Annotated in this window: 53 protein-coding genes, 5 tRNA genes and 1 riboswitch (2 of these 59 only partly in view); of the genes, 34 read left to right on the top strand and 24 right to left on the bottom strand. The window is 67.7% G+C overall.

From position 1 onward, the window contains the following. Positions 1-1,706, top strand: the 3' portion of a protein-coding gene (locus DIE02_RS12155; RefSeq protein WP_409364200.1) for a tetratricopeptide repeat protein. Its footprint begins 133 nt before the window's first position; only the last 1,706 of its 1,839 coding nucleotides appear in the window; its start codon lies off the left edge, out of view; it ends in the stop codon at positions 1,704-1,706. 76 nt (positions 1,707-1,782) lie between these two features. On the opposite strand, the gene DIE02_RS12150 is transcribed toward DIE02_RS12155, so the two are convergent. Continuing rightward, a complete protein-coding gene (locus DIE02_RS12150; protein ID WP_124522094.1) occupies positions 1,783-3,078 on the bottom strand; it encodes an MFS transporter in 1,296 nt (431 codons plus the stop codon). A gap of 168 nt (positions 3,079-3,246) precedes the next feature. Here DIE02_RS12150 and DIE02_RS12145 point away from each other — a divergent pair, with 168 nt between their 5' ends. Continuing rightward, positions 3,247-4,398, top strand: a complete 1,152-nt coding sequence (locus tag DIE02_RS12145; protein WP_311766809.1) for a hypothetical protein — start codon at positions 3,247-3,249, stop codon at positions 4,396-4,398. Positions 4,399-4,478: 80 nt separating this feature from the next. Here DIE02_RS12145 and DIE02_RS12140 read toward each other — a convergent pair whose 3' ends face one another. After that, positions 4,479-5,192 carry a DUF2968 domain-containing protein gene (locus DIE02_RS12140; RefSeq protein WP_124487815.1) on the bottom strand — a complete coding sequence of 238 codons (714 nt, stop codon included), beginning with the start codon at positions 5,190-5,192 and terminating at the stop codon, positions 4,479-4,481. 114 nt (positions 5,193-5,306) lie between these two features. Continuing rightward, a complete protein-coding gene (locus DIE02_RS12135; protein WP_124487814.1) occupies positions 5,307-6,494 on the bottom strand; it encodes a gamma-glutamyl-gamma-aminobutyrate hydrolase family protein in 1,188 nt (395 codons plus the stop codon). 279 nt (positions 6,495-6,773) lie between these two features. Between DIE02_RS12135 and DIE02_RS12130 the strand changes: the two genes are divergently transcribed. From DIE02_RS12130 to DIE02_RS12090, 8 genes are all read left to right on the top strand, one after another. Further along, on the top strand, positions 6,774-7,466 hold the full coding sequence (locus DIE02_RS12130) for a GntR family transcriptional regulator (RefSeq protein WP_124522096.1): 693 nt from the start codon (positions 6,774-6,776) through the stop codon (positions 7,464-7,466). Further along, positions 7,463-8,839: an amidase gene (locus DIE02_RS12125; RefSeq protein WP_124522098.1), complete on the top strand. Its 1,377-nt coding sequence runs from the start codon at positions 7,463-7,465 to the stop codon at positions 8,837-8,839. The genes DIE02_RS12130 and DIE02_RS12125 overlap by 4 nt, the downstream gene beginning before the upstream one ends. Positions 8,840-8,988: 149 nt before the next feature. Then, positions 8,989-9,501, top strand: a complete 513-nt coding sequence (locus DIE02_RS12120) for a disulfide bond formation protein B (protein ID WP_124487811.1) — start codon at positions 8,989-8,991, stop codon at positions 9,499-9,501. 615 nt (positions 9,502-10,116) lie between these two features. After that, positions 10,117-11,121 carry a xanthine dehydrogenase accessory protein XdhC gene (gene xdhC / locus DIE02_RS12115; RefSeq protein ID WP_124522100.1) on the top strand — a complete coding sequence of 335 codons (1,005 nt, stop codon included), beginning with the start codon at positions 10,117-10,119 and terminating at the stop codon, positions 11,119-11,121. An 18-nt stretch (positions 11,122-11,139) separates the two neighbouring features. Continuing rightward, positions 11,140-12,165, top strand: a complete 1,026-nt coding sequence (locus DIE02_RS12110; protein ID WP_044849230.1) for an adenosine deaminase — start codon at positions 11,140-11,142, stop codon at positions 12,163-12,165. A 27-nt stretch (positions 12,166-12,192) separates the two neighbouring features. Next, positions 12,193-12,621 carry a hypothetical protein gene (locus DIE02_RS12105; RefSeq protein WP_124522102.1) on the top strand — a complete coding sequence of 143 codons (429 nt, stop codon included), beginning with the start codon at positions 12,193-12,195 and terminating at the stop codon, positions 12,619-12,621. Further along, on the top strand, positions 12,618-13,934 hold the full coding sequence (gene guaD, locus DIE02_RS12100) for a guanine deaminase (RefSeq protein ID WP_044848552.1): 1,317 nt from the start codon (positions 12,618-12,620) through the stop codon (positions 13,932-13,934). Before DIE02_RS12105 ends, guaD begins: the two co-directional genes overlap by 4 nt. A gap of 94 nt (positions 13,935-14,028) precedes the next feature. Next, a riboswitch (yybP-ykoY riboswitch) is annotated at positions 14,029-14,166 on the top strand. Positions 14,167-14,244: 78 nt separating this feature from the next. Further along, complete coding sequence (locus DIE02_RS12090) at positions 14,245-14,817, top strand: TMEM165/GDT1 family protein (protein WP_044848551.1); 573 nt, start codon at positions 14,245-14,247, stop codon at positions 14,815-14,817. A 52-nt stretch (positions 14,818-14,869) separates the two neighbouring features. On the opposite strand, the gene DIE02_RS12085 is transcribed toward DIE02_RS12090, so the two are convergent. Further along, on the bottom strand, positions 14,870-15,571 hold the full coding sequence (locus DIE02_RS12085) for a DUF4136 domain-containing protein (RefSeq protein ID WP_124487808.1): 702 nt from the start codon (positions 15,569-15,571) through the stop codon (positions 14,870-14,872). A 186-nt stretch (positions 15,572-15,757) separates the two neighbouring features. On the opposite strand from DIE02_RS12085, the gene pepN reads away from it, so the two are divergent. The 7 genes from pepN to DIE02_RS12050 all read left to right on the top strand — a co-directional run bounded on the left by pepN (position 15,758) and on the right by DIE02_RS12050 (position 23,659). After that, positions 15,758-18,451 (top strand): aminopeptidase N, encoded by a 2,694-nt coding sequence (gene pepN / locus DIE02_RS12080; protein WP_124522104.1) that lies wholly within the window; start codon positions 15,758-15,760, stop codon positions 18,449-18,451. A 288-nt stretch (positions 18,452-18,739) separates the two neighbouring features. Beyond that, entirely contained in the window at positions 18,740-19,753 is a 1,014-nt protein-coding gene (locus DIE02_RS12075; RefSeq protein WP_124487806.1) for a class 1 fructose-bisphosphatase, read from the top strand. Between the two features lie 208 nt (positions 19,754-19,961). Then, a tRNA-Thr gene (locus DIE02_RS12070) sits at positions 19,962-20,037 on the top strand. A gap of 195 nt (positions 20,038-20,232) precedes the next feature. After that, positions 20,233-21,042 (top strand): LuxR C-terminal-related transcriptional regulator, encoded by an 810-nt coding sequence (locus DIE02_RS12065; protein ID WP_124522106.1) that lies wholly within the window; start codon positions 20,233-20,235, stop codon positions 21,040-21,042. A gap of 175 nt (positions 21,043-21,217) precedes the next feature. Next, the gene (locus DIE02_RS12060; protein ID WP_124521682.1) at positions 21,218-22,963 is read left to right on the top strand and encodes an FAD-dependent oxidoreductase; all 1,746 of its coding nucleotides are present in this window, start codon (positions 21,218-21,220) and stop codon (positions 22,961-22,963) included. After that, entirely contained in the window at positions 22,960-23,172 is a 213-nt protein-coding gene (locus DIE02_RS12055; RefSeq protein ID WP_124521680.1) for a hypothetical protein, read from the top strand. Before DIE02_RS12060 ends, DIE02_RS12055 begins: the two co-directional genes overlap by 4 nt. A gap of 232 nt (positions 23,173-23,404) precedes the next feature. Next, positions 23,405-23,659, top strand: coding sequence for a GlsB/YeaQ/YmgE family stress response membrane protein (locus tag DIE02_RS12050; protein WP_044848544.1), 255 nt, complete (start codon positions 23,405-23,407; stop codon positions 23,657-23,659). A gap of 80 nt (positions 23,660-23,739) precedes the next feature. Here the strand turns inward: DIE02_RS12050 and DIE02_RS12045 are convergent, their stop codons facing one another. From DIE02_RS12045 to DIE02_RS12030, 4 genes are all read right to left on the bottom strand, one after another. Then, the gene (locus tag DIE02_RS12045; protein WP_124521678.1) at positions 23,740-24,222 is read right to left on the bottom strand and encodes a TlpA family protein disulfide reductase; all 483 of its coding nucleotides are present in this window, start codon (positions 24,220-24,222) and stop codon (positions 23,740-23,742) included. Next, positions 24,219-25,478, bottom strand: a complete 1,260-nt coding sequence (locus DIE02_RS12040) for a sialidase family protein (protein WP_124522108.1) — start codon at positions 25,476-25,478, stop codon at positions 24,219-24,221. Before DIE02_RS12040 ends, DIE02_RS12045 begins: the two co-directional genes overlap by 4 nt. Then, entirely contained in the window at positions 25,466-27,814 is a 2,349-nt protein-coding gene (locus DIE02_RS12035) for a TonB-dependent receptor (protein ID WP_124522110.1), read from the bottom strand. The genes DIE02_RS12040 and DIE02_RS12035 overlap by 13 nt, the downstream gene beginning before the upstream one ends. Positions 27,815-27,941: 127 nt before the next feature. Then, on the bottom strand, positions 27,942-28,331 hold the full coding sequence (locus tag DIE02_RS12030; RefSeq protein WP_044848540.1) for a DUF2946 domain-containing protein: 390 nt from the start codon (positions 28,329-28,331) through the stop codon (positions 27,942-27,944). A 198-nt stretch (positions 28,332-28,529) separates the two neighbouring features. Between DIE02_RS12030 and DIE02_RS35485 the strand changes: the two genes are divergently transcribed. Together DIE02_RS35485 and DIE02_RS12025 are read left to right on the top strand one after the other, a co-directional pair. Beyond that, complete coding sequence (locus tag DIE02_RS35485) at positions 28,530-28,676, top strand: hypothetical protein (protein ID WP_009690993.1); 147 nt, start codon at positions 28,530-28,532, stop codon at positions 28,674-28,676. 227 nt (positions 28,677-28,903) lie between these two features. After that, entirely contained in the window at positions 28,904-29,497 is a 594-nt protein-coding gene (locus DIE02_RS12025; protein WP_124521672.1) for a chorismate mutase, read from the top strand. A gap of 31 nt (positions 29,498-29,528) precedes the next feature. Here the strand turns inward: DIE02_RS12025 and DIE02_RS12020 are convergent, their stop codons facing one another. Next, positions 29,529-30,656, bottom strand: coding sequence for an exonuclease domain-containing protein (locus DIE02_RS12020; protein ID WP_124522112.1), 1,128 nt, complete (start codon positions 30,654-30,656; stop codon positions 29,529-29,531). 161 nt (positions 30,657-30,817) lie between these two features. Beyond that, on the bottom strand, positions 30,818-31,021 hold the full coding sequence (locus tag DIE02_RS12015) for a cold-shock protein (protein ID WP_006476615.1): 204 nt from the start codon (positions 31,019-31,021) through the stop codon (positions 30,818-30,820). A gap of 391 nt (positions 31,022-31,412) precedes the next feature. Between DIE02_RS12015 and DIE02_RS12010 the strand changes: the two genes are divergently transcribed. After that, on the top strand, positions 31,413-31,682 hold the full coding sequence (locus DIE02_RS12010; protein WP_044848537.1) for a hypothetical protein: 270 nt from the start codon (positions 31,413-31,415) through the stop codon (positions 31,680-31,682). 509 nt (positions 31,683-32,191) lie between these two features. Beyond that, entirely contained in the window at positions 32,192-33,334 is a 1,143-nt protein-coding gene (locus DIE02_RS12005) for a porin (protein WP_044848536.1), read from the top strand. 108 nt (positions 33,335-33,442) lie between these two features. Here DIE02_RS12005 and greB read toward each other — a convergent pair whose 3' ends face one another. Further along, positions 33,443-34,006 carry a transcription elongation factor GreB gene (greB, locus tag DIE02_RS12000; RefSeq protein WP_124522114.1) on the bottom strand — a complete coding sequence of 188 codons (564 nt, stop codon included), beginning with the start codon at positions 34,004-34,006 and terminating at the stop codon, positions 33,443-33,445. A gap of 131 nt (positions 34,007-34,137) precedes the next feature. Here greB and DIE02_RS11995 point away from each other — a divergent pair. Together DIE02_RS11995 and DIE02_RS11990 are read left to right on the top strand one after the other, a co-directional pair. Beyond that, positions 34,138-34,214: transfer RNA gene (locus tag DIE02_RS11995), tRNA-Arg, on the top strand. 67 nt (positions 34,215-34,281) lie between these two features. Beyond that, a tRNA-Arg gene (locus tag DIE02_RS11990) sits at positions 34,282-34,358 on the top strand. Between the two features lie 196 nt (positions 34,359-34,554). Here the strand turns inward: DIE02_RS11990 and DIE02_RS11985 are convergent. From DIE02_RS11985 to DIE02_RS11970, 4 genes are all read right to left on the bottom strand, one after another. Beyond that, a complete protein-coding gene (locus tag DIE02_RS11985; RefSeq protein WP_124522116.1) occupies positions 34,555-36,921 on the bottom strand; it encodes a bifunctional (p)ppGpp synthetase/guanosine-3',5'-bis(diphosphate) 3'-pyrophosphohydrolase in 2,367 nt (788 codons plus the stop codon). Between the two features lie 63 nt (positions 36,922-36,984). Continuing rightward, a complete protein-coding gene (rpoZ, locus tag DIE02_RS11980; RefSeq protein WP_044848533.1) occupies positions 36,985-37,188 on the bottom strand; it encodes a DNA-directed RNA polymerase subunit omega in 204 nt (67 codons plus the stop codon). A gap of 58 nt (positions 37,189-37,246) precedes the next feature. Beyond that, on the bottom strand, positions 37,247-37,930 hold the full coding sequence (gene gmk / locus DIE02_RS11975) for a guanylate kinase (RefSeq protein WP_124487795.1): 684 nt from the start codon (positions 37,928-37,930) through the stop codon (positions 37,247-37,249). A 6-nt stretch (positions 37,931-37,936) separates the two neighbouring features. Continuing rightward, the gene (locus DIE02_RS11970; protein ID WP_059598967.1) at positions 37,937-38,860 is read right to left on the bottom strand and encodes a YicC/YloC family endoribonuclease; all 924 of its coding nucleotides are present in this window, start codon (positions 38,858-38,860) and stop codon (positions 37,937-37,939) included. Between the two features lie 175 nt (positions 38,861-39,035). Here DIE02_RS11970 and rph point away from each other — a divergent pair, with 175 nt between their 5' ends. From rph to DIE02_RS11920, 9 genes are all read left to right on the top strand, one after another. Beyond that, complete coding sequence (gene rph, locus DIE02_RS11965) at positions 39,036-39,776, top strand: ribonuclease PH (protein WP_124529059.1); 741 nt, start codon at positions 39,036-39,038, stop codon at positions 39,774-39,776. Continuing rightward, positions 39,769-40,398, top strand: coding sequence for an RdgB/HAM1 family non-canonical purine NTP pyrophosphatase (gene rdgB / locus DIE02_RS11960; RefSeq protein WP_124487792.1), 630 nt, complete (start codon positions 39,769-39,771; stop codon positions 40,396-40,398). The genes rph and rdgB overlap by 8 nt, the downstream gene beginning before the upstream one ends. Positions 40,399-40,432: 34 nt before the next feature. Further along, positions 40,433-41,647, top strand: a complete 1,215-nt coding sequence (gene hemW / locus DIE02_RS11955) for a radical SAM family heme chaperone HemW (protein WP_124522118.1) — start codon at positions 40,433-40,435, stop codon at positions 41,645-41,647. A 42-nt stretch (positions 41,648-41,689) separates the two neighbouring features. Beyond that, positions 41,690-41,777 (top strand) — tRNA-Ser (locus DIE02_RS11950). A gap of 153 nt (positions 41,778-41,930) precedes the next feature. Beyond that, positions 41,931-42,332 carry a hypothetical protein gene (locus tag DIE02_RS11945; RefSeq protein ID WP_044848554.1) on the top strand — a complete coding sequence of 134 codons (402 nt, stop codon included), beginning with the start codon at positions 41,931-41,933 and terminating at the stop codon, positions 42,330-42,332. A gap of 161 nt (positions 42,333-42,493) precedes the next feature. Next, positions 42,494-42,787: a hypothetical protein gene (locus DIE02_RS11940; protein ID WP_044848553.1), complete on the top strand. Its 294-nt coding sequence runs from the start codon at positions 42,494-42,496 to the stop codon at positions 42,785-42,787. Positions 42,788-43,022: 235 nt separating this feature from the next. Further along, positions 43,023-43,514 carry an energy transducer TonB gene (locus DIE02_RS11935; protein ID WP_124522120.1) on the top strand — a complete coding sequence of 164 codons (492 nt, stop codon included), beginning with the start codon at positions 43,023-43,025 and terminating at the stop codon, positions 43,512-43,514. 287 nt (positions 43,515-43,801) lie between these two features. Next, complete coding sequence (locus DIE02_RS11925; protein WP_124521660.1) at positions 43,802-45,112, top strand: MFS transporter; 1,311 nt, start codon at positions 43,802-43,804, stop codon at positions 45,110-45,112. Positions 45,113-45,215: 103 nt separating this feature from the next. Next, positions 45,216-45,395: a hypothetical protein gene (locus DIE02_RS11920; protein ID WP_124522122.1), complete on the top strand. Its 180-nt coding sequence runs from the start codon at positions 45,216-45,218 to the stop codon at positions 45,393-45,395. A gap of 56 nt (positions 45,396-45,451) precedes the next feature. On the opposite strand, the gene waaC is transcribed toward DIE02_RS11920, so the two are convergent. Next, on the bottom strand, positions 45,452-46,450 hold the full coding sequence (waaC, locus tag DIE02_RS11915) for a lipopolysaccharide heptosyltransferase I (RefSeq protein ID WP_044849276.1): 999 nt from the start codon (positions 46,448-46,450) through the stop codon (positions 45,452-45,454). A 180-nt stretch (positions 46,451-46,630) separates the two neighbouring features. Between waaC and DIE02_RS11910 the strand changes: the two genes are divergently transcribed. After that, on the top strand, positions 46,631-48,214 hold the full coding sequence (locus DIE02_RS11910; RefSeq protein WP_260426261.1) for a chloride channel protein: 1,584 nt from the start codon (positions 46,631-46,633) through the stop codon (positions 48,212-48,214). Between the two features lie 116 nt (positions 48,215-48,330). Here the strand turns inward: DIE02_RS11910 and DIE02_RS11905 are convergent, their stop codons facing one another. The 5 genes from DIE02_RS11905 to DIE02_RS11885 all read right to left on the bottom strand — a co-directional run bounded on the left by DIE02_RS11905 (position 48,331) and on the right by DIE02_RS11885 (position 51,619). Beyond that, entirely contained in the window at positions 48,331-48,732 is a 402-nt protein-coding gene (locus DIE02_RS11905) for a YXWGXW repeat-containing protein (protein ID WP_124487787.1), read from the bottom strand. Positions 48,733-48,889: 157 nt separating this feature from the next. Further along, entirely contained in the window at positions 48,890-49,144 is a 255-nt protein-coding gene (gene minE / locus DIE02_RS11900) for a cell division topological specificity factor MinE (RefSeq protein WP_006486661.1), read from the bottom strand. Between the two features lie 12 nt (positions 49,145-49,156). Continuing rightward, a complete protein-coding gene (minD, locus tag DIE02_RS11895) occupies positions 49,157-49,972 on the bottom strand; it encodes a septum site-determining protein MinD (protein WP_044849298.1) in 816 nt (271 codons plus the stop codon). A gap of 59 nt (positions 49,973-50,031) precedes the next feature. Beyond that, positions 50,032-50,799, bottom strand: coding sequence for a septum site-determining protein MinC (minC, locus tag DIE02_RS11890; protein WP_124522124.1), 768 nt, complete (start codon positions 50,797-50,799; stop codon positions 50,032-50,034). Positions 50,800-50,965: 166 nt separating this feature from the next. Further along, positions 50,966-51,619 (bottom strand): GNAT family N-acetyltransferase, encoded by a 654-nt coding sequence (locus tag DIE02_RS11885; RefSeq protein WP_260426262.1) that lies wholly within the window; start codon positions 51,617-51,619, stop codon positions 50,966-50,968. Between the two features lie 544 nt (positions 51,620-52,163). Here DIE02_RS11885 and DIE02_RS11880 point away from each other — a divergent pair. After that, entirely contained in the window at positions 52,164-53,324 is a 1,161-nt protein-coding gene (locus DIE02_RS11880; RefSeq protein WP_124522126.1) for an alkane 1-monooxygenase, read from the top strand. Positions 53,325-53,399: 75 nt separating this feature from the next. On the opposite strand, the gene DIE02_RS11875 is transcribed toward DIE02_RS11880, so the two are convergent. The 3 genes from DIE02_RS11875 to serS form a co-directional block, all read right to left on the bottom strand. Further along, on the bottom strand, positions 53,400-54,935 hold the full coding sequence (locus DIE02_RS11875; protein WP_124487784.1) for a methyl-accepting chemotaxis protein: 1,536 nt from the start codon (positions 54,933-54,935) through the stop codon (positions 53,400-53,402). A 289-nt stretch (positions 54,936-55,224) separates the two neighbouring features. Further along, positions 55,225-55,315 (bottom strand) — tRNA-Ser (locus tag DIE02_RS11870). 131 nt (positions 55,316-55,446) lie between these two features. Beyond that, a protein-coding gene (serS, locus tag DIE02_RS11865) for a serine--tRNA ligase (RefSeq protein ID WP_044849213.1) crosses the window boundary here: on the bottom strand, positions 55,447-55,649 show its final stretch. The gene runs 1,099 nt beyond the window's last position; the window shows 203 of its 1,302 coding nt (coding positions 1,100-1,302); its start codon lies off the right edge, out of view; it ends in the stop codon at positions 55,447-55,449.

The raw sequence follows: 55,649 nt of genomic DNA, 5'->3' as shown, positions 1-55,649 counted from the left end.
GGCATCAGCAGGGCCAGCATGCCGAGGCGGCCGATCTCGTCGGGCGTGCGGTCGAGTTGCGCCCGAACGACGCCGCGCTGCAGCTCAATCTCGGCAACGCGCTGAAGGCGCTCGGCCGGCTCGACGAAGCGATCGACCGCTTTCGCAACGCGCTGACGCTCGCGCCCGAATTTCCGCTCGCGCACTACAACCTCGGCAACGCCTATGCGGCACTGCAGCGCCACGAAGATGCCGTCGACGCATTTGCCCGCGCACTTCGGCTCACACCGGACGACGCATCGATCCACAACAACCTCGGCAACGCGCTGAATGCGCTCGGCCGTCACGACGATGCGCTCGCCGCATTCCATCGCGCGCTCGAGCTGCGGCCCGGGCATGCCGGCGCGCACAACAATCTCGCGATGGCGCTGAACGCGATGGGCCGGGCCGACGACGCGATCGCCCATTTCCAGGCTGCGATCGCCGCGCAGCCGCGCTTTGTCGCCGCGCATTTCAATCTCGGCAACACGCTCGAGGCGCTCGGCCGTCATGGCGAAGCCGCCGCCGCATTCGAAGCCGCGCTCGCGCTGCACCCGCCGTTTCCGCTCGCCCTCTTCGGGCTCGCGAACGCGCTGTGCGCGCAGGCACGCCAGCGCGAAGCGCTGCCCTACTACGAACGCGCGGTCGGTCTCGATCCGTCGTTCAGTCTCGCGTGGTTGAACCTCGGCAACGCGCATCACGCACTCGGCGCGCACGAGATGGCGCTGCGCGCGTTCGACCAGGCGCTGCGCGTCGCCCCCGACCTGAAACTCGCGCAGCTGCACCGCGCCGTCACGCTGCTGACGCTGGGCGACTTCGCCCGCGGCCTGCCCGCGTACGAAACGCGCCACGACACGCCGGGCGCGACGCCGCTCGGCACGCTGCCGCGCTGGCAAGGCGAGCCGATTGCCGCGCGCACGCTGCTGATCCGCGCGGAACAGGGCTTCGGCGACACGCTGCAGTTCGTCCGCTTCGTGCCGCTCGCCCGCGCGCGTTGCGCGCGCGTCGTGCTCGAAGTGCAGCCGGAACTCGTCGCGCTGCTCGCACCGGCCGCGGCACGCTGGCGCGTGACGCTCGTCGCGCAGGGCGCCGCGAAGCCGCCGGCGGCGGACATCGCATGCACGCTGATGAGCCTGCCGTTCCTGCTCGGCCTGCAGCCGGCCGACATCGTCGCGGGCACACGCTACCTCGACGTGCCGGACAGCACGCAGCGGCGCTTTCGCGGCTCGCTGGGCGGCCAGTCGAAGCGCAAGTTCGGCCTTGCGTGGACGGGACGCCGGCAGGCGCAGGAAAACCGCTCGATGCCGTTCGACGCGCTCGCGCCGCTGCTCGCGCTGCCGGACATCGACTGGATCGTGCTGCAGCCGGCGCTCGACGACGACGAACGGGCACGCGTCGACGCGCATCCCCGCATGCATCGCCTCGACGGGCGGCTGAACGACTTCGCCGACACGGCAGCGCTGATCGAACGGCTCGACGGCGTCGTCACGATCGATACGGCGGTCGCGCACCTCGCGGGCGCGCTCGGCAAGCCGCTGTGGATCATGCTGCCGTTCGCATCCGACTGGCGCTGGTTCACCGGCGACGACTGTCCGTGGTATCCGCGAGCGAGGCTCGCCCGCCAGTCCGCACCGGGACAATGGCTCGACGTGGCGGCGGCGGTCGCCGCCGCGCTGCGCGACGCCTGAATGCCAGAGCGCAGACAAAAAAAGGGAGCGCGGCGCGCTCCCTTTTTTCAGTCGACGTGATGCGATACAGGCGGCGTCAGGCCGACTTGTACTGGTTGCGCGCTTCGCGCGTGCGATACAACACGAGCGTCGCGATCAATCCGCAGAATGCGGCGACGCTCAGCCACAGCCCCGGTGCCGCCTTGTTGCCGGTCTGGTGGATCAGCAACGTCGAGATCGCCGGCGTGAACCCGCCGATCGTCGTCGCGAGGCTGTACGCGAGCGAGAAGCCGGCCGTGCGCACATCGGCCGGCATCACTTCGGTCAGCGCGACGACCATCGCGCCGTTGTACGAGCCGTACAGGAACGACAGCCACAGCTCGACCGCGAGCAGCCGCAGGAACGACGGATCCGCCACGAGCCACAGCACGGCCGGATAGGCCGACAGCAGCGTGAGCACCGTGAACGCGATCAGCACCGGGCGGCGGCCGATGCGATCCGACAACGCGCCGGACAGCGGCAGCCAGACGAGATTGGACAGGCCGACGCAGACGGTCACGACGAGTGCGTCGAGCGACGACAGGTGCAGCACTTCCTTGCCGAACGTCGGCGTGTATGCGGTGATCATGTAGAACGACACCGTCGTCATGATCACCATTCCCATGCCGGCGATCACGACGCCCCAGTTTTCGAGCATCGAACGCATGATCTCGCCCATCGTCGGACGGTGACGCTTCGCGAGGAATTCGTCGGTTTCCTTCAGCGAACGACGGATCAGGAACAGGAACGGAACGATCAGGCAGCCGATCAGGAACGGAATGCGCCAGCCCCACGCGGTCATGTCCTCGGCCGGCAACGCGTGGTTCAGCAGCACGCCGACGAACGCGGCGAACACGACCGCCACCTGCTGGCTGCCGGATTGCCACGACGTATAGAACCCCTTGTGGCCCTTCGTCGCGATCTCCGACAGGTAGACGGACACGCCGCCGAGCTCGACGCCCGCGGAAAAGCCCTGCAGCAGCCGGCCGAGCAGCACGAGCACCGGCGCGAGCACGCCGATCGTCGCGTAACCCGGTATCGAGGCCACCGTGAGCGTGCCGAGCGCCATCAGCCCGAGGGTCAGGATCAGCCCCTTGCGGCGGCCGTGATGGTCGATGTATGCGCCGAGCACGATCGCGCCGACCGGGCGCATCAGGAAGCCCGCGCCGAACACCGACAGCGACAGCATCAGCGACGCGAACGCGTTGCCGCTCGGAAAGTACGTGTTCGCGATAGCCGACGCGTAATACCCGTAGACCATGAAGTCGTACATTTCCAGGAAGTTGCCGCTGACGACCCGGAACACGGTACGGAATTTCGATTCCTGCGCGACGGCGTGTGTGGCTGTGGACATGGAGTTCTCTCGGCTCGGAAGGCGCGACCTGCGCGCCGTGGAGATCCGACGATGCGTGTCGCGCCGGGCCGGCGCACACGGGCATCGCTGCCAGCCGGCGGCGCCGCGCGCAACGATACGCATGCCGGCATGGTTGGCGAATGATGCCACGCGAAGCCGACAATTGCCTTGTACCGGGCCGGCGTTGCGGACGCCGCGTCCGACTCGTACGAATCTCGGCGAAAGGCGCATCAAAATCGGATTGATCCGATCGACCGATGGCGATCGCCTGACCACAATGTCACGATTCGCGACGCACTCCGCGCCGCGGCCGGCCACGCGGCCCGCGTCGCACCGCACACCGCCCTCATGATTCCATCGCCCCTCGTTTCCGTCGAAGGCTCAATCGCCCGCCCTCGCGTCGCGCCGCTCGACGGCGTGCCGCCGTTCGGCCGCGAATGGCGGTTCGGCGCCGCGTCCGGCAGCCGCTCCGGCATCCGCTGCGTGGCAACGTTGACGACTTCGTGCATCGACGTCGACGCGCCGCATCGTGCCTGCCGCTGGCAACCGCTGGCCGCCGTACAGCCGTCGTCAGCGGGCGTACCGGCCGTTGCGGCCGGCGCCACCGGTCGGCATCGGCACATCGCACGTGCCGTTGATCGAGCACATGACCGGCGGGCACGGCATGCCGCCTGCTGGAGCATCGGCGCACTCGCGATCATCGGCGGGCTGATCGTCGCCCACGAACCGTTTCCGGATGTCGCGCGTTCGCCGGTCATGCAAATCGCCGGCGCCGTGCCGGAGCACGCGACGGAATTCACGGGTCGAGTGCGGAGCGCCGGGGCCGAGCCCGCCACGGCCATCACGCCGGCACGGCACCACGCGGCGCGGGCCGTTGCCAGTACACCTATCACATCGTCGCAGCCCGCACGCGACGCTGCGCTCGCGCCGTCGCCGCGACTCGCCGACGCCGACGGCGCGCCGGACGTACGACGCGCCGCCACCGCGGCGGCACCGTCGCCGAATCGACCGAACGGCACGCACGCGACAGCCGCGCAAGTCCACCCGCCTTCCGCGCCGCGACTCGCCGGCCGCCCGTCGATCACGCACGTCGCATCGCGCATGCCAACGCCCGGTCGCGCCGGTTCACTGCCGGTCCCGGACACCCGGCACGACCAGCACGCTTCGCTCGACGATCCACTCACGCTGATCGCGATGGCGAACGCGCTGCGCGCCGATCGCCCGGCATGGGCGGCCGACGCGCCCGCTGCAGACTTCGACTGGACGACGCACCTGTCCCACCGCCGCCTGACCGACACACCCACCACGCTCACCCGCTGACGCGCGGGCAATAAAAAACCCGGCGAAGCACGCTGCGCCGGGTTTTCGTTCGTCGACCGGTCCGTCGGGCCGGCCGCTCGTCACTTGTGCGCGGGCAACCCCGTTTCGGCCTGCCGCTCGAGTTGCCGTACCTGCTCCTGCAGTTCGCGCAACTGCAGTTGCGCCGCCCGCTTCTCGACCTGCAGCGCCTGCGCCTGTTCGTGCGCCGACTTCTGCCGCTGCGCGACCTCGGCCTGCTGGCTGCGCGCGACGCTCAGATCGGCCTGCAGTTGCTGCGCACGATTCGCCTGCAGCGCGATCACGCGTTCGAGGAACGTCTTCTGCGCCTGCAGTTCGGTGCGGCGGATTTCGACGTCCGCGAGTTGCGTCGTCTGCTGGACGAAGTTCGCGTACACCATTTCCGCTCGGCTCTTCTCCTGCGACTTGACCACGCGCCACAGATGCTTGTCCTGGAACAGCGCGACGTAATACGTCATCTCGCGCGGATCGAACATCAGGCTCGCGCCGTAGCTGCCGTTGTACGTGGTGCGCATCTCGACGATTCGCCCGTCGTGCAGCATCTGCGTGAGCTCGGCGACGTTGCCTTGCGCGGTCGCATCCGTCGCGGAGGCGGCGGACGCGTCGGAAGGGGAAGCCGCCTGCGCGGCATCGCCGCGCAGGCTCGTCACCGCGGGGCGCGAGCCCGCGACCGGCGCGGTCGCGTCGACGGACCACGCTGCGCCCGCGTGCACGCAGGCGGCCAGCGCAACGATCCACGTTGCGCATCGTGCAGGGGAAAAATCTCGGAAGGCCAACGTCAGACTCCGGCGAACGAATCGGGAGTCGCGATTATCGTTCAAAACGAAACGGCCGCATCTCGAATTTAACGGGATGCGGCCGGCCTTCCTGCCCGGCACTGCAAACGCCGCCTACAGGCGCGTTTCGCGTGCCGCGCGCAGGAATGCATCGAGCAGCGGCGTGCAGTCGAGCAGTTCGGCGCCGCCCGCACGATGAAACTCCGGGTGCCATTGCACGCCGACGACGAACGGCGCGCGCCGGTAGCGAATGCCTTCGATGATCCCGTCGCCGGCCGACACGGCCTCGATGTTCAGATCGCGGCCGAGATCGCGGATCGCCTGATGGTGGATCGAGTTCACGATCGCTTCGCTGCGCCCGGGAAACATGCTCGCCAGCGTCGACGAGTCCGGGAAGCGGATCGCGTGGCGATGCTGGTCGTAATGCTCGCTCACGTGCGCGTTCGCGGTCGGTACGTCGGTCGCGATGTCCTGGTACAGCGACCCGCCGAACGCGACGTTGATCAGCTGGCAACCGCGGCACACGCCGAGCACCGGCTTGCCGGACTCGACGAACTCGTGAAACAGCTCGAGCTCGTACATGTCGCGCACGCGATCGCCCGGCCATTCGGGGCGCGCGTCCGACGCCGCGTACGTTTGCGGCGACACGTCGGCGCCGCCTTGCAGCAGCAGGCCGTCGAGATGCTTCGCGTAGTCGCGCAGGCGGATGTTGCTCGGGTGCAGCATGCCCTGGTGACCGACGGTCGGGATCATGAACACGAGCACGTCGCGCGACATCACCCAGTGCGCGATCGATTCCTCGAGATACTGCAGCGTCTTGCCGCGCAGCCCCTTCGCGCCGGGCTCCGGATGGAAGATCCGCGCCGACACGCCGATGCGCAGCGTGCGCTGCGTGATCCGCTGGCCGGCGCGATCGAATAGCCGGCGTGCGCGCGCCGCGACGATCCGGCCGAATACCGACCACGGCGTGTCGCTTTGCTTCAGGTAAGCCGGCGGCACGTTCTGCGCATTCGCGGGCGGCGGGCGCGGCGTGTCGAAATCGGGCTGCGCGCCGAAACCGGGTGGCGCCGCACCGGGTTTCGGCGGCGCTGCACTGCCTTCGGCGGCGGCACCCGCCGTGCCTGCGGCGCCCGGCTCGGCCGCCGCCGTGACCGGTGCTGCGCCATTCGCCGCGACGACCTGCGCAGCGGCAGCCTGCGTGGCAGGCGCCTCCGGCGTGGGCGCCGGACCGGAACGAGGGGAATCGGTGGAAGCGGAAGAAGTGCCGGGCAGACCGGCCGGGGGAGGCGTGTTTTCGCTCATGACGATGGTCTGGTACGTCGCTCGCGCGTATTGGATTGACGAGGATTCATTATGCTTCAGTGCACGATCGCGCGGTAAACCTGCAACATCCTGTCGAAATTGTTGCAAGTCGTCGCATCCCCCGCCGGACGTGCCACCGGCCTCCATCCGGCGGTATCGAAGGTCGTCCGGGCGAACTGGACATCAGTGATATATCACAATAATATTCACGGATCGTCCACGTTGCCCGATCGCCCGCGCCATGACCGCACCCTGTCCGACCACCGCGCCCCCGCCTGCATGAACGCCCTGACCGACGCCCTCCACGACCGGCCCGCCGCATCGGCGGTCAGCCTCGCCGACCGCGCGTACGCGCTGATCCAGCGCGACATCATCACGATGCGCCTGAAGCCGGGCGCCGCGCTCAACGAAGCCGACCTCGTGGCCCGCACCGGCATCGGCCGCACGCCCGTCCATCAGGCCGTCCACCGGCTGGTGCTCGAAGGGCTGCTGGCCGTGATGCCGCGCAAGGGGTTGATGGTGCAACCGCTGTCGCTCGACGACATCGTCGCGGTGACCGACGTGCGCCGCATCAACGAAGCGCATTGCGTCGAACTCGCCGCCCGCCATGCAACACCCGACGATCTCGCCCGCATGTCCGCGCTGCTCGACGACGGCCAGGCCTGCGTCGACTCGCACGACGTCGAGGGCATGATGGAGCTCGACCGCGCGTTTCATCAGACGATCGCCGCGGCGGCACGCAACACGGTGCTCGCGGAAATCCTGCGCGCGCTGCACGAACGCTCGCTGCGCTTCTGGTTCGTCACGCTGTCCGAGCCGCATCACCTGTCTGACGTCCAGCACGAACACCGCGAACTGTTCGAGCGGCTGTCCGCGCGCGACGCCGCCGGCGCACGCACGGCCGTCGAGCGCCACATCGATTCGTTTCGCGCCACCCTTGTCCAACACCTTCGCCCCCTGAGCCGCCCATGACCACCTTCACGCCCTTCCCTCCGCTCGCCCAGCTCGCCGCCGACCTCGCCGCCGGCCGGACCACGAGCCGCGCGCTCGTCGACGTCGCGCTCGACCGGATCGCCGATCCGGCCGGCCAGGGTGCGGCCGTCTTCACCGAAGTCGACGCCGACAACGCGCGCGCGGCCGCCGACGCGCACGACCGCCTGCGTGCCGCGGGCACCGTGCTGTCGCCGCTCGCGGGCATCCCCGTATCGGTTAAGGATCTGTTCGACGTCGCGGGCCAGGTAACGCGCGCCGGTTCGCGCGTGCTCGACGGGGCGCCGCCCGCCAGGGCCGACGCGGTCGCCGTCGCGCGGCTCAAGCGCGCGGGCGCGGTGCTGGTCGGCCGCACCAACATGAGCGAGTTCGCGTTCTCGGGGCTCGGGCTGAATCCGCACTTCGGCAATCCGCGCTCGCCGTACCACCGCGACGTGCCGGGCGATGCACGGATTTCCGGCGGCTCGTCGTCGGGCGCGGCCGCGTCCGTCGCCGACGGGATGGCCGCCGTCGCGCTCGGCACCGACACCGGCGGCTCGATCCGCATCCCGGCCGCCCTGTGCGGGCTGACCGGCTTCAAGCCGACCGCGAGCCGGATCCCGACGCAAGGCGGCGTGCCGCTGTCGACCACGCTCGACTCGTTCGGCCCGATCGGCCTGACGGTTGCCTGCTGCGCACTCGTCGACCGGATGCTCGCGGGCCTCGAACCGAACGTGCCGGCCGCGCGGCCGCTCGAAGGCGTGCGGCTCGGCGTGCTGACCAATTACGTGACCGACGGCGTCGACGCCGACGTCGCCGCCGCGCTCGACGCATCGCTGAAGCACCTCGAAGCCGCGGGCGCGATCGTCACTGAAGTGCGCTTTTCCGCGCTCGACCGGCTGCCGGACATCAACCGCTTCGGCTTCTCGCCGATCGAGGCGTACGCGTGGCATCGCCCGTTGCTCGCGCAGCACCGCGACCAATACGACCCGCGCGTGCTGTCGCGCATCCTGAAGGGCGAGCCGGCGAGCGCGGCCGACTATCTCGACCTGCTCGCCGCCCGCCACGCGATGCTGGAAGAAGCGGCACACACCGTCTGGTCGCGCTTCGACGCACTCGTCGCGCCGACGGTGCCGGTCGTGCCGCCGCGCATCGCCGACCTCGAAGCGGACGACGCCGCGTTCACGCGCACCAATGCGCTGATCCTGCGCAATCCGAGCGCCTTCAACTTCCTCGACGCATGCGCGCTGTCGCTGCCGTGCCATCCGCGCGACGCGGCGCCGGTCGGCCTGATGCTCGCGGCCGCGCCGCATCGCGACGACGCGCTGCTCGCGATCGGCCAGGCGGCCGAGGCCGTGCTGAACACGATCCGGTGACCGCCCGCGCGGCATGACGGCGGGCTATGGACCGGACGAAGCGGCGGCGGCCGGGTGCCGCACGCGCGCTGTCAGTTTCGTGCCAGATCGTTCGCGCTAAAATCGCGCGATTGTTTATCGGACCGACCAACGACAGGAATCCCGCCGACATGAACGACTCCACGCTCGCACTCCGCCGTGAACGCCGCCTGCTGATGCTGCTCGGCTGGGTGTGCATCGCCCTGCTGGCCGGCGCACTGTATCTGCAGTACGTGAAGAACGAAGATCCGTGCCCGCTGTGCATCATCCAGCGCTACTTCTTCGCGGCGATCGGGATCTTCGCGTTCCTGGCCGCGGGGATGCGCAACTGGCGCGGCATCTGGGTGCTCGAGCTGCTGATCGCGATCGCCGCGGCCGGCGGCGTCGGCACCGCCGCGCGGCACCTGTCGATCCAGATGAATCCGGGTTTCAGCTGCGGCTTCGACACGCTGCAGCCGATCGTCGACAGCCTGCCGCCCGCCCAGTGGTTCCCCGGCATGTTCAAGGTTGCCGGCCTGTGCGAGACGGTCTACCCGCCGATCTTCGGGATCCTGCTGCCCGGCTGGGCGCTGATCGGCTTCGCCGTGATCCTGATTGCCGTCGCCTCGAGCCTCTGGCGCCATCGCCGCAAGCTGGCGGGCTGACCGGCCGCGCCGCGCGATCCGGCCGACCGGTCGAGGCCGCGTGGCCGCTTCGTCCGGCTAGGCCCACGACACCGGCACGACCCCGATGCGGCCGCACCCTGCCGGCCGCGCGTAAACACCTATCCCCGCCGCCGTCCCGATTCCCGGGCGAACGCGCGTCGCGCGACATCCGCGCGCACGCCCCGCCACGCATGCGTTTCGGCCCGACGCCCGCGCGTCGGCGCCCCGATCCCGCGCGGCGGGCCTATGATCGACATGATCGCCGTCTGATAGCCCGGATCACCGCCCGGCAATGTTCCCGCCGCCTTGCGGTGCTATCTTCACGACTGGATGGCGATCTACGTGCGCGAGGCCAGGCGGTCTCACCTCCTGCGTAACGCGCGCCCGATCCGCAATGTCGACTGGATTCATCATGACAACGCAAACCATCCGCATCCGTCACCCTCGTGGCGTCCGCACGTTGCGCGGCGTCGTTCGCGCGCGCCTTCGGCGCACGGCCACCGCACTGAACCCGTCGTGCGGCCGGCCCGCCTCGCTCCCGTCCGTCCTCGTTGCCGCCGCGCCCGCCAGCCCGCGCCGCGCGTCGTGCCGCATCGTCCGGAACGGAGCGTGCTGATGGAAGCCTGGCTCGGCGATCTGCAGCAACTGCTCGCACACGGCGAAGCGGCCGTGCTCGTGACGGTCGCGCATACCGACGGCTCCGCGCCGCGCGAGGCCGGCACCAAGATGCTCGTCACGCGCGACACGGCCCGCCATACGATCGGCGGCGGTCATCTGGAATGGAAGGCGATCGAGATCGCACGGCACCTGCTGAAGGACGGCGCGCACGTGCCCCACGCGCGCCGGCTCGAACGGCTCGCGCTCGGCCCGAGCCTCGGCCAGTGCTGCGGCGGCGCGGTCGTGCTCGCGTTCGAGCGGCTCGACGTCGGCGACCTCGGCTGGATCATGTCGCTCGCGAAGCGCGTCGCGGCGGGCGCCGCGACCGTGCGTAGCGTATCATTCGGCCCCTCGCCGGGCGCGCCGCTGCTGAGCGAGCCCGAATCGCCGGCCGCGCGTGCCGATTGCCTGCTGTGGGAAACCGGCGGTGTAGCGTTGATGACCGAAACGATCGCGCCGTATGCGTTCCCCGTCATGCTGTTCGGCGCCGGGCACATCGGCACCGCGCTCGTGAAGGTGCTGGCGACGCTGCCGTGCCACGTGCGCTGGATCGACGGCCCCGATGCGGTGTTCCCGCCGGCCGAGGCACTCGCCGGGATCGGCAATCTCGCGATCGACGCGCTTGCCAGCCCGGCCGATGCCGTCGACACGGCGCCGCCGCACGCGTACTTCGTCGTGATGACGCACGACCACGCACTCGATTTCATGCTGGCCGAGCGCATCCTGCGGCGCGGCGACTATGCATACTTCGGGATGACCGGCTCGCACACCAAGCGCGCGCAGTTCGATCATCGGCTGGCGGCGATCGGCATCGACCCGGCCCAGGTCGCGCGGATGCGCTGCCCGATCGGCGTCGAAGGCATCATCGACAAGGCACCCGAAGTGATCGCGATCTCGGTGGCCGCGCAGTTGCTGCAGGCCGTCGAGGCGAACGCACCCGTGCAGGCTTCCCCAACATTCTGACCGACCAAGAACAACGCCATGACCCCGACATTCAAGGACAAGATCGCCCGCGCTCCGAAAGCGGAGCTGCACATCCATATCGAAGGCTCGCTCGAGCCCGAACTGATTTTTGCGCTCGCGCAGCGCAACGGCGTGAAGCTCGCGTACGAATCGATCGACGCACTGCGTGCCGCATACGCGTTCACCGACCTGCAGTCGTTCCTCGACATCTATTACGCCGGCGCGAGCGTGCTGCTGACCGAGCAGGATTTCTACGACATGACGGCCGCATATTGCGAACGCGCGCTCGCCGACAACGTCGTCCACACCGAGCTGTTCTTCGACCCGCAGACGCACACCGAACGCGGCGTGCCGATCGAGACGGTGGTGGCCGGCATCGACCGCGCGCTCGCCGATGCCGAGCAGCGCGGGCTGTCGAGCAAGCTGATCCTGTGTTTCCTGCGCCACCTGCCGGAAGAAGATGCGCTCGCGACGTTCGACGCCGCGCTGCCGCTGTTCGAACGCTATCGCCATCGGCTGATCGGCGTCGGGCTCGACTCGTCCGAACTCGGCCATCCGCCGACGAAGTTCGCGCGCGTGTTCGAGAAGGCGCGCGCGCTCGGGCTGAAGCTCGTCGCGCATGCGGGCGAGGAAGGCCCGCCCGCGTATATCTACGAAGCGCTCGACGTGCTGAAGGTCGACCGGATCGACCACGGCGTGCGCAGCATCGAGGACGCGGCGCTCGTCGAACGCCTCGCGCGCACGCGCACGGCGCTGACCGTATGCCCGCTGTCGAACCTGAAGCTGTGCGTGTTCGACGACATGGCGAAGCACACGCTGAAGGCGCTGCTCGATCGCGGCGTCGCGGTGACGATCAACTCCGACGATCCGGCCTATTTCGGCGGCTACGTCAACGACAACTACTTCGCGACGGTCGACGGGCTGCAGCTGACGGACGCCGAAGTGCACGCGGTGATTCGAAACGGCTTCGAGGCGTCGTTCGTCGACGCCGCGCAGCGCGATGCGCTGATCGCGCGTCTCGATTCGTACTGGCAGGCCGCGTGACGGCCGGCATCGAGGTCTGCTAGACAGATGAAACACCGCAACGACATCCGCTTCGCGACGACCGGCCCGGCGTCGTGCCGCACCGGCCGCCTGCGTGCGCCGGGCACGCAGGCCGGCATCGCGTCCGTCGTACGCGTGGCGACGGCGGTATGCGTCGTCACGCGCCGCAGCCTGTTGCTGCGCGTCGTACAACGACTGTTGCGGCTCGCGATGCCGCTCGCCGGCGAGCCGGTCGCCGTGATCGCGATCGCCATCGCGATTGCGGCGCTGTCCGCCGGTACGTCGGCCATCGCGGCTACGGCCGCCGCGCTTGCGTGCGCGAGCGCAGCGCGCGGCGCCGCCTGCGCGGCTCGCCGCATCGCGCAAGCCCGGGCCGCCCCCGCCGCGTCGTCGCCCGCGCGGCACCGACCGTTTTCTTCTGTTCGCCTTACCTTGATGCAGGACCCTTCGTCATGACGCAAACCGCTTTCCGTTCCCAGCTGCTGACCTTCAACGGCGACCCGGCGCAATCGAGCCAGGCCGCGAACCACGAGACCGACGGCCTCCTGATCGTCGACGACGGCAAGGTCGTCGCGGCCGGCCCGCATGCACGGCTGGCCGCGACGCTCGCACGCGACGCGGTCGTCCACGACCTGCGCGACAAGCTGATCGTGCCCGGCTTCATCGATACGCACATCCACTATCCGCAGACGGACATGATCGCGTCGCCGGCCCCCGGCCTGCTGCCGTGGCTCGACAAGTACACGTTCCCGACCGAGCGCCAGTTCGGCGATCCGGAACATGCGCGCGAAGTCGCCGACTTCTTCGTCGACGAATTGCTCGCGTGCGGCACGACGAGCGCGCTCGTCTACTGCACCGTGCACAAGCAGTCGGCCGACGCGCTGTTCGCGGCGAGCGACGCGCGCGACCTGCGGATGATCGCGGGCAAGGTGCTGATGGACCGCAACTGCCCCGAGTTCCTGCGCGACACCGCGCAATCGGGCTATGACGACAGCGCCGAGCTGATCGGCCGCTGGCACGGCAAGGGCCGTCAGATGTACGCGCTCACGCCGCGCTTCGCACCGACCTCCACCGAGGCGCAGCTCGAGGCGTGCAGCGAACTCGCGCGCCGCCATCCGGACGTGTTCGTGCAGAGCCACGTCGCGGAAAACGTCGACGAAGTGAAATGGGCGGCCGAGCTGTTCCCGGGCCACCGCAGCTATCTCGACATCTACGATCGTTACGGGCTGCTGCGCCCGCGCGCGGTGTACGGCCACTGCATCCATCTCGACGACGAGGACCGTCGCCGGATGGCCGAGACGCGCACCGTCGTCGCGCACTGCCCGACGTCGAACTTCTTCCTCGGCAGCGGGCTGTTCGACTTCGACAAGGCCGGCGAATACGACGTGCCCGTCACGCTCGCCACCGACGTTGGCGGCGGCACGTCGTTCTCGATGCTGCAGACGATGAACGAGGCGCACAAGGTTGCGCGGCTGTCGGGCCACCACCTGAGCGCGACGCGGATGTTCTGGCTCGCGACGGCCGGCGCCGCGCAGGCACTCGATCTCGCCGACACGGTCGGCACGCTCGCGCCGCGCACCGAAGCCGACTTCGTCGTGCTCGACCCGCAGGCCACGCCGCTGCTCGCACGCCGCACGAAGCGCGCGGAGTCGCTCGAGGAACTGCTGTTCGCATTCGCGCTGCTCGGCGACGACCGCGCCGTGTACCGCACGTACGCGGCCGGCCGGCTCGTGCACGAGCGCGGTGCCGCACGCCGCGCCGCCGCGTAACCGGCGCACCTGAGCCCCACCCTGCTCCGGCATGCGCTGCGGCGCATGCCGGCGCCGTCGATTTCTTCGCGCGCGGCACGCGCCGTGCTAAAATTCGCCGCTCATTGGGGAGTAGCCGCTCCGCTCGATGTCCCGCGCCCCCGGCGCGCATCGTGACGGGGGCGTCCGTCAACAGACTTGGCCGTTCGGCCATGGCGGACGCAGCCACCAAGGCCTGGCGAGACCGATGGTTCACTGCGCGCCGCATCAGGGCCCGGCGCGCGGCGGATCGTCGCTCGCACGCACAACATCGGCCCGTGGAACCCCATACGTGTCCCAAGCCTTCCTGATCTCCACCGGCGCCGTCGCCCTCGCTGAAATCGGCGACAAGACCCAACTGCTGTCCCTCGTGCTGGCCGCGCGCTATCGCAAGCCCGTGCCGATCATACTCGGCGTGCTGGTTGCGACGGTCGTGAACCACGGCTTCGCCGGTGCGCTCGGCGAATGGCTCGGCATTCTCGTCACGCCGTCGATCATGCGCTGGGCGCTCGCGTTCTCGTTCATCGCGATGGGCTTGTGGATCCTCGTGCCGGACAAGCTCGATGCGGACGAAGCCAATGCGAACCGCTCGCGGCTCGGCGTGTTCGGCGCGACGCTCGTCGCGTTCTTCCTCGCGGAAATGGGCGACAAGACGCAGATCGCGACCGTCGCGCTCGCCGCGCGCTTCCAGGATTACATCGGCGTGGTGGCCGGCACGACCTTCGGGATGATGCTGGCGAACGTGCCCGCGATCCTGCTGGGCGACCGTTTCGCGCACCGCCTGCCGACCAAGCTGGTGCACGGCATCGCGGCCGTGCTGTTCGTCGTGCTGGGGGCGCTGGCACTGCTGGGCGTCGGCGTCTGACGCACGCAGGCAAGTGGCGCGGCCGGGCGACCGCGCCGGTGTCGATACCGCGTCACTTCGCGACCGCCGCACCCGATGCCGGCGCCGCCGGCACCGCGCGCTCGTTGGCGGCCGGCGCGGCCGGCCCGCCGCGCTTGTCGACCGGCAGCCGCACCGTGCGGATCGCCCCGTTCGACAACGGGAAATCGGCGAGCGCGCTGCGCGCGAGAAACGGCATCGCATACAGCAGCGCGCCGTTGTCGCCCGTGGTGCGCGCGGTCACGTTATAGACCTCCTTGCCGGTCGCGCGCTCGGTGATCCGGATCCCGAGCGTGTAGTCGAACACCTGGTAGGTCTGCGCGACGTAGCCGGCCGGCATCGGCCCCCAGGGCCCCCACGGGCCCCACGGCCCGCCCCGCCAGTACGGCCCCGGCCCCATGAACCACGGGTCGTAGTAGACCGGCTGCGGCACCGTCACCAGATCGCTGCCGACCCCGTAGGCCAGCCCGACCAGATAGCGTGCCTGCGCGGCCGGCACCTGGCGGAACGCATACGCGGACAGTTCGTTCGCGACGATCGGCTCGTAGGTCGACTGCTCGATGCTGTGCTTCTGCGCGTCGGTGCGCGTGAAGGCGTAAGTGCGCGTCGCGTCGCTGCCGCTCCAGTCGGAGAAGGCCGTGACCTGGGTCGTCACGTAGCTGGTGCAGCCCGTCAGCAGCGCCACGCACAGGGCCGCCGCCCAGCCCGCACCGCGTTGAATCCATTCGTGTTTCATGTCGATCCTCGTCGATCCGTCACCCGTTCGTCGCACCGCGCGAACCGCACGGGATGCCGATAATACGCGGACTGCCGGAACCGGTAAAAAGTTCGCACGGCACGCGGCCGCAAGCCTTTGTACAATGGCCCGGTTCAGCCGGCCCGCGCTGCGGGCCCGATCCCCACTCCACCGATCTCGACGACCATGTCCGACAACGCCTCCTCCACCGTGATCCGCCGCGCCGACTACACGCCGCCGGCCTTCCTCATCGATTCCGTCGCACTCGAATTCGATCTCGCGCCGGCCCGCACGATCGTCAGGAACACGATGCGCGTGCGCCGCAATCCGGACGCGGCGCCCACCCCGCATCTGGAGCTGATGGGCGAAGCGCTCGAATTCCTCGGCGCACGGCTCGACGGCGCGCCGTATGGTCCGGTGCGCGCGCACGACCACGGGCTGACCGTCGAAAACGTGCCCGATGCGTTCGAGCTTACGCTCGACAGCGCGTGCGCGCCCGATCAGAACACGACGCTGTCCGGCCTGTACGTATCGAGCGGCAACTTCTTTACGCAGTGCGAGGCCGAAGGCTTTCGCCGCATCACCTACTTCCTCGACCGCCCCGACGTGATGGCGTCGTACACCGTCACGCTGCGTGCCGACAAGACCGCGTACCCGGTGCTGCTGTCGAACGGCAATCTCGTCGACTCGGGCGAACTGGCCGACGGCCGCCACTTCGCGAAATGGGAGGACCCGTTCCGCAAGCCGAGCTACCTGTTCGCGCTGGTCGCGGGCAAGCTCGTCGCGATCGAGGAGAGGATCACGTCCGGCTCCGGCAAGGAAAAGCTGCTGCAGGTGTGGGTCGAACCGGCCGATCTCGACAAGACCCGTCACGCGATGGATTCGCTGATCCATTCGATCCGCTGGGATGAAAAGCGCTTCGGCCTCGAGCTCGATCTCGACCGCTTCATGATCGTCGCGGTCGGCGACTTCAACATGGGCGCGATGGAGAACAAGGGGCTCAACATCTTCAACACGAAGTACGTGCTGGCGAACCCCGAGACCGCGACCGACACCGACTTCGCGAACATCGAATCGGTGGTCGGCCACGAGTACTTCCACAACTGGACCGGCAATCGCGTGACCTGCCGCGACTGGTTCCAGCTGAGCCTGAAGGAAGGGCTGACCGTGTTCCGCGACCAGGAGTTCTCGGCCGACATGGCCGCGGGCGACGACGTCGAGTCGGCGGCCCGCGCGGTCAAGCGCATCGAGGACGTGCGCGTGCTGCGCCAGCTGCAGTTCGCCGAGGATGCGGGCCCGATGGCGCATCCGGTGCGTCCGGAAAGCTACGTCGAGATCAACAACTTCTACACGATGACCGTCTACGAGAAAGGCTCGGAAGTCGTGCGGATGTACCAGACGCTGTTCGGCCGCGACGGCTTCCGCAAGGGGATGGACCTGTACTTCCAGCGCCACGACGGTCAAGCGGTGACGTGCGACGACTTCCGTCACGCGATGGCCGACGCGAACGGGCGCGACCTCGCGCAATTCGAGCGCTGGTACAGCCAGGCCGGCACGCCGCGCGTGTCGGTGCGCACCGCGTACGACGCGGCTGCGCGCCGCTACACGGTCACGCTCGCGCAGGGCTACGGCGACGCGTCGCCGGCCGCGCGCGAGACGCAGCAGGGGCCGCTGCTGATCCCGTTCGCGATCGGCCTGATCGGCCGCGACGGCCGCGACCTGCCGTTGCGCCTCGACGGCGAAGCCGCCGCATCGGGCACGACGCGCGTGCTCGACTTCACCGACACCGAGCAGACCTTCACGTTCGTCGACGTGCCGCAGGAACCGCTGCCGTCGCTGCTGCGCAATTTCTCCGCGCCGGTGATCGTCGAATACGACTACGGCGACGACGACCTCGCGTTCCTGCTCGCGCACGACAGCGACCCGTTCAACCGCTGGGAAGCCGGCCAGCGCCTCGCGACACGCGCGCTGCTGACGCTCGCCGCGCGCGCCGCCGCGAACGAACCGCTCACGCTCGGCGCGAATTTCGTCGCCGCGTTCCGCCGCGTGCTGACCGATGAAAACCTGTCGCCCGCGTTCCGCGAGCTCGCACTGACGCTGCCGTCGGAAACCTATCTGGCCGACCAGATGGCGGAAGCCGATCCGGCCGCCGTGCATCGCGCCCGCCAATTCGTGCGCCGCCAGCTCGCGACCGCGCTGCGCGCCGAGTGGCTCGCCGCGTACGAGCAGCACCAGACGCCGGGCGCGTACGCGCCGACGCCTGAAGCCTCCGGCCGCCGCGCGCTGAAGAACCTCGCGCTCGCGTATCTCGCCGAACTCGAGGATCCGGCCGACGCCGTGCGCATCGCGACCGCGCAGTACGACGCGGCGAACAACATGACCGATCGCGCCGCCGCGCTCGGCGCACTGCTGTCCGCCGCGGCGGCCGGTGCGAACGACGCGGCCGCGCGCGCGCTCGACGACTTCTACCGCCGCTTCGAAAAGGAAGCGCTCGTGATCGACAAGTGGTTCGCGATGCAGGCCGCGCAGCGCGGCACGCCGGCCCAGCCGACGCTCGCGAAGGTCCGCACGCTGATGGCCCACCCCGCGTTCAACCTGAAGAACCCGAACCGCGCGCGCGCGCTGATCTTCAGCTTCTGCGCGGCGAACCCGGCGCAATTCCACGCGGCGGACGGCTCGGGCTACGCGTTCTGGGCCGAACAGGTGCTCGCGCTCGACGCGATCAACCCGCAGGTCGCCGCGCGCCTCGCCCGCTCGCTCGAACTGTGGCGCCGCTTTACGCCGGCGCTGCGCGACCGGATGCGCGAAGCGCTCGAGCAGGTCGCGGCCGGTGCCAAATCGCGCGACGTGCGCGAGATCGTCGAGAAGGCGCTCGCGTAACGTCACGCACGCGACTCGCCGCGCGCGCCAGCGCGACGAAGCCGGCGCCGCCCCGTTGCGGCGCCGGCTTTTTTGTCGTCTGAAGGTTGGCGGGACGGGAGCCGGACCATGCGTTCGGCCCCCCGGTTTTACCGCCGCTGCCGGGCCGATCCGCCGCGCCGGGCATGCCGGAACCCGGCCGGACCGGCCGACCGACCATGTAACCGGACGAAAAAAGGCGGCGGCTCGGGAGGCGCGCCGGGTAAAATTGCGGCAATTCAAGGATTCTTTGGCCTCTCGGAGTCTGTCATGTCCATTGCCCGCCGCACCACGCTGTCCAAGTTCCTGATCGAGCAGCAGCGTGAGACCAACAACCTCCCCGCCGACCTCCGCCTGCTGATCGAAGTCGTCGCCCGCGCGTGCAAGGCGATCAGCTACAACGTGTCGAAGGGCGCGCTCGGCGAGGCGCTCGGCACCGCCGGCAGCGAGAACGTCCAGGGCGAAGTGCAGAAGAAGCTCGACATCCTGTCGAACGAGATCCTGCTCGACGCGAACGAATGGGGCGGCAACCTCGCCGCGATGGCATCGGAGGAAATGGAAACGTTCTTCCCGATCCCCGCGAACTACCCGCGCGGCGAATACCTGCTCGTGTTCGATCCGCTCGACGGCTCGTCGAACATCGACGTGAACGTGTCGATCGGCACGATCTTCTCGGTACTGCGCTGCCCGGACGGCAAACAGGCCACCGAGGAATCGTTCCTGCAGCCGGGCACGGAGCAGGTCGCGGCCGGCTACGCGGTGTACGGCCCGCAAACCGTGTTCGTACTGACGACCGGCAACGGCGTGAACTGCTTCACGCTCGACCGCGAAGTCGGCTCGTGGGTGCTCACGCAAAGCAACATGCAGATCCCGGCCGATACGCGCGAATACGCGATCAACGCATCGAACGCACGCCACTGGTACGAACCGGTCCAGCGCTACGTCAACGAACTGAACGCCGGCAAGGAAGGCCCGCGTGGCGACAACTTCAACATGCGCTGGATCGCGTCGATGGTGGCCGACGTGCACCGGATCCTGAACCGCGGCGGCATCTTCATGTACCCGGCCGACAAGCGCACGCCCGATCGTCCGGGCAAGCTGCGCCTGATGTACGAAGCGAACCCGATGTCGTTCATCGTCGAACAGGCGGGCGGCGCCGCGACGACGGGCACGCAGCGCATCATGGAAGTGCAGCCGACCGGCCTGCACCAGCGCGTGCCGGTATTCCTCGGTTCGAAGAACGAAGTCGAGCGCGTGACCGGCTATCACAACGAAGGCAAATAAATTTGCACTGCAGCACTAGACGGAGGTGCGAGACGTCAGTACAATCGCGCCTTCGCGATGTGGCCCTGACAAGCTGCATCGCAGTGAAGTGAAAGCGGGAAGTCCGCCGGATCGAGGGTTTCGCGAAGCAGCAGCAGCAAGCTGAAAAAATTTCGCAAAACCTATTGCCAAGATCTCGGATTTGACCATATAATTTCATTTCTCTGCTGCCGGTGTAGCTCAGTTGGTAGAGCAGCGCATTCGTAATGCGAAGGTCGTAGGTTCGACTCCTATCTCCGGCACCAAGATATAAAGGCCTGACAAGCATCGCTTGTCAGGCCTTTTCTCTTTTCCGGCTGCAATTCCGATTCCAGCCACGATTTCCGATGCGCGAAGTCGTGCGCCACCCTCTCCGCCATTTCCGCTTGCGGGCATCCCCCGACTCCCGCACCGCGCGCCGCCGATTACAATCGCCGGACCACCGCCCCCTCCCCAGCATCATGCGCACCTGGCGTCTCGAGCGACCGAACCTCAGCGGACAACTGGACGTGTCCCGTGCAACCGGTCTCGTCGCCGCGATCGGCGGCAGCGAGCCGAACGCGTTCGCCGCAGAAATCCTGAAGCTGTTCGACGATGCGCTGGCCGTCACGCAGTGCACGATCTTCGCGTACGAGTTCGGCAACCGGCCGCGCACCGTCTCGGTCGCCGACCATCGCGGCGGCCGCTACCTGCGCGACGTTGCCGACACCTATGCGCGCCATTTCTATGCGCTCGACGGCAACCAGCGAATCGTCTCGGCCGCCGGTCGCCGCACGCAGCGCCGCGACGTGCTGCTGCATCAGCAGGCCGGCGACGAGATCGGCCACGACGCGTATCGCACGGCCTGCTACCGCGGCCCCGACGTCTCCGATCGCCTCGCGTTGCTGATGCAGCCGAACGACTCGACCTGGCTGTCGATCAATCTGTATCGCGCGCACCGCAGCGGCACGTTCCAGCCGCGCGAGATCACCGCCATCGAAACGCTCGCACCGCTGATCGCGCAGGCCGCGCAGCATCACTATGCGCTCGCGGGCTCGGCGCAGATCGGCATCCCGCAACAGATGCTCGCGCGGCTGCGCGGCGCATGCCCGACACTGTCCAAGCACGAGCTCGACGTGCTGCGCGGCGTGCTCGAAGGCCAGACCGCACAGGAGATCGGCGAGACGATCGGCGTGAAGGCTTCGAGTGTCGTCACCTATCAGAAGCGCGCGTACCGGCGCCTCGGCATCTCGAGCCAGCGCCAGCTGTTCGCGCTGTGCCTGCAACCCTGAACTTCGATTGCCGATCCTGAACGCGTCGGGGTAAATCCCGGCCCGCCGCCAGCCGTTCGCCGTACCCGGAATGGGGACAGCGGTGTCCGGCGCGGCTTCCATACTGCATCCAACCTGCCGCACGCATCGCGTCGCCGAGCGTGCGCGTTCGATCAGCGCAACCTGGAAGCCAACGATGGGCATCGAATTCAAACCCTACCCGTTCGTCGCCGTGCGTCATCCCCCGCACCTGCCGACCTGCAGCGCGGGCGTCGATACGCAGCGGCACCGCGTCGCGATCGTCGGCGGCGGCCCGGTGGGCCTCGCTGTCGCACTCGGCCTCGCCAATCACGGCATCCGCAGCGTGCTGCTCGAAGCCGATGATTCGGTCTGTCACGGCAGCCGCGCGATCTGCATCTCGCGACGCAGCCTCGAGATCATCGAGCGGCTCGGCGCGCTCGACAGCTTCATGCGCGTCGGACTGCCGTGGAGCAGCGGACGCAGCTTCCATCGTCACGACGAAGTGCTGCATTTCACGATGCCGCAGGACGAGAACCAGAAGCTGCCGCCGATGCTGAACCTCGCGCAGTATCACATCGAGCAGTTCCTGCTCGATGCCGCGCTGCGCCGCCCCGAGCTCATCGAGATCCGCTGGCAAACGAAAGTCGCGGGCGTCACGCAGCACCCGGCCGGCGCGCGCCTCGACGTCGATACGCCGCTGGGCCGCTATGCACTCGATGCCGACTGGGTCGTCGCAAGCGACGGCGGGCGCAGCACGATACGCGATGCGCTCGGGCTGTCGCTGCAGGGCACAAGCTATGAAGGCCGCTACGTGATCGTCGACATCGCGCTCGACAGCGACCGGCCGACCGAGCGGCTCGCGTACTTCGACCCGGCGTCGAACCCCGGCTCGACGGTACTCGTCCACAAGCAGCCGGACAACGTATGGCGGATCGACTATCAGCTGCGCGACGATGAGGATCCCGAAGCGGCCGTGAAACCCGAGAACGTGATCCCGCGCGTGCAGAGCCTGCTCGACATGATGGGCGAGCGCGGCGACTGGTCGCCGATCTGGATCACGATCTACAAGGCGAACGCGCTGACGCTCGAACGCTATCGGCACGGCCGCGTGCTGTTCTGCGGCGACGCCGCGCATCTCGTGCCGATCTTCGGCGTGCGTGGCGCGAACTCGGGCATCGACGACGCCGACAATGTCGCGTGGAAACTCGCTTACGCGATTCGCGGCCTCGCGTCGGACGCGCTGCTCGACAGCTATTCGGACGAGCGCGTGTTCGCGACCCACGAGAACCTGCGCTACGGCACCAAGAGCACCGAGTTCATGGCGCCGCCGTCGTTCGCGTTCGACCTGATGCGCAAGGCCGTGCTGACGCTCGCGGTCCGGCATCCGGCGTTGCGTTCGCTGATCAATCCGCGCCAGACGTCGGCCATCGCCTACACGGCGTCACCGCTCAATGCGGACGAGCGCGATGCGTTTTCGGCCGGGCCGTCGCCCGGCATGGTACTCGCGGAATGTCCGCTGATGCTGCACGCGTCGGGCGACATCGGCACCGACGAAGGCATGCGACGCGGCCACCTGACGGATCTCGTCGGTCCGCGTTTCACCGCGTTCCGCTTCATGCGTGACGGTGCGCCCGATCCGTCGTTCGCCGATCTCGAACGAAACCTGCACGACGCCGGCATACCGTTCGCGCTGGTCACGCTTGCACGGCACGCGGCACCGCAACAGCCAGGATGCGGCGGCTACGATGCCGACGGCCGGCTGTTCGACCTGTACGGCGCGCGCGACGGCACCGTCTATCTCGTACGTCCGGACGGACACGTGCTCGGCCGCTGGCACGATGCACGCGCCGCCGACGTGACCGCCGCACTCGAACGCGCGCTGCACCCGCGCACGTCGGCCAACATTCAGGAGCACGCATGATCACCGATACCGAACGCGACATCCTCTACACCGACCTGTGCCGCACGATGACCGGCATCGGCGAAACCGATGCGGCGCTCTTTCTCGCCCGCTTCGCGTTGCTGGCGATAGAGGCGATCGGCGATACGGCAACCGTCACCCGCCTGATTGCCGACGCCGGCGACGGCCTGCCCGGCACGGGCACACCGGCGCCGACGCACGGACGATGACGCAGGACGCATGACGCACAATCGTGCGGCCCCTCCTTACAGATTCATTTCGAATGACAGACGAATCCTCTGGAAAAACCCGTTAAGGGTGCATAACATTACTTAACGATTCCGACCCGTCTATCGCGTTACATTGCGTGGGCGGCGCGGCGGGTCGCATGCCGCTTCATGCAGCTTGCGGTGAAACAGCCGACGTCCGGTCATTTCGACTCAACACAAGGAGAGGATCACCATGACTCATGGCTTGATTATGTGGCTCATCATCGGCGCGATCGCCGGCTGGCTGGCGGGCGTGCTCGTCAAGGGCGGCGGGTTCGGCCTGATCGTCGACATCATCGTCGGTATCGTCGGCGCGGTGATCGGCGGCTGGCTGGCCGGGCTGCTCGGCATCACCCTCGGCAGCGGCTTCATCGGCTCGGTGATCGTCGCGGTCATCGGCGCCGTGATCCTGCTGTTCGTGATCCGGCTGTTCAGGCGCGCGGCCTGACGATCTTCTCGCGCGCCTTCGGGCGCGCTTTCGTTTGTCGCATCGAAGCGGCGCGCGGGGCATCCCCGCCGCCGTCCGTTTCAGCGGCGCTTGCCGCGCTGCAACCAGCCGTCGAGCACGTCGGTCGTCAGCAAGCCGCTGCGCGCATCGCGTGCGCCGTCGCGGCCAACCCACACGGTACGCGGCATTTCTCCCCGCCATCCCGCATCGAGCGCCGCCCGCAGACGCTCGGGCATCGGCTCGGCGTTCGCATACTGCGCGACCTGCGGCGGCAGGTTCATTTGCGCGAGCGCCTGTGCGATTGCCGCACCGTTGTCGTCGTACGCGTCCATCGAGACCATCGCGAGCTGCACGTCCGGATGGCGGCGCTGCCACGCGACCAGATGCGCGGCGTTCTCGCGGCAGTAGCCACAATCGAGCGACCAGATCTCGACTGCGAGCGGCCGTTCGTGCGCCGTCGCGTACACCTTCGCGACCTCGGCCGCGCGCAGCGGCTGCAGTCCGCCAGCCCATCCCGGCAGGCTTGCGAACACGGCGCCGATCAACACGATCAGCCGTTTCATTGCGCCCCCTCCACGGCAATCAGCCGGTAGCCGTCGTTACGCGTACGCCACGACAGGTAGATGCGGCCCGCATCGTCGAGCAGTTGCGGGTTGTCGCTCGCGCCCGACGTCGACGCGATCACGCGCGGCGCCGACCAGTGCTCGCCGCGATCGTCCGAGCGGCGCAGCTTGATCTGCATCGTGTCGCCGTCGAACGCCTTCCATGCGAGCCAGACGACCTCGCCGCGCACGACGAGTGCCGCATGCGATGCCTGCTCGGCCGGCACCGCCGGATTCGCGCCGAACGCCCACGGCGTGCCGCTCGGCCGGCCATCGGCGCCGATGCGCGAATAGAACACGTCGGCGCGGCCGTCGACGACGCCGAACCACGCAAGATGGCGCGTGCCGTCCGGCGTGATCGCGAGCGCCGGCCCGTGCTCGGGGCAAGCCTCGACATGCCAGTTCGAGAACGTCGCACGCACCGGCACGACGGACTCCGATGCCGAAACGGGCAACACCGCGAGCGCATGGTCGCGGATCTGCCCCGGGAACACGTTGCGCCACACGGCTTCGATGTGCCCGGCCGGATCGATCGCCATCGCGATGCGGCAGCATTCGCACGTGTGATCCGTCACCTTGCGCTCGGGCTCGAACGACGCACCGCCGTCGCGCGACACCGCGTAGTAGACGGCCGCCCCTTCGTACGCCTGCCCCGCCGCCTTCGCCGCGACGAGATCGCGCTTGTCGATCCACGCGATCGCGATGTTGCCGGCCGGATCGACCGCCATCATGTCGAAGCGGTGCGTGATCGCCTGCCGGTCGCGATGCACGGTGACCGGCACGCTCCAGGTCGCGCCGCCGTCGAGCGAACGCGCGAAGCGCACCATGCCGGTGTACGGCGCATCCAGCGGCATCGACCACGATACGTAAACTGCGCGACCGTCCGGGCTCGTCGCGATCTTCGGGCGATTCTCCGCGCTCGTGTAGATCGGCTCGGGCATCGCGTTGACGGTCACGGGCGCGGACAGCGTGCGGCCCGCATCGTCCGAGTGCGCGACGACGACGTGCGCGCCTTCGACCCATGCGACCCACAGCCGGTGCCGCGCGTCGAACGCGGCGCCGGTCGCGAGCGGCTGCTTCTGTTGCGCCGGTGCGGCCTGCATGCTCATGTGCGCCGCATGCGGATCGGCGGCTTTCGGCGCGTCGTGCGCGCCGGCAGGCGACAGCGCCGCGAGCCACAGCGCGCAGCCTGCCGCAAGCGATTTCACAGCGACCATTTCAGTTCTCCAAAGAAAGTGCGGCCCGGATACGGATGGAACACGTAATAGCGGCGGTCCGTCAGGTTGTCGATGCCGACCGACGCAGTCCAGTGACGATCGAACCGGTAACGCGCCTTCAGGTCGACGACCGTGAAGATGCTCGTGCCGCCGTACACGTCCGGATTCACGTCGCTGTTGTCGAGCGTGTTGAACTGGCGGCCCGAGTAGCGGACGCCGACGCTCGCGAGCCAGTGCTCGTCGAATCGGTACGACGCGAGCAGGTTCGCGCGCATGCGCGGGATGCGCGGAAAGCGCGAGCCGACGTACGCGGGATTCGCGGTGTCGGCCAGGATCTGCGCGTTGCTCGCCGACACGTTCGCGTCGATGTCGAGCCCGCGCAGCCCGACATTCTGGCCGCTGAATGCGAGTTCGACGCCGCGCACGCGCACGCGATCGACGTTCGAGATGTTGGTGACGGTCGACGCGCCCGACACCGTCGTCTGGCTGTAGATCGAATCGCGCAGGTCGCTCTGGAACACGCTCGCGCGCACGACTCCGACGCCCACGTCGCGCTCGGCCGTGAAGTCCCAGTCGATCGCCTTTTCCGGCCGCAGGTTCGGGTTGTTGTTGACGATCGCGTTGTTCGAGATCGTGCCCTGGAACAGCTCGCCGACCGTCGGGAAGCGGGTGCCGGTCGCGAACGACAGCCGGAAACGCCAGACGTCCGTCGCGTCCCATTGCAGCGCGACTTTCGGCGACAGCGCATTCGCGCCGCGGTCCGCGTAGCCGAGCGTGCCGTTCGCGTTGCCGAGCGCGCCGCCGTACGCATCCCAGCGCTCGTAGCGCAGGCCGAGGGTCGCGAGCCAGCCGGGCGCGAAACGCCACGCGTCCTGCGCGAACAGCGCCTGCGTGCGCGTGTCGCCCCGGTAGACGCTCGCGAGCGACGTGGTCGGCCCGGCCAGCCAGTCGGCCGTGTTGTACGTGACGTTGCGCAGGAAGTAGTTGTCGTAGTGATAGCCGAACGTGAGCGTGTGCCCCTTCACTTCCGGCGTCTCGGCCTTCAGGTCGAGCGTGCGCCAGCCCGTGCCGTCGCCCTGGAACAGCGTGCCCGCCCCGCCCTGCACGGTCGATGCCGCGCGCAGCACGTCGCGCGACACGTCGTAGGCGGAAACCACGCCCGACAGCCGCCAGCCCGAATCGAGCCGGCCGTTCAGCCCGAGCGCGTACAGCCAGTTCTCCTGGTCGCCGCGCTGCGGCGCGAACGCGCTCGGCGCGACGGTCACGTTCCGGCCGCCGAGCGACACGTTGCCGCCGTACACGGGATTGCCGGCCGCGTCGCGCAGGAAGGTTTCGCCGTGCTGCCGGAAATGGTTCTCCCAGTGCCCGAGCGTCAGCGTCGCGTCGACGCGGTCCGTGAACGCATAGCCCATCCGGACCGTCTCGTTGAGCTGCTCGGTCCGCTCGATGTTCTGCGCACCGACGATCGTGCGCGGCTTGCCGTTGGGGCCGATGTCGGTGGCCGCGCCCGTCACGGGCACCGCGGCCCCCAGCCGCGGGTTGTAGGCGGCGTTGGGGCTCGCATATTGCATCGGCTGGCCGTCGTTCTCCAGCCGGTCGAGCGACAGCGAGAACCAGAACTTGCCGACGCGGTTCGCGATCCGAGCGGCCTGGTGATTGCCGCCGAAGCTGTCCGCGAACCCGTAGCCGTCGTGATAGCGCTGCGTGAAGAACTGCGTCGACAGGGACGCCTCGAGCTTGTCGGGACGCCGCGTCGTCAGCAGCACGGTCGAGCCGATCGCATTGCCGGGATACAGCGCGGAAAAGGGGCCATACAGCACGTCGACGCGCGCGATATCGTCGGGCGCGATCAGTGACCAGCGCGGCGGATACGCATAGCTCGAGCCGAGCAGGTTCGACAGCAGCAGGCCGTCGGCGTACACGAGCCCGCGCGCACTCTGCAGTTCGTTGAAGTCGCGGCCGGCGAACACGCTGTTGCGGTCGCCGATGTAGCGCCTGCGAACCATCAGGTTGGGCGCGTACTTCAGCGCGTCCTCGGTGGTGACGTTGGTATGCGCGTCGATCTGCTCGCGCGTGATCGACTCGACGACGGCCGGCGTATCCGGATCGACGGGTTGCCGGCTTGCGGTGACGCTGACGGCGGTCAGCGTGTCGCCCGCAGAGGCGAGCGCGGCGACCGGTGCGGCACGGCCGGCCGGGTCGCCGGCGCCGGCGGGCACCGGCGCGGCGGATGCGCCATCGATCGAGGCCGCCTGCGCGGCCGGCCAGGCAAAAGCGGCCGCGCAGGCAAGCGCGAGCCGGCCGCGCGAGGGCCGCGCGGCGAAGGTGAACGACATGGATGAATTCCTGAAAACGTGACCGGACGCCGCCGCACGCAAGCCAACGCGCCGCGCGCAGACGGCACGGCGCGCGGACCGGGCCGCGGGCGGCACACGCGCCACCGGGGCGCGCGAACGATATCAATCAGATCGGGACGTTTTCAGGCGGACCGCGCGGCTGCGCGAGACGGATGCCCGTGCGGGGAACATCGGGAACGGCCGGGGCGGCCGCCCGGTACGCGAACGCGCGCACGAAACCCGGCAACGCGGGCAGGCTCGTGCCGAGCGCGACGTTCGCCGCGAAGCCGGGACAGTACACGCAGTGCGGCACGCCGGCATGATCGAACGACGCCGCGCCGCGGTCGTCGCCGGACTGCGCGAGGACGACCTCGCGAGCGCCTGCCGCACTGCACAACTCGAGCGTGAGCCCGCCGGAACCGCTCGATGCGAGACGCGCGTAGCCGACGACGGGCGACAGTACGTTCAGTACCAGCGCCAGCCATACGAGGCCGATCCATCGCGTCGTTCGTTTCATCGCGGTCCAGGAAAAAGTGCGCGCAAGTATAGCAAGCGGCCCGATTGTTGCCGATTGTGCAGGGTGTGATAGTCGGCATTGCTCGGCGCGCAGCAGCGCATGTGCCGTTAATACAACAGAGACAAAATCTAACGATTCGCCACTGGCATAAATCCAAGCGCGAGGTTGATAATCATTGAACCCGCTGGAGAAACGAACATGGACGAAAGACCAACCCGCATGCCCCCGCCCGAGCAAGTGATGAGCCCGGATCCGGAACCCGTCGGCGTGGAATTCCTCGCCGAATTGCCCGAGCACGTCCGGGCATTCTTCGACGAGCAGCACAAGCTGTACTCGCCGAAGTGAACCTACGTTCCGTCCTGTAACCGCCACGTGTCGATCGATATCGTGCGGTTCATCGCTGCGTTTTCGGCGCAGATCGCTTCGCACCCCGGCTGCAACGGCCTGACGGTGCCGGATCAGCGCGTCCGCTGATTCTTCTGTCGCGTCGTTCCGCCGCGCGACTGTCTTCGTCTATCCTTCTGGTTTTCCACCTCCGGCCTGTCCGGCTCTCCCTTCTCCCGATCGTTCCGATGAAACAAGCCATTCGTGCCAGCGTCGCTGTCGCCGCGCTCGGCGTCGCCCTTTTTTCGTCACCGCATATCGCGCGCGCGGACGGCGACGACACGGCGCTCACCAATCTCGTCGCGCTCGCATCGCAGCGGCTCGCGCTTGCCGAACCCGTCGCACGATGGAAGTGGGCAAACCACCAGGCGATCGAGGATCGGCCGCGCGAAGCGGCACTGCTCGCATCGGTGGAGAAGCGCGCCGCACAGTCCGGCGTGGATCCGGCGTTCGCGCGCACGTTTTTCGAGGATCAGATCGCGGCCAGCAAGGACGTGCAGAACGCGCTCTTTGCAAAGTGGCGCGCGACGCAGCCGCCGGAAGGCACGCCGCCCGACCTCGCAACCAGCACGCGGCCGGCGCTCGACCAGCTCACGCAAAAGATGCTGACGGGCCTCGCGCAAGTCGCACCGCTGCGCGACGCACCCGACTGCCAGGCGCGGCTCGCACGCAGCATCGCGAACTGGAAGACGCTCACCCGCTACGACTCCACCCAGACGCAGGCGCTCGGCACCGCGCTGTCGCACGTTTGCGCCGCAGGCGGCGCCAGCGCGATCGGCTGACGGCGGCGTCGCGCGCCGCGGCCTGCGCTGCTCAGTCGGCAGGCGTCAGTGCCGCGAGCGGAATGAGTTGCAGGCCGCGTGCGAGATGCGTCTGCAGAAGACGATGGGTATGGGGTTCGAACGCGCCGTCCGCGCCGTCGGCCACGAGCCGCACGGCCGCGTCGAGCGATTCGGCCGTACCGAGGTAGCGCCAGCCGTCGATCACGTGAAACAGGCGGCGCTCGCCGCTCGCTTCGAAAGCGACCGCACCGTCGAACGGCCAGGGCGCATTGCCCGCACGGGCGTGATCGGCTGCGGGACGCCGGTTGTATGACGGACGCAGGCGGGCGATCCACTGCGCTTCGGCGAGCATCGCGCCCAGCTCGTTGCCGGTCTCCCGCCACTCGACCCGCCGTACCTGCTGCGCAATCCGCATTTCCTTCGACGAGCGCCGCTCGCCGGTCAGCAGCGCGCGCAAGCGCTGCCGCACGCGCACGCTGCGGCCGACATACAGCGCTTGGTCGTCCTCCCCGAACAGCGCGTACGCACCGCATCCGGCCGGCGCGGTATCGAGCCACGCTTCGGTCATGCCGCCCGCGAGACGGAAGTGGCGCGTCGTACGCGCAATCTGGTCGCGCAGACGCTCGAGCGGCACGATCTCGTGCAATTGCCGCCAGAACTGCCAAAGCAGATCGGCATCCGCGAGTGCCCGGTGGCGGGCGGACGGAACGAGGCCGTGCCGCTCGATCAGCGCATCGAGTCCGTGCCGCGCCTCGCGCGGAAACAGCGCGCGCGACAGGCGCACCGTGCACAGCACGTCCGGATTGAACGCGATGCCGGCGCGCTCGAATTCGGCGCGCAGGAAGCCACGGTCGAAGCTCGCGTTGTGCGCGACGAACAGCTTGCCGTCGAGCCGCTCGAACAGCGCGGGCGCGAGCGACGCAAACGACGGCGCGTCGCGCACCATCTCGTCGGAAATGCCCGTCAGCTGCTGGATGAACGGCGGAATCGAATGTCCCGGATTGACCAGCGTCGTCCATGTCGATACGCCGAGCGGACCGAGTTCGACCACGCCGATTTCAGTGATGCGGTGCTCGGCAGACGAGCCGCCGGTGGTTTCGAGGTCGACGAAGACGAGCGGCTGGTCGCAGGCGGGATCGGACAGACGGGAATCGGACATGAAAAGACGGGGGAAACGATGCTTTCGTGAGTATGCACCGGCAGATGCGTTCGCGACCAGTCCGAACCCGAATCGATTCGCCGGCCGCCGATTTTCGTGCCCCGGAAAGCAAAAAGCCCCCGCGATGCGGGGGCCGGACGTGATCGGCGAAGCGTGGCGCGTCAGACCGCCTGGATATTCGCTGCCTGCTTGCCTTTCGGCCCGACTTTCACGTCAAAGGAAACGCGCTGGTTTTCCTTCAGCGTTTTGAAGCCGTCCATCCGGATTTCGGAAAAGTGCGCAAACAAATCTTCGCCGCCATTGTCGGACGTAATAAAGCCGAAACCTTTAGCATCGTTAAACCATTTTACGATACCGGTATCCATACCTTCGTTCCCCACTCGTTTAGATCAAAAAAGCTACTGTTATAGCCGCTTCCCGAAATCCCGCAACGGCGCGCCGACACTCCCCCCAGCGCTCCGCCCGGGGACGGAGTGCTGACTTTATAAATTGGACAATCCGGGTGCGTCAAGGGAATTTTTAGGGCTTGCTTTATCAAAAAAACGCTAATGCCGCTGGAATCGATACACGATCGCCTTTTATTAATTGATCCGCATCAACAACCTGTCAATATTACCGGGATCGGATCACTAATAATCGAAATCGTGAAAAACATACCGGGGACGAATCGCTTCGGTAAATCCTCGGGTTTTTTCCGGGTTGCGGAAAACGGGGGACGTTGCGATGCTGGTGCAAAGGAAATGGAAGGAGAAGGCCATGTGGCTGGACGGATTCAAGCGCTTCGCGAGCCGGCTTGCACGCGTACGCCGCAAGTCCCGCGCGCTGGCCGAGACCCGTGAAGCGCCGTGCGACACCGAGTTCGACCCGACCTGGCACGGCGATCATTGGCAGAACCTGCTGGCGTCACCGCTGGACGCCCGTCACTACGTAATGGAAGACTGGACGTACACACCGCCGCAGGCCGAAGCCGACGACACGCAGCCGACCGGCAAGCGCAAGCGCAAGCGGCGCTCGTACGCGCAGTAGGGATCGGAACGACAGGGCAAAAAAAAAGCGCGACTGGGAAGTCGCGCCGACAAAGGTTTGGAGATCTTTTCCGTCAACGAAAAAGTCTGCTTCGGAAAGCAGAGATCGCAGTATAGCGAGAGAACATCCTTTCATTATCCATGCCCCGCACAAACCTCTATTGCCGATGTGTCAATAATCACGCTAGGCGTGCTCTCGCCCGTCATTGACCGCCTGTCGCGATCGCGCAACGCCCGCGACACCCGATACGCAGTCCTGATTGCTTTTTTCGCGTGCTGCATTGCCGCAAAGTCTTGATGGCCGGGCCTCTCGGCGCATATGCTGATTCTTGCCGGATTCAAAATACAGTATTGCGGGAAGCAATTTTCTTCTACGCCCGGACCGATCCGTACACTGCAAATGGATATCCGACGAGGGTGCCGCGCCCAATGCGCACGGCGTCGCCAGCCTGCGACGCCGCCGATGCCCGCAGCAGGTTCGATCGACATCATCCTGTTTGGAGACAGATCATGAAAAAGACCCTGATCGTCGCGGCATTGGCGGGCGCGTACGCCACCGGCGCCCATGCGCAAAGCGCCGTCACGCTGTACGGCCTGATCGACGCCGGCATCACCTACACGAACAACCAGGGTGGTCACAGCGCGTGGCAGGAGACGAGCGGCTCGATCAACGGCAGCCGCTGGGGCCTGCGCGGCACCGAGGATCTCGGCGGCGGCCTGAAGGCGATCTTCACGCTGGAAAACGGCTTCGGCATCAATAACGGTTCACTCAAGCAGAACGGCCGCGAATTCGGCCGCCAGGCGTTCGTCGGGCTCGCGCACGAGAGCTACGGCTCGCTCACGCTCGGCCGCCAGTACGACAGCGTCGTCGATTTCCTCGGCCCGCTGTCGCTGACCGGCACCCAGTACGGCGGCACGCAGTTCGCGCACCCGTTCGACAACGACAACCTGAACAACTCGTTCCGGATCAACAACGCGGTCAAGTACCAGAGCGCGAACTACGGCGGCCTGAAATTCGGTGCGCTGTACGGCTTCTCGAATTCCAGCAATTTCTCGAACAACCGCGCGTACAGCGTCGGCGCGTCGTACAGCTACATGGGCTTCAACGTCGCGGCCGCGTACATGCAGCTGAACAACAACGTCAACGCGCTGGCGCTCGCGGCCAGCGACCCGGGCGCGGTAGCCGGCGACTGGACGTTCGGGGCCAGCCGTCAGCGCACCTGGGGCGCGGGCCTCAACTACGCGTTCGGGCCCGCGACGGCCGGCTTCGTGTTCACGCAGACACGCCTGACCGATTCGGCCAGGATCAGCGCCGGGCAGTCCGGCGTGTCGGGCGGCATCCCGCTCATCGGCGGCACGCGGTTCAACAATTACGAAGTGAACGGCCGCTACGCGCTGACGCCGGCGTTCTCGCTCGCTGGCTCGTACACGTACACCGACAGCCGCCTCGACGGCCAGACGCCGAGCTGGCACCAGTTCAACCTGCAGGCCGACTATGCGCTGTCGAAGCGCACCGACCTGTACCTGCAGGGCGAATACCAGCGGGTCAATGCGGACGGCCTGGCGATCGGCGCGAACATCAACGGGCTCGGCACCGCGTCGTCCACCAACAAGCAGATCGCCGTCACGGCCGGCATGCGCCATCGCTTCTGAGCGATGCGCGTGAGCCCGGCCGTTCGGCCAGGACCGTCATGACGAAGCGCCCCACCCGGGGCGCTCGTTCGTTTCAGCGCTGCACCGCACGCATGCGCCGCGCCATGCTCACGCGCTGCCCGACGCCGGATAGCGAACGTCGAGCACGTCGATCGGCTGGGGACCGGCCGGCGTCATCAGCGTGACGGTATCGCCGATCTTCGCCTTGATGAGCGCCCGCGCGACCGGCGAGATCCAGCTGACGCAACCGCGATCGAGATCGACCTCGTCGATCCCGACGATGGTAACGGTATGATCCTCGCCGTCCGGCGTCGCGTAATCGACGGTCGCGCCGAAAAACACCTGGTCGACGTTCTCCTGGCGGCTCGCGTCGACGACTTCGGCGAGATCGAGCCGCTTCGTCAGGAAGCGGATCCGGCGGTCGATCTCGCGCAACCGCCGCTTGCCGTAGATGTAGTCGCCGTTCTCCGACCGGTCGCCGTTCGACGCGGCCCACGACACCAGCCGCACGACCTCGGGACGCTCGACGTCGATCAGGTTCAGGAACTCGTCCCTGAGCCGCTTGTGGCCGGCCGGGGTGATGTAATTCTTCGTGCCCGCCGGAATCGCGGGCTGACCCGGGTCGAGATCGTCGTCGTCGCCGTCCGACTCTTTGACAAACGCCTTGTTCATGATGCAGATTCAACGCATGGATGACTGATGCTTCAAGGGTACACGAAGGCGGCCTTCCCAAGATCGGGTGACATTTTTTGCGAATAAGGCTTCCCTTTTTATACAACCCTGCTATACTTCCGCTTCTGCGTGCGGCTGTAGCTCAGTTGGATAGAGTACTTGGCTACGAACCAAGGGGTCGTGGGTTCGAATCCTGCCAGCCGCGCCACCTTTTTCGAGGGCCTTCCCAACCGAAGGCCCTTTCAGTTCGATGTTGTAGCATTTTGTTGTTGCGTGCGGCTGTAGCTCAGTTGGATAGAGTACTTGGCTACGAACCAAGGGGTCGTGGGTTCGAATCCTGCCAGCCGCGCCACCTCAGAAGGGCCTTCCTCCGGGAAGGCCCTTTTTTCTTTTCCGCTTACCCTCTTCGCCTCTCCTCCTCTTCCCGGCAACACCGATCGCGCCCGAATCGTGCGGGAGCTGCCGCCACACAACGCCAAGCCCACATCACAAACGAAAACGGCGGCCCGTGGCCGCCGTCTCATTCCGCTGCATCGCAACGCGCAGCGTCAGTAATCCTGCCGCTCGCGCTCGATGCGCATGCCGCCGTCATGACGCGCGTGCACGCTGTCGTCGGTCGAGCGCTCGCGCATGATCCGCATCACGTCCGGATTGGTCCGCACGCGCCGCATCACGTTCGCGAGATGCACGCGGTCGCTCACCTGGATCACGAAGCGCAGCACCGTCGATTCGTGCGTCAGATCCTCGTCCATCGCGATGTGAACGATGTTCGCGTCCGCCGACGTGATATCCGCCGCGACGCGCGCGAAGATGCCCTTCGTGTTCTTCACGAGCGCCTTCACCGCGACGTCGAACAGACGACCCGGCTGCGGCGCCCATTCGACGTCGATCCAGCGGCCCGGATCGCGGCGATGGATGCGCTGCGCGACGCGGCAATCCGTCGTATGAATCGCCATCCCGAGACCGATGCCGATATAGCCCATGATCGCGTCGCCCGGAATCGGCCGGCAGCACGCCGACAGTTGCACGGACATCCCTTCGGTGCCGGTAATCACGACCGGCGGCGCATTATGCGCGGGGTGCCGCTCGGACTTCGGCAGATCGTCGTCCGCATCGCGGCCGCTCATCAGCACCTCGATGCGCTTGGCCATCACCGCGGCGACGCGGCGGCCGAGGCCGATGTCCGCGAAGATTTCCTGGCGGCTCTTGTTGCCCGTCCACTGGACGAGCTTCTCCCACACTTCCGGCCCCACATCGGCCAGCGCGAGCCCGTAACCCTTCAGACTCTGGTCGACGAGCCGCTCGCCGAGCTGCACCGACTCGTTCAGGCGCATCGTCTTCAGGTAGTGACGAATCGCCGAACGCGCCTTGCCGGTGCGCACGAAGCCGAGCCATGCGGGGTTCGGCTTCGAATACGGCGCGGTGATCACCTCGACGATGTCGCCGCTCTTCAGCTCGGTACGCAGCGGCAGCAACTCGTTGTTGATCTTCACGGCCACGCACTGGTTGCCGAGATCGCTGTGGATCGAATACGCGAAATCGAGCGCCGTCGCGCCGCGCGGCAGCGCCATGATCTTCGACTTCGGCGTGAACACGTAGACCGCATCCGGGAACAGGTCGATCTTCACGTGTTCGAGGAACTCGCTCGAATCGCCGGCTTCGCTCTGGATGTCGAGCAGCGACTTCAGCCACTGGTGCGCGCGCTTCTGCACGTCGTTCAGGTCCGCGCCGCCGTTCTTGTACAGCCAGTGCGCGGCCACGCCGGCCTCGGCGATCTCGTGCATCTTGCGCGTGCGCACCTGGAACTCGATCGGCGCGCCGAACGGGCCGACGAGCGTCGTGTGCAGCGACTGATAGCCGTTGATCTTCGGGATCGCGATGTAGTCCTTGAACTTGCCGGGCACGGGCTTGTACAGCGCGTGCAGCGCGCCGATGCACGTGTAGCAGTCGAGCGGGCTGTCGACGACGACGCGAAAACCGTACACGTCGAGCACCTGCGAGAACGACAGCTGCTTGTCGCGCATCTTGCGATAAATGCTGTAGATCGTCTTTTCGCGGCCGGTGATCTCGGCGTCGAGCTTCGCGTCGCCCATCGCGCGCTGGGCGGCCTCGAGGATCTTGCTGATCACTTCGCGGCGGTTGCCGCGCGCGGCCTTCACGGCCTTCTCGAGCGTCGCGTAGCGATGCGGGTTGAAGTTCGCGAAGCTCATGTCCTGCAGCTCGCGATACGTGTTGTTCAACCCGAGGCGGTGCGCGATCGGCGCATAGATGTCGAGCGTTTCGCGGGCGACGCGGCGGCGCTTTTCCATCGGCACCGCACCGAGCGTGCGCATGTTGTGCAGACGATCGGCGAGCTTGACGAGGATGACGCGCACGTCGCGCGCCATCGCGAGCAGCATCTTGCGGAAGTTTTCCGCCTGCGCTTCCTCGCGGCTGCGGAACTCCATCTTGTCGAGCTTCGACAGGCCGTCGACCAGTTCGGCGACCTTCGGGCCGAACCGTTCGGCCAGCTCGCTCTTGGTCACGCCTTGGTCTTCCATCACGTCGTGCAGCAGCGCCGCCATGACGGCTTGCGCGTCGAGCTTCCAGCCGGCGCAGATTTCCGCGACGGCGACGGGATGGGTGATGTAGGGTTCGCCGCTCTGGCGATATTGACCGAGGTGGGCTTCGTCGCTGAAGTGGAACGCCGCCTTGACCTCTTTGATTTCTTCCGGAGGGAGATACTCGGCAAGCACGCCCGTCAGTTTCGCGATCGAAACGACGCCGTGCTTGCGCGGCTGCTCCGGCGTGGCGGTCGGCCCGAACAGGTGCCGAAAGGACTGTTCGAGGACCGCGTCGATGTACTGGCGCGCAGGCGACTGGGCCGTGGCTTCGGTGGTCGAATCCGCGGAGGCGGACGATGGGGTGGTGCTCATATTCGCCTCCAGGTCGAGTCGTTGCGCGCGTGGACTACATGGCTGGAACGGGCCGGATGCGCGTTACACCGGCACCTTCTTCAGCATCTCGACGCCGACCTGGCCGGAGGCGATCTCGCGCAGCGCGACGACGGTCGGCTTGTCGCGGCTCTCGATCTTCGGCGTATGGCCTTGCGCGAGCTGCCGCGCGCGGTAGGTGGCGGCGAGCGCCAGTTCGAAGCGGTTGGGGATTTGCTTCAGGCAGTCTTCGACGGTAATGCGAGCCATGTTGGAAATTCCTTCTGAATATAGTCGTTATTCTACCTTATGTCCCTCTACCCTCGCGTCATTCCGCGTGGGGCAGATGGATGCCGAGCTCGATGAACAGCTCCGCGTGTCGCGCGTACTGCGAAGCAAAGCGCAGGCGCGTGGCCGCGACGATGCATTCGAGTTCGGCGAGTGCACGATCGAAATTCTCGTTGATCACGACGTATTCCGCTTCCGACGCGTGCGCGATCTCGCTGCCGGCAGCCAGCAGGCGCCGCGTGATCACGTTCGGCTCGTCCTGGCCGCGCTTCTTCAGACGTTCCTCGAGCGCGTCGAGCGACGGCGGCAGGATGAAGATGCCGACCGCGTTGCGGAACTGCTTCTTCACCTGCAGTGCGCCCTGCCAGTCGATCTCGAGCAGCACGTCGTGGCCGTTCATCATCTGCTCTTCGATCCAGACGCGCGACGTGCCGTAATAGTTGCCGTGCACTTCCGCGCTCTCGAGGAATTCGTGCGCGGCGTGGCGCGCGCGGAAATCCTCGACGGTCGTGAAGTGGTAGTGCTGGCCGTCCTGCTCGCCCGGGCGCGGCTTGCGCGTCGTGTACGAGATCGACAGGCAGATGTCGCTGTCCTTCGACAGCAACGCGTTCACGAGCGTCGACTTGCCGGCACCCGACGGCGCGACGACCATGAACAGGTTGCCGGGATAGACGCCGCCGTGCAGCGCATGCGACGCGTGGCCGTCGCGGTTGAGGTCGGTCATGTTGCTTTACTCCAGGTTTTGCACTTGCTCACGCATCTGCTCGATCAACAGCTTGAGCGCCATCGATGCGTCGGCGAGTTCCTTCGCCGCCGCCTTCGAGCCGAGCGTGTTTGCTTCGCGATTCAGTTCCTGCATCATGAAGTCGAGACGCTTGCCGACGCGGCCGCCCTTCTCGATCACGTGACGCGTTTCGTTCAGGTGCGCGGTGAGTCGCGACAGCTCTTCCGCGATGTCGATCCGGATGCCGTACATCGTCACTTCCTGACGAATGCGTTCCGCGGCTTCCTCGCGCGTGACGATCGGCGCGCTGCCTTCGGGCGCCGCAATGCCGAGCGCTTCCTGCAGCCGCTCGACGATCTTCTGCTGATGCTTCGCGATCAGCTCAGGCACGAGCGGCGTGATGCGCGCGACGATCGCTTCCATTTCGGTGACGTTCGACAGCAGCATCGTCGCCAGCTGCGCGCCTTCGCGCGAACGCACGACGACGAGCTCGCCGATCGCTTCCTTGCCGCACGCGAGCACCGCGTCGCGGATCGCTTCGGCCGACACGCCGCTCTCGGCGAGCACGCCCGGCCAGCGCAGGATCTCGCCCGCGCGCAGGCGGCCGACGCCCGGGAACGAATCGAGCACCGAACGCTCGAGCTCGGCGAGCTGGCCGAGCGCCGTCTGGTTCAGCGCGCCCGCACCGATGCTCTGCTCGCCGCGCTGCAGGTTGATGCGCACGTCGACCTTGCCGCGCGACAGCTTGTTCATCAGCATTTCGCGCAGCGCGGGTTCGCACGCGCGCACGTCGTCCGGCATGCGGAAATTCAGGTCGAGGAAGCGCGAGTTCACGGTGCGCAGTTCGACCGACACGCTGGTGCCGCCGTTGCCGGTGGCCGTCGCGAGTTCGCGCGTCGCGCTCGCATAGCCCGTCATGCTGTAGATCATGGTTCGTCTCGCCGTCTGGGTGCCCTTCACGGGCGGGAATATGTCGAGGCGCCCGGCGCATTGCAAGGCGCGGGGCGGGAAGCGCGCATTATCCCATTTTTGCGCCCCACCCCGCCGGGCACGCCTGCCGTTCGGCGCTAAAATCGGGGTTTCCTCTTCCGTCCACGATTCCCCCATGACGTCTTCCCTGTCCCGCCCGAGCGGCCGCCGCGCCGACGAACTGCGCAAGGTCGCCCTCACGCGCCACTACACGAAACACGCCGAAGGCTCGGTACTCGTCGAATTCGGCGATACCAAGGTGATCTGCACCGCGAGCGTCGCCGAGCGCGTGCCCGAATTCCTGCGCGATCGCGGCCAGGGCTGGCTGACGGCCGAATACGGAATGCTGCCGCGCGCGACGCACACGCGCAGCGACCGTGAAGCGGCGCGCGGCAAGCAGACGGGCCGCACGCAGGAAATTCAGCGCCTGATCGGCCGTGCGCTGCGCGCGGTGTTCGATCTGGAGGCGCTCGGCCCGCGCACGATCCACATCGACTGCGACGTGATCCAGGCCGACGGCGGCACGCGCACGGCCAGCATCACCGGCGCCTTCGTCGCCGCGCACGACGCCGTGTCGAAGCTGATCGCGGCCGGCAAGCTCGCGCGCTCGCCGATCACCGGCCACGTCGCCGCGATCTCGGTCGGCGTGTACGAAGGCGCGCCCGTGCTCGATCTCGACTATGCCGAAGATTCGCAGTGCGATACCGACATGAACGTCGTGATGACGGGCGCCGGCGGCTTCGTCGAAGTCCAGGGCACCGCCGAAGGCGTGCCGTTCTCGCGCGCCGAGATGAACGCGCTGCTCGACCTCGCGCAAAACGGGATCGGCCAGCTCGTGCAGCTGCAGAAGGACGTGCTGGGCGCCGGCCATGTCTGATGATCGCACCCTCGCGCCGCTGTCGCGCATCGTGCTCGCGTCGAACAACGCCGGCAAGCTGCGCGAATTCACCGCGCTGTTCTCGACGGTCGGCATCGAGATCGTGCCGCAGGGCGACCTGGCCGTGCCCGAGGCGGAAGAACCGTTCGGCACGTTCATCGAGAATGCGCTGACGAAAGCGCGGCACGCGTCGCGGCTCACCGGCCTGCCGGCGATCGCCGACGATTCGGGGCTGTGCGTGCGCGCGCTGCGCGGCGCACCGGGCGTCTATTCGGCGCGCTATGCGCAGCGCGCGGGCGGCGCCAAGGGCGACGCGGCCAACAATGCGTACCTCGTCGAGCAGCTGCGCGGCGTCGCAGACCGACGCGCATACTATTGCTGCGTGCTCGCGCTGGTGCGCCACGCGGACGATCCCGAACCGCTGTTCGCCGAAGGCCGCTGGGTGGGCGAGATCGTCGACACGCCGCGCGGCGAGCACGGATTCGGCTACGACCCGTATTTCCACCTGCCGTCGCTCGGCGCGACGGCGGCCGAACTCGAGCCGGCCGTGAAGAACACGCACAGCCATCGCGCGCTCGCGCTGAAGGCGCTGCTCGCGCGGCTCGCGGAGGAACCGGCATGATCGTCCTCGTCACGCATTCGCAACCGGAGGCCGCATGAGCCAGGCGGTGGAAACCGGCGCGCGCGTCGTCGCGACCTTCACGTCGCCCGGGCAGGTACGGCTCACGTCGCTGCCGCCGCTCGCGCTGTACGTGCATTTTCCGTGGTGCGTGCGCAAGTGCCCGTACTGCGATTTCAACTCGCACGAGTGGAAAGGCGAGCGGTTTCCGGAAACCGAGTACCTCGATGCGCTGCGCGCCGATCTCGAACAGGCGCTGCCGCTCGTCTGGGGCCGGCAGGTGCATACGGTGTTCATCGGCGGCGGCACGCCGAGCCTGCTGTCCGCGGCCGGCCTCGACCGGCTGCTGTCCGACGTGCGCGCCCTGCTGCCGCTCGATGCCGACGCCGAGATCACGCTCGAGGCGAACCCGGGCACGTTCGAGGCCGCGAAGTTCGCGCAATTCCGCGCGAGCGGCGTGAACCGCCTGTCGGTCGGCATCCAGAGCTTCAACGAAGGCCATCTGAAAGCGCTCGGCCGTATTCACGACACCGCGCAGGCGCGCGCGGCCGTCGAGATCGCCGCGAAGACGTTCGACAACTTCAACCTCGACCTGATGTTTGCGCTGCCGAACCAGACGCTCGACGAATGCCGGGCCGACATCGAGACCGCGCTGTCGTACGCGCCGCCGCATCTGTCGCTGTATCACCTGACGCTCGAGCCGAACACGCTGTTCGCGAAGTTTCCGCCCGCGGTGCCCGACGACGACGCGTCGGCCGACATGCAGGAATGGATCCACGCGCGCACGGCCGAGGCCGGCTACGACCGCTACGAAGTGTCGGCGTACGCGAAGCCGAATCATCAGTGCAAGCACAACCTGAACTACTGGCGCTTCGGCGACTATCTCGGAATCGGCGCGGGCGCGCACACGAAGCTGTCGTTCCCGAACCGGATCCTGCGGCAGGCGCGCTACAAGCATCCGGCCACCTTCATCGAACAGGCGATGGCCGGCACGCCGGTGCAGGAAGAGCGTGAAGTCGGGGCGCGCGACCTGCCGTTCGAGTTCATGCTGAACACGCTGCGGCTCGTCGAGGGCTTCCCGGTGCACAGCTTCGTCGAACGCACGGGTTTGCCGATCAGCACGATCGAGCCGGCACTGAAGGAAGCGGAACGGCGCGGGCTGATCACGCGCGATTTCGCGCAGATCGCGCCGACGCCGCTCGGCCAGCGTTTCCTCAACGACTTGCAGGAATTGTTCCTGCGTGACGATTGAAGCGGAACGAGGCGGCATTTCGGTTACAATGCCGCCTCGTGTGGAAGCGTGGCCGAGCGGTTTAAGGCACCGGTCTTGAAAACCGGCGACGGGAAACTGTCCGTGAGTTCGAATCTCACCGCTTCCGCCAGGAAGTTCGCCCAACCCCGTCCATTCATCGAATGACGGGGTTTTTGTTTGTCCGCGGCGCGCCGCGCACGCTGCCCGCCTCTGCCTGCCGACGCATCTCGCCCGATGCCGTTACAATCCGGCGCTCCGATTCGCGAAACGGGAAATCCACGTCATGAAGCCCTTCATCGCCTCGTCGCTCGTCGCCCTGCTGGCCGCCGTCGGCACGCACGCAGCGGCCGCCGATTCCGCCTCCGGCACCGACGCGCAAACACCGTCGTGCGCGATCGCGTACGTGAAGGGCGTCGGCGGCTCGCCGCGCGGCCTGCGCGAATATCTCGCGAGCCCGACGCCGTACAACTACCTGAAGGAAAACGAGCTCCAGTGCAAGGTATCGGATGACGGACGCGCGACGAACTGCACCGGCGTGACCTACATCCGCAACGAGCAGGTCAGCGTGTACGACGATTCCGACCCGGCGACGCTGACGGTCGTCGCGCCGGTGGAACTCGAGCACGGCCAGAAGTATCCGGTGATCCTCGTGGTGCAGCGCAAGGACGCGCGCTGCACGCGGTAACACGCACCGCCTGCGGCACGCTCGACGTTGCCGCAGGCGACGCGCGCAGCCCTCACGGGCCGGGCCGCCATCGCCTAGAATTCGATCAGCACGGCGACACGACCGCCGCCGCAATTCGATGCCGCCCGCACCATCCGTGCGTGCGGCACACGGAGACCGCCATGACCGAACTGTCGACAGCGCCCGATCACGTCGATTACGAAGGCTTCGAGATCCATGTGGTGCCGGGCCTCGTCCCCGGCAGCGATGCGCGCTACACCTACACAGGCTATGTCTGCCATCCGGGCGTGAACCCCGCGCTGCCGGATCATGCCGTGCCGTTCCATGCGGACGGCGAAGAAAGCTTCGCGAGCGTCGAGGAAGCGGTGCATGAAGCCGTGCACATCGGCAAGACCATCATCGACGGCACGCATCCGGACCTGTCCGTTCTATCGCTCGTGACACACGGCTACTGAGCCGGTCGAGCACGCCGCTGCCGTTGCGTCCGGCACGCGCCGCGCGTGCGCAATCGTCGTGCCCGCATGGTCACGTGTCATGTCACATCGCGTCGCGATGCGCGCCGGAAGCCCCGCCGAATCGCCATCATCCGCGAATCGGCACATCGCGCTTCGCGTGCTATGCGTTTGTCCCGATAACGCGCCGCGCGCAGACGCCTATCATTTTTTTATCGTCACCCTCCGGCACTCCCCCATGCCTCCTCTTCCCTGCCCGGGCGTCGACCGGCTGCGCATTGCCGCGCTGGTCGCCGCCGTCATGCTTGCCGCCTGCACGATCACGCCGCCCCCGTCGCTGCGCTCGATCCTGACGATTCCGTCGGTCATCCGCAGCGCGAATCGCGACCAGTACCGCGTGGAAGTCGCGCAGTGCGTCGCCGAGCACAATCCGTCCGCCGTGTCGCACGGGATGCCGCAGGCGATGCTGCGCTCGCTCGTCGTCGTCGCGTTCACCGTCGATCGCAGTGGCCAGCTCGTCAACGCATCCGTCTATCGCAGCAACGGCGACAGTGAAGCGGAAGCGCTCGCGCTCGCGTCGCTGCGCCGCTCGGCGCCACTGCCGCCACCGCCGTCGAAACTGCTGGACGGCAATGGCCGGCTCGAGATGATGGAAGGCTGGCTGTTCAACGACGACGGCCACTTCCAGTTGCAAAGCACCGCATCCGCGCAGGCGCAATCGATCGACTGAGCCCGCGCCCGCCCGCGTTTGCCGCCATGTCGCGGCGCTGGCTATAATTTTCCGCAATCGCGCGGCCACCCTCCCGCGCGCGTTCGCGCGCCGCACCCGGCATGCGAGCCGACCACGCCGGCACCGGGCGGCGGCGACCTATCCGTCTCCATCGTCGACCGGCGGGTGACGTCCGCGCCACGCCGCGCGTCCACGCCGCCGCCTCATCCGCTCGGCCGCTCCCGGCAAGCGCCCGCCTGCCCGAGCGCTCACCCGGCCGACCGCCCAACGACAAAACGGAGACATCCATGTCCGCATCTCCCCCGGCCGTTGCACACGCAACCGGTTCGGCCGGCGCCGTCAGCCACCGGCGCATCGTGTTCGCGAGCTTCATCGGCACCGCGATCGAGTTCTACGACTTCTACGTGTACGCGACCGCCGCGGCACTCGTCATCGGCCCCGTGTTCTTTCCGCACGGCTCCGCGACCGCCCAGGCGCTGTCCGCATTCGTCACGTTCGGCATCGCGTTCATCGCGCGGCCGATCGGCTCGTTCCTGTTCGGCCACTTCGGCGACCGCATCGGCCGCAAATCGACGCTCGTCGCGTCGCTGCTCGTGATGGGCGTGTCCACCACCGCGATCGGCTTCGTGCCCGGCTACGACACGATCGGTGCGCTCGCACCGGTGCTGCTGTGCGTGCTGCGCTTCGGCCAGGGGATCGGCCTCGGCGGCGAATGGGGCGGTGCGGCGCTGCTCGCGACCGAGCACGCGCCGCAAGGCAAGCGCGGCTGGTTCGGGATGTTCCCGCAGCTGGGCCCGTCGGTGGGCTTCCTGATGTCGAACGGGTTGTTCTTCGCGCTCGCGCTGTCGCTGTCCGACGAACAATTCCGCAGCTGGGGCTGGCGCATCCCGTTCCTCGTCAGCGCGGTGCTCGTCGCGCTCGGCCTGTACGTGCGGCTGAAAATCACCGAGACGCCGGCGTTCCAGGCCGCACTCGACCGCAACGAGCGCGTGCGCGTGCCGGTCGCGACGCTCGTCTCGCAACACTGGCAGCCGACGCTGCTCGGCGCGCTCGCGATGGTGGTCTGCTACACGCTGTTCTATATCTCGACGGTGTTCTCGCTGTCGTACGGCGTGTCGACGCTGCATATTCCGCGCCAGAGCTTCCTCGGCCTGCTGTGCTTCGCGGTCGTGTTCATGGGGCTTGCGACGCCGCTGTCGGCGTGGGCCTCGGACCGCTTCGGCCGCAAGCCGGTGCTGGTCGTCGGCGCGATCGCCGCGCTGTCGTCCGGCTTCGCGATGGAGCCGCTGCTCGGCAGCGGCTCGATGCCGCTCGTCGCGCTGTTCCTGACCATCGAGCTGTTCCTGATGGGCGTGACGTTCGCGCCGATGGGCGCGCTGCTGCCCGAATTGTTCCCGACCAACGTCCGCTATACGGGCGCGGGGGTCGCGTACAACCTCGGCGGGATCCTCGGCGCGTCGATCGCGCCGTACATCGCGCAGCTGCTCGCCGCGCGCGGCGGCCTGTCGTGGGTCGGCGGCTACGTGTCGGTTGCGGCGGCAATCAGCCTGGTCGGCGTGCTGCTGATGCGCGAAACCCGCGACGCATCGCTCGTCTGAGCCCTCGGGGCGCCCCGGGTTGTGCGGCGGGGGCCGCCGCTTACGTTCGATCCGGGGGCGCCGTCACGCACCCCGGGCTCCCTCCGCTGAAGGAGCCGCCGCAATGGACCTCCGCCTCGACAACGCCGACCTCGTCCTGATCCTGGCGCTCGCGCCGGGTGGCGCCCTGCTGCTCGCGGCGCGCTTCCGGCCGAAAACCTGGCGCGGCATCCTGTTCGAGGCGCTTCTCGCCAACCTGGCCGCCGTCGCCGCGGTGATGACGGTCGCAGCGCTGCTCGCCTGAACGCGCGGCCCGCTTCCCCCGGGCCGGTTCATGCCGATAGCGGGCTCGCGCTGGCCCTAGGCCGTCAGCCGGTCACGCAGCGCGCCATAGGCCGGCCCGACCGCATCGATCGCATCGAGTGCCTGCGCAACCGACGGCGGCGCGCCCGGTTCGCCGATCGACAGCGCGTTCGGCGCGCCGCCGATGCCGCAATGGTGACGCGACGTCGCGACGAAAATCATCACGGTCGGCCGCTGCAGCGCGTGCGCCATATGCACGAACCCGGTATCGACTCCCACCACGAGGGCGGCCCGGCCGATGGCCGCACCCAGTTCGCGCACCGACATCGCCGGCAGCACGATCGCGCCCGACGCACGCGCGGCAATGTCCTGCGCAGCGTCGTGTTCGGCTGCCGATCCCCACGGCACGAGCACGCGCACGCCGCGCGCCATCATCTGCGTGGCCAGTGCGGCCCAGTGGTCGGCGGGCCATTGCTTGTCCGGATTGGACGTGGCGTGAAACAGCAGCATGAACGGCGCGCCGTCGGTCACGGCGGGCGGCAGGCTCGCATCCTGCGGCGGGACGATCCCGTAAGCGGCGCTGCCCTCGGGGACATAGCCCAGCGCCTCGCCGGCGCTCACGCGCATCCCGTGCCACGCGTCGCAGTCCGGCCGCGGGCCGAAGCGATGCGAGTAGGCGAAGCGGGCACCCGCCTCGCCGAGATCCTGCGTCTGATAGCCGACGCGGCGCGCGGCACGCGCGAGTGCCGAGATGATCGCGCTCTTGTAGACGCCGTGCAGGTCGATGACCGCATCGTAGCGGTGCGCGCGCAGCGCGCCGATCGACGCCGAGATCGCCTTCAGGTCGCCGCCGTTCCGGAGCTTCTTGAACCGCCGCAACGGCGCGCAAAGCACCTTGCTCACACCCGGATGCCAGCGCACGACCTCGGCGCACGATTCGTCGACGGCCCAGTCGACCGTTACGCCCGGAAAGGCACGGTGGAGGTCCGCGACGACAGGCAGCGTCTGGACGACGTCGCCGAGCGACGTCACTTTCACGATGAGGATGCGTTTCACTTTTCTTATGATGAATGGGGTGGGCCGGCCATTTGGTGATGCTAACGACGGTTGCCGCGTTGATACATTACGCCGACATTACATTTGCAACAAAGTGCGACGCTTTTGTGAGGATTTGTCGAGCCCCGGCTGCATCAGGTTCTTTTTATAATGCGCTCTTTGCCCTCCCGGCTTCCGCCGATGCAACGCCCCGCCCTTCCTGCCCTGCTTTCCGGGTTGTTTCCCGCCCTCACCCGCCGCTCGCTGCGGATCTGGCGCCAGTACGGCGTGTTCTGGCTCGGCGCGATCGCCGTGGGCCTCGCGGCCGTGCTGTACGCGCGGCTGATCGACTGGGGCTACGACACGTTCCGCACGATGCGCGACCACGCCGCGTGGCTGCCGCTGCTGCTGACGCCGTCGATCGCCGCCGCGTCGGCATGGCTCACGCGCCGCTTCTTCCGCGGCGCCGAGGGCAGCGGGATCCCGCAGGTCATTGCGACGCTGCATGCGAGCCCGGGCGCGTTCGGCGCGCGGCTGCTGACCCTGCGCATCCTGTTCGGCAAGGTCCTGATCTCGTTCATGGGCATCCTCGGCGGCTTCACGATCGGACGCGAAGGCCCGACCGTGCAGGTCGGCGCGTCGCTGATGTTCAACCTGCGGCGCTTCTACCCGCGCTCGAACGCGCAGATCGAACGACAGCTCGTACTCGCCGGCGCGGCGGCCGGCCTGTCGGCCGCGTTCAATACGCCGCTCGCCGGGATCGTGTTCGCGATCGAGGAGCTGACCCGCAGCTTCTCCGCCCGCGCAAGCGGCGTGCTGATCACCGCGATCATCCTCGCCGGTGTCGTCGCGCTGGGCCTGAACGGCAACTACACGTACTTCGGCACGATCGACGCCGGCCAGCATTTCCCGAAGATGCTCGCCGTCGCCGTGCTCGTCACCGCGCTCGTGACCGGCGTCGCGGGCGGCCTCTTCAGCTGGCTGCTGCTCAATACCGGGCGCTGGCTGCCCGCGCGCCTGCTCGGCCTGTATCGCGAGCGCCCGATCGCGTTCGCGGCGCTGTGCGGTTTCGTGATCGCCGTCGTCGGCCTCGTGTCGGGCGGGACGACGTTCGGCAGCGGCTATGCCGAGGCGCGCGGCCTGCTCGACGGCCATGAACGGCTGTCGGTGCTCTATCCGTTCCTGAAGATGGTGTCGATGGTCGCGTCGTACCTGCCGGGCATTCCGGGCGGGATCTTCGCGCCGTCGCTGTCGATCGGCGCCGGGTTCGGCAACCTGCTGCACCTCGTGTTCGGCGACATGAGCCTGCCGATGCTGATCGCGCTCGCGATGGTCGGCTACCTCGCGGCGGTCACGCAGTCGCCGATCACGTCGTTCGTGATCGTGATGGAGATGATCAACGGTCACGCGCTCGTGATTTCGCTGATGGCGACCGCGCTGGTGTCGAGCCGGATGGCGCGCTTCTTCGCGCCGCCGCTCTACGAAACACTCGCGCAGCGCTATCTCGCGCCGCCCGCGGCCGCCGCTGAACCCGCCGCGGCGCCGGCGGTTGCGGCCGGCGTCGTCGAGCCGCAGGACGCGGCCACCGCGCCCGCCGATCCGCTCGACACGCTGCGCGAACGGGACGGTGGCGAGCCGGAGGCCCCGGCGGCCGGCAACGCCGCCACGCACACGCCCGCGACGTCGCACGACGACGGACCGTCCGCTTCCGGCACGACCGCTTCCGGCACGACTCCTTCCGGCACGAGCGGCCCGGCGCAGACGGGCCCGCGTACCCCTCAGTAGATCACCACCGGCGCGGGCCGATAGTAGACGGGCCGCGCCGGCACGACGATACAGCCGGCGAGCGTGATCGCGACGAGCGCAATGGCAAGGGCGGTTCTTTTCATCGCGCGCCTCCGTCAGGCCCAGTGGCCGCGCGTCCAGAACCAGTTCGGGCCGCGCTGATCCCAGTGGCCCGGCACCCAGTGCATGCCGATACGCTCGGTTTCCCAGCGACCGCCGATCCAGACGTAGCGGCCATGATCCCAGTGCCAGTGACCGCGCTCCCACACATAGCCGACGCGTGCGTCGGGCACGACCTCGTAGCGCACCGGCGGCGGCGCGTTCGGCGCGACGACGACGATTTCCTCGGCGGGCGCGGCCACCGGTTCGGCGACGACCATCCGGCCCGACTGCACCATCACGGGCGTACCGACGAGGATTTCGTCGGCGCGTGCGGCGAGCGGCGCGGCGACGGCTGACAGGCCCGCGGCGAACAGTACGAGCGAAACGATACGGCGTTGAACGGTAGAGACAGCCATCACAACCTCCTGATTGACAAATGACGCGAGCGTATTCGTTCAATGCGGGAGATCGACCAACGGCCGACAGACGCCGTGTTACGGCGCGACCGAAAGTGCAACAGGGCGTAAGACGCGCACGGCGGCAGGCGCCACCGTGCGGGGGGACAGACAGCGGTCAGGCTTGCGGAATCTCGATCTTCACTTCGAGGACTTCGAGATCGTCCTGGCGCTCGAGGCTCACGCGGATGTCATCGTTCGAAATATGGACGTACTTCGAGATGACCGCGACCAGCTCCTTCTGCAGCGCCGGCAGGTAATCGGCCGGCGGCCGGCCGCCGACCCGCTCGTGCGCGATGATGAGCTGCAGGCGCTCCTTCGCGACCGATGCGGACTTCTTCTTCTCGCCGAGGAGAAACGAAAGGATGGACATGGGCGGCCTCCGTTACTTGCTGCCGAAGAGGCGCTGCAGCAGGCCCGGCTTCTGATAATCGGTGAAGCGCAGCGGCTTGTCCTCGCCGAGGAAGCGCGCGACGACGTCCTTGTACGCTTCCGCAACGTCGGTGCCGTCGATGTGCACGGCCGGCAGGCCCTGGTTCGAGGCGTGCAGCACGGCTTCCGATTCCGGCACCACGCCGATCAGCTTGATGCGCAGGATCTCGCTGATGTCCTCGAGCGACAGCATTTCGCCTTCGCTCACGCGCTTCGGGCTGTAGCGCGTGATCAGCAGGTGTTCCTTGATCGGATCCTTGCCTTCGGCCGCGCGCTTCGTCTTCGACGACAGGATGCCGAGAATGCGGTCCGAGTCGCGCACCGACGACACTTCCGGGTTCGTGACGATCAGCGCTTCGTCCGCGAAGTACATCGCGTGCAGCGCGCCCGCCTCGATACCGGCCGGCGAGTCGCAGACGATGTATTCGAAGTCCATCGCGACCAGGTCGTTCAGCACCTTCTCGACACCGTCACGCGTGAGCGCATCCTTGTCGCGCGTCTGCGATGCCGGCAGGATGAACAGGTTCTCGCACTTCTTGTCCTTGATCAGCGCCTGGTTCAGGTTCGCTTCGCCCTGGATCACGTTGACGAGGTCATACACCACGCGACGCTCGCAGCCCATGATGAGATCGAGGTTGCGCAGGCCGACGTCGAAGTCGATCACGGCCGTCTTGTGGCCGCGCAGCGCGAGGCCGGACGCGAAGCTCGCGCTGGTCGTCGTCTTGCCCACGCCGCCCTTGCCCGAAGTCACCACGATGATTTTTGCCATTTACCCAATACCCTGTGTTCGTCAATGAGAGCCGATCGACCCGGAGCGTGCCGCGTGAATCACGTCAGGCGCAGCGGTTCGATCATCAGTTTTTCCTCTTCGAGCCGGATCTGCACCGATTTGCCCAGTATGTCGGCGGGCAACGGGTTCTCGGTCGTTCGATAGATACCCGCGATCGAAATCAGTTCCGGCTCCAGACACGTGCAGAAAATGCGCGCGTCGTGATTGCCGTGCACGCCCGCGAGTGCGCGGCCGCGCAACGGCGCGTAGATGTGGATGTTGCCTTCCGCGATGATCTCGGCACCGTGACTGACCGGCGCCAGCACCACGAGGTCTCCTTTCGCGTAAATCTGCTGCCCCGAACGCAGCGGCCGGTCGATCACCAGCGTCTGGCCGCCCGCCGCAACCGGCGTCGGCGCAGGTTCCGGCGCCGGTTCGGCTGCCGCGGCAGCGGCCGGCGCCGCGACGGGCGCCGCCTCCGCTTCCTCGGCCGGCTTCGCGGCCGACACGCGGCGATCGCGCGCCTCGAGCAACGGCAGGCCGGCTTCCCCCGCCCAGCCCTGCGTCGCCAGCGCGACGACGCCCACCGGGCGCATCCGCACGTCGTTCAGCATCTGGCGGATGTCGGCGAGCGCGACGCGTTCGCCGTCCGCGAGGCGGCGGACGTCGATCGCGACGACATCATCGGCGAAAAACTCGGGAGTCGCTTCGAAGCGCTTGACCAGTTCGGTACGCAACGCATCGAGATCGGTCGTCTTCACGGTGAACAGCAACGTATCGACCGATCCGCTGCGCAGCTCGAAGAATGGCGATTTTTTAAGCGACATGGACACTCTGCAAAAAATTTTTGCGTATTTTACAGGCGTCCACGCGTGCGGCCATTATTTTTGGGGAGCCAGGGGGCGACGGTCGCGGCGAGCGCGCAACCGGCAGGCGGGCAGTCGGGCGGGCGGCCGGGCCTTCATCACGCCGTGCGGCCCGCGCATTCATGCGTCAGGGTGTGTTGAAGTGCGACACGAACAACGACTTCATCGCGCCGGGCATCCGCGCGATCGGCGCATGCTCGCCCGTGTTGCCGAAGCCCGCCCGTTCGTAGAAACGGATCGCGTTGCGGTTCGCATCGGCGATCCATGCGTAGACGTCCCGCGCCCCGCGTTCGGCCAGCCACGCGGTAGCCGTTTCGAGCAACAGCACGCCGCCGCGCAGGTGGCGGACCGCGTGCGCGACCCACAGCTCGCTGACGAATGCGCGCCGCTCGGGCGTCGTGTCGAAATACGCGCCGATCATGCCGGCCGGATGGCCTTCGGTGTACAGCAGGAAAGTCGTCGACTCGTCGGACGCGGCACGCAGCGCGGCGATGGCCGCCGCCGCGTCGGAATCGACGTTCAGCAATTCGGCCTCCGGCGCTTCACCGGGCGCGTAGGGCTCACGCAGCGATGCGGCGCGGAGTTCGCGATACACGCCGCCCTGATCGGCAGCGATACGACGAACGGTCAAGGTCGAACTCATGCAGGCACAGCCCCCTTCGGACAGCAAGTTACTAGCTTCAACCGAAAGCGGGGCATGAGTCAAATCGTAATTTTCAAATGACAGCGCGGATCGAAAGGCAGCACGCGTCGCGCACGCGCGGGTGTGCGGGTGCAGCATCGACGCGTCGACGGGCCGCGACGCGTGGCAGTCCGAACGGCGAAGTCGGACGCGTCGCCCCGCTCGCCTTGTCATGCTTGGCATTCATGTGGTCAAGGTCCGACGTTTCCCCGCAGCGGCGCCGTAATGATCCGTAATATATGTATCCCAAAAAGCCGCGCCGCCACGCGATGTCGCGTCGCATTTATTGCATTGCAACATTCGTTGCGGACCCCGCCGCCGCATACTCGCGCGTGTGGTCTGCCGTATTCATCCGACGAGAATACCGGCTGCGCGAGCGGATCGGGCCCGCTCCGGCCTGTTTCAATCACCGTGGCGCAGGCCCCTCCCGGCCCGCGTCCTGCACGGGCCGCCGTTTGGAGTCGCCCGCCTAGCGGCGGGGTTTGGAAAGCGCGCGCGACGGTCGTATAACTGGCACAACCGGACCACCGATCCGGTGCCGCGCGCCGTGCCGCGGACCCACGACGATTCGAACGACGACAAGCGCGTCACTCGGCCGCCGCACCCGCACACGCGGGAGCCGGCCCCGAAAAGGAGGGAGACAATGGCAATGACCGACGCATCGGCCTCGGGCTGGTCGGATGGCAAACGTTATCTGTGGCTGCTCGGCGCGGTGACGATCACGCTGCCGATCCTCTCGGCCCAGCTCGCGCTGTCGACGGGCCTCCACGTGTTCTGGTGGTTCGGCCCGCTATTCGCGTTCGGCGTGATCCCGGTCCTGGACACGCTGATCGGCGACGATCGCGACAATCCGCCCGAAGCCGTCGTCCCGCATCTCGAACGCGAGCGCTACTACCGCTACATCGTCTATCTCGCGACGCTGGTCGAATACATCGCGTTCTTCATGTGCGTGCGGATCGTCGGCACGCATGCGCTCGCGTGGTACGACTACGTCGGCTTCGCGCTGTCGCTCGGCGCCGCAACGGGCATCTCGATCAACACCGCGCACGAACTCGGGCACAAGACCAGCCGCTTCGAGCGCTGGCTCGCGAAAGTCACGCTCGCGCCGGTGGCGTACGGGCACTTCTTCGTCGAGCACAACCGCGGCCATCACGTGCGCGTCGCGACGGCCGAGGATCCGGCGAGCGCGCGCTACGGCGAATCGTTCTGGGCCTTCCTGCCGCGCACGGTGACGGGCAGCATCCGCTCGGCGTGGCGCCTCGAGAAGGCACGCCTCGAGCGGCTCGGGCATTCGCCGTGGACCTGGCGCAACGAGGTGCTGCGCGCGTGGGCGATGACCGTCGTCGTGTGGGGCATCGCGCTCGCGATGGCCGGCAAGATCGTGATCCCGTTCCTCGTGATCCAGGCCGTGTACGGCGCGTCGCTGCTCGAAGTCGTCAACTACGTCGAGCACTACGGGCTCGGCCGCCTCAAGCTGCCGAGCGGCCGCTACGAGCGCTGCACGCCGCAGCATTCGTGGAACAGCAATCACGTCGTCACCAACCTGTTCCTGTACCAGTTGCAGCGGCACGCCGACCATCACGCGAACCCGACGCGCTCGTACCAGGCGCTGCGACACTTCGACGACTCGCCGCAACTGCCGGCCGGCTACGCGACGATGATCCTGTTCGCCTATGTGCCGCCGCTCTGGTATCGCGTGATGAATCCGCGTGTCGTCGCGCACTATGGCGGCAACATGGCGCAATCGAACATCAAGCCATCGATCCGCGCTCGCGTGCTCGCGCAGTATTCGGCCGCGGGGTGACGCAGGACGGCGCGGTCGCGGTCGCGGTCGCGGTCGCGGTCGCGGTCGCGGTCGCGGTCGCGGTCGGCAATATCATCACGCGGCCTGCGGCAGCCTGAACACGGCGACCGCGTGCCGCAGCGCGCTCGCCTGCTCGGCCAGCGCCTGCGTCGCCGCCGACGCCTGTTCGACCAGCGCCGCATTGCGCTGCGTCGCTTCATCCATCTGCGTGACCGCGACGTTCACCTGCTGGATGCCGCCGCTTTGCTCCTGCGAAGCGGACGAGATCTCGCCGACGATCGACGTGACCCGCTGCACCGCGCCGACGATCTCGTGGATCGATTCGCCCGCTCGCGCGATCAGCACGGCGCCCTCGTCGACCCGCCGCGTCGATTGCTCGATCAGCGTTTTGATCTCCTTGGCGGCGGCCGCGCTGCGCTGCGCGAGCGTGCGCACCTCCGACGCGACGACCGCGAAGCCGCGCCCCTGCTCGCCCGCGCGCGCCGCCTCGACGGCCGCGTTCAGCGCGAGGATGTTGGTCTGGAATGCGATGCCGTCGATGACCGCGATGATCTCGCCGACCTTCGCCGCGCTGGCGGCAATCCCGCTCATCGTGCCGACCGCGTCCGTCATCACGCCACCGCCCGCGGACGCGATGTCCGATGCGTCGCGTGCGAGCTGCGCCGCATGCTGCGCGTGTTCGGCCGACTGGCGCACGATGCCCGTCAGTTCGGTCATGCTGGCCGCGGTTTCCTCGAGCGAGGCAGCCTGCGCCTCGGTGCGCGACGACAGGTCGTGATTGCCCGCCGCGATCTGCGCGCTCGCGGTCGCGACGGCTTCGGCATGCGTACGCACCTCGAGCACGACACCCGACAGGCTCGCCTGCATCGTCTTCAATGCGCGCAGCAGATCGGCGATCTCGTCGCGGCCGGCCGCGTCGACGTCGCGCGTCAGGTCGCCGCCGGCCACCGCCTGTGCACAGGCCACGGCGCGATCGAGCGGCCGCAGGATCGCGCGGCTGAACAGGAACGCACCGATCATCGCGATGCCGAGCACGATCAGCATGAGCACGACGCTCGCCGCGGTCGCGTGGCGCGCATCGCGGCTCGCTTGCGACGATACGGCAGCACTCTCGTCGGCGATCGCCTTCGCCGCGCGCTCGAGCAGCGCGGCGGGCGCCCGGTCGACGCCCGCCACGGCCGCGTCCCCGGCCGTCGGCTCGAAGCCCGCGGCCTTGAACGCGTCGAACCCTCGCCGGTAGCCGTCGCCCATCGCCGCATGCGCGCGCATGAACTGCTCGACGAGCGTCCGGCTCTCGCCGGGCGGCAGCTCGCCGACGAGCTGCGCGGCGAGCGTGTCTACCGTGCGCTCGCGCGTCTGGAATGCCTGCCAGTACTTGTCGAGCTTGTCGGGCTGCTTGCCGCGCAGCAGCGTGTCCTTCCATTCCTGCACCTGCAGCTTGAACTGCACGAGCGTGGCCGATACGAGCCGCTCGTCGGCAACGTGCGTCTGCACGTCGTTCGCGAACGTGTCGATCGAGCGATTGAGAATGCGGATGCCGTACAGCGCGCCACAGAACATCAGCAGCAGCGCAATGGCGAATGCGAGGGGAATCTTGTAGCTCAGCTTCATGGGACCTTGGATCGTCGGAGAACGGCGACCGCGCAAAAAGCGCGAGCCGCCGACCGCTCTGTTAACGGCGCGCGAGGTCAAGGCTGAAGCGGGCAAGCGGCGGCGGGAACCGTGCGGGTCGAGCACGAAGCCCGTGGCGATCCGTGGGCGGCGGGAACCGAGGCAACAACGCCCAAGCGGGTGCCGGCCGATCGGTACGCGCGCGTACCGCACATCGCATCCACGCTCGCCACCGGGCGACCAAAACGAAAAACCCCGTGATCCTTCCGGATCACGGGGCTTCGTATTTTGGCGGAGAGGGTGGGATTCGAACCCACGGTACGGGGAAACCGTACGCCTGATTTCGAGTCAGGTACATTCGACCACTCTGCCACCTCTCCTTCCTTGCTGCTTCATTTCCCGGTTGGTCGTGTCCGGGAAAGAAAAGATTATAGAACGATCTCTTCGTAACTCACAAGCGTTTTTTGCAAATTTTTTTGCGAGCCCGTCGAAGACCGATCGCGCAGCAATCTCACGACGCCTGCGCCGGCGCTTCGATTCGCTCCATGCCGCCCATGTACGGACGCAGCGCCTCGGGCACCGTGACCGAACCGTCGGCATTCTGGTAGTTCTCCAGCACTGCGACGAGCGTGCGGCCGACCGCGAGGCCGGAGCCGTTCAGCGTATGCACGAGTTCCGGCTTGCCCTGCGCGTTGCGGAAACGCGCCTGCATCC

The organism is Burkholderia sp. Bp8991, from assembly GCF_003853795.1.
GTDB lineage: Bacteria > Pseudomonadota > Gammaproteobacteria > Burkholderiales > Burkholderiaceae > Burkholderia.
Note: the sequence above shows the minus strand (reverse complement) of the source record. Positions and strands in the feature narration are given on the sequence as shown.

Bases quoted from the DNA above. Each gene is read 5' to 3' on its own strand.
- DIE02_RS12150 (WP_124522094.1), bottom strand. From the start codon at position 3,078: ATGTCCACAGCCACACACGCCGTCGCGCAGGAATCGAAATTCCGTACC.
- DIE02_RS12135 (WP_124487814.1), bottom strand. From the start codon at position 6,494: ATGAGCGAAAACACGCCTCCCCCGGCCGGTCTGCCCGGCACTTCTTCC.
- DIE02_RS12130 (WP_124522096.1), top strand. From the start codon at position 6,774: ATGAACGCCCTGACCGACGCCCTCCACGACCGGCCCGCCGCATCGGCG.
- DIE02_RS12125 (WP_124522098.1), top strand. From the start codon at position 7,463: ATGACCACCTTCACGCCCTTCCCTCCGCTCGCCCAGCTCGCCGCCGAC.
- DIE02_RS12120 (WP_124487811.1), top strand. From the start codon at position 8,989: ATGAACGACTCCACGCTCGCACTCCGCCGTGAACGCCGCCTGCTGATG.
- xdhC (WP_124522100.1), top strand. From the start codon at position 10,117: ATGGAAGCCTGGCTCGGCGATCTGCAGCAACTGCTCGCACACGGCGAA.
- DIE02_RS12110 (WP_044849230.1), top strand. From the start codon at position 11,140: ATGACCCCGACATTCAAGGACAAGATCGCCCGCGCTCCGAAAGCGGAG.
- DIE02_RS12105 (WP_124522102.1), top strand. From the start codon at position 12,193: ATGAAACACCGCAACGACATCCGCTTCGCGACGACCGGCCCGGCGTCG.
- guaD (WP_044848552.1), top strand. From the start codon at position 12,618: ATGACGCAAACCGCTTTCCGTTCCCAGCTGCTGACCTTCAACGGCGAC.
- DIE02_RS12085 (WP_124487808.1), bottom strand. From the start codon at position 15,571: ATGAAACACGAATGGATTCAACGCGGTGCGGGCTGGGCGGCGGCCCTG.
- pepN (WP_124522104.1), top strand. From the start codon at position 15,758: ATGTCCGACAACGCCTCCTCCACCGTGATCCGCCGCGCCGACTACACG.
- DIE02_RS12075 (WP_124487806.1), top strand. From the start codon at position 18,740: ATGTCCATTGCCCGCCGCACCACGCTGTCCAAGTTCCTGATCGAGCAG.
- DIE02_RS12065 (WP_124522106.1), top strand. From the start codon at position 20,233: ATGCGCACCTGGCGTCTCGAGCGACCGAACCTCAGCGGACAACTGGAC.
- DIE02_RS12060 (WP_124521682.1), top strand. From the start codon at position 21,218: ATGGGCATCGAATTCAAACCCTACCCGTTCGTCGCCGTGCGTCATCCC.
- DIE02_RS12055 (WP_124521680.1), top strand. From the start codon at position 22,960: ATGATCACCGATACCGAACGCGACATCCTCTACACCGACCTGTGCCGC.
- DIE02_RS12050 (WP_044848544.1), top strand. From the start codon at position 23,405: ATGACTCATGGCTTGATTATGTGGCTCATCATCGGCGCGATCGCCGGC.
- DIE02_RS12045 (WP_124521678.1), bottom strand. From the start codon at position 24,222: ATGAAACGGCTGATCGTGTTGATCGGCGCCGTGTTCGCAAGCCTGCCG.
- DIE02_RS12040 (WP_124522108.1), bottom strand. From the start codon at position 25,478: ATGGTCGCTGTGAAATCGCTTGCGGCAGGCTGCGCGCTGTGGCTCGCG.
- DIE02_RS12035 (WP_124522110.1), bottom strand. From the start codon at position 27,814: ATGTCGTTCACCTTCGCCGCGCGGCCCTCGCGCGGCCGGCTCGCGCTT.
- DIE02_RS12030 (WP_044848540.1), bottom strand. From the start codon at position 28,331: ATGAAACGAACGACGCGATGGATCGGCCTCGTATGGCTGGCGCTGGTA.
- DIE02_RS35485 (WP_009690993.1), top strand. From the start codon at position 28,530: ATGGACGAAAGACCAACCCGCATGCCCCCGCCCGAGCAAGTGATGAGC.
- DIE02_RS12025 (WP_124521672.1), top strand. From the start codon at position 28,904: ATGAAACAAGCCATTCGTGCCAGCGTCGCTGTCGCCGCGCTCGGCGTC.
- DIE02_RS12020 (WP_124522112.1), bottom strand. From the start codon at position 30,656: ATGTCCGATTCCCGTCTGTCCGATCCCGCCTGCGACCAGCCGCTCGTC.
- DIE02_RS12015 (WP_006476615.1), bottom strand. From the start codon at position 31,021: ATGGATACCGGTATCGTAAAATGGTTTAACGATGCTAAAGGTTTCGGC.
- DIE02_RS12010 (WP_044848537.1), top strand. From the start codon at position 31,413: ATGTGGCTGGACGGATTCAAGCGCTTCGCGAGCCGGCTTGCACGCGTA.
- DIE02_RS12005 (WP_044848536.1), top strand. From the start codon at position 32,192: ATGAAAAAGACCCTGATCGTCGCGGCATTGGCGGGCGCGTACGCCACC.
- greB (WP_124522114.1), bottom strand. From the start codon at position 34,006: ATGAACAAGGCGTTTGTCAAAGAGTCGGACGGCGACGACGACGATCTC.
- DIE02_RS11985 (WP_124522116.1), bottom strand. From the start codon at position 36,921: ATGAGCACCACCCCATCGTCCGCCTCCGCGGATTCGACCACCGAAGCC.
- rpoZ (WP_044848533.1), bottom strand. From the start codon at position 37,188: ATGGCTCGCATTACCGTCGAAGACTGCCTGAAGCAAATCCCCAACCGC.
- gmk (WP_124487795.1), bottom strand. From the start codon at position 37,930: ATGACCGACCTCAACCGCGACGGCCACGCGTCGCATGCGCTGCACGGC.
- DIE02_RS11970 (WP_059598967.1), bottom strand. From the start codon at position 38,860: ATGATCTACAGCATGACGGGCTATGCGAGCGCGACGCGCGAACTCGCG.
- rph (WP_124529059.1), top strand. From the start codon at position 39,036: ATGACGTCTTCCCTGTCCCGCCCGAGCGGCCGCCGCGCCGACGAACTG.
- rdgB (WP_124487792.1), top strand. From the start codon at position 39,769: ATGTCTGATGATCGCACCCTCGCGCCGCTGTCGCGCATCGTGCTCGCG.
- hemW (WP_124522118.1), top strand. From the start codon at position 40,433: ATGAGCCAGGCGGTGGAAACCGGCGCGCGCGTCGTCGCGACCTTCACG.
- DIE02_RS11945 (WP_044848554.1), top strand. From the start codon at position 41,931: ATGAAGCCCTTCATCGCCTCGTCGCTCGTCGCCCTGCTGGCCGCCGTC.
- DIE02_RS11940 (WP_044848553.1), top strand. From the start codon at position 42,494: ATGACCGAACTGTCGACAGCGCCCGATCACGTCGATTACGAAGGCTTC.
- DIE02_RS11935 (WP_124522120.1), top strand. From the start codon at position 43,023: ATGCCTCCTCTTCCCTGCCCGGGCGTCGACCGGCTGCGCATTGCCGCG.
- DIE02_RS11925 (WP_124521660.1), top strand. From the start codon at position 43,802: ATGTCCGCATCTCCCCCGGCCGTTGCACACGCAACCGGTTCGGCCGGC.
- DIE02_RS11920 (WP_124522122.1), top strand. From the start codon at position 45,216: ATGGACCTCCGCCTCGACAACGCCGACCTCGTCCTGATCCTGGCGCTC.
- DIE02_RS11910 (WP_260426261.1), top strand. From the start codon at position 46,631: ATGCAACGCCCCGCCCTTCCTGCCCTGCTTTCCGGGTTGTTTCCCGCC.
- DIE02_RS11905 (WP_124487787.1), bottom strand. From the start codon at position 48,732: ATGGCTGTCTCTACCGTTCAACGCCGTATCGTTTCGCTCGTACTGTTC.
- minE (WP_006486661.1), bottom strand. From the start codon at position 49,144: ATGTCCATCCTTTCGTTTCTCCTCGGCGAGAAGAAGAAGTCCGCATCG.
- minD (WP_044849298.1), bottom strand. From the start codon at position 49,972: ATGGCAAAAATCATCGTGGTGACTTCGGGCAAGGGCGGCGTGGGCAAG.
- minC (WP_124522124.1), bottom strand. From the start codon at position 50,799: ATGTCGCTTAAAAAATCGCCATTCTTCGAGCTGCGCAGCGGATCGGTC.
- DIE02_RS11885 (WP_260426262.1), bottom strand. From the start codon at position 51,619: ATGCTGCACCCGCACACCCGCGCGTGCGCGACGCGTGCTGCCTTTCGA.
- DIE02_RS11880 (WP_124522126.1), top strand. From the start codon at position 52,164: ATGGCAATGACCGACGCATCGGCCTCGGGCTGGTCGGATGGCAAACGT.
- DIE02_RS11875 (WP_124487784.1), bottom strand. From the start codon at position 54,935: ATGAAGCTGAGCTACAAGATTCCCCTCGCATTCGCCATTGCGCTGCTG.